The sequence below is a fragment of the Paludibacterium sp. genome (assembly GCF_019232825.1).
GTDB lineage: Bacteria > Pseudomonadota > Gammaproteobacteria > Burkholderiales > Chromobacteriaceae > Paludibacterium.
The window spans coordinates 1-56,489 of the sequence record NZ_JAFAND010000131.1 but is presented as its reverse complement, the minus strand read 5'-3'; the positions used below and the strand labels follow the sequence as shown (position 1 = coordinate 56,489).

At 63.9% G+C, this 56,489-nt stretch carries 51 protein-coding genes, 1 pseudogene and 1 riboswitch (1 of these 53 running past the window's edge); of the genes and pseudogenes, 18 read left to right on the top strand and 34 right to left on the bottom strand.

Annotated features, from left to right (window positions below; translation table 11 throughout):
* On the top strand, positions 1-318 hold the 3' portion of the coding sequence (locus tag JOZ06_RS17015; RefSeq protein ID WP_293234582.1) for a hypothetical protein. Its footprint begins 156 nt before the window's first position; 318 of the gene's 474 nt are visible here — the last part of the coding sequence; the start codon falls outside the window, past its left edge; the stop codon is at positions 316-318.
* Positions 315-611, top strand: a complete 297-nt coding sequence (locus JOZ06_RS17010; RefSeq protein WP_293234579.1) for a type II toxin-antitoxin system RelE/ParE family toxin — start codon at positions 315-317, stop codon at positions 609-611. The genes JOZ06_RS17015 and JOZ06_RS17010 overlap by 4 nt, the downstream gene beginning before the upstream one ends.
* Positions 612-773: 162 nt before the next feature.
* Here the strand turns inward: JOZ06_RS17010 and JOZ06_RS17005 are convergent.
* Both JOZ06_RS17005 and dinG read right to left on the bottom strand, forming a co-directional pair.
* Positions 774-1,058, bottom strand: a pseudogene (locus JOZ06_RS17005) (DUF3579 domain-containing protein); the annotation flags it as partial.
* Between the two features lie 73 nt (positions 1,059-1,131).
* Positions 1,132-3,255 carry an ATP-dependent DNA helicase DinG gene (gene dinG, locus JOZ06_RS17000; protein ID WP_293234577.1) on the bottom strand — a complete coding sequence of 708 codons (2,124 nt, stop codon included), beginning with the start codon at positions 3,253-3,255 and terminating at the stop codon, positions 1,132-1,134.
* 267 nt (positions 3,256-3,522) lie between these two features.
* On the opposite strand from dinG, the gene JOZ06_RS16995 reads away from it, so the two are divergent.
* The 3 genes from JOZ06_RS16995 to JOZ06_RS16985 all read left to right on the top strand — a co-directional run bounded on the left by JOZ06_RS16995 (position 3,523) and on the right by JOZ06_RS16985 (position 5,342).
* On the top strand, positions 3,523-3,720 hold the full coding sequence (locus JOZ06_RS16995; protein WP_293234575.1) for a hypothetical protein: 198 nt from the start codon (positions 3,523-3,525) through the stop codon (positions 3,718-3,720).
* A 104-nt stretch (positions 3,721-3,824) separates the two neighbouring features.
* Positions 3,825-5,048 carry an argininosuccinate synthase gene (locus tag JOZ06_RS16990; RefSeq protein WP_293234573.1) on the top strand — a complete coding sequence of 408 codons (1,224 nt, stop codon included), beginning with the start codon at positions 3,825-3,827 and terminating at the stop codon, positions 5,046-5,048.
* Positions 5,049-5,141: 93 nt separating this feature from the next.
* Positions 5,142-5,342, top strand: a complete 201-nt coding sequence (locus JOZ06_RS16985) for a DUF2788 domain-containing protein (protein ID WP_293234571.1) — start codon at positions 5,142-5,144, stop codon at positions 5,340-5,342.
* On the opposite strand, the gene JOZ06_RS16980 is transcribed toward JOZ06_RS16985, so the two are convergent.
* Positions 5,339-6,178 (bottom strand): MBL fold metallo-hydrolase, encoded by an 840-nt coding sequence (locus tag JOZ06_RS16980; RefSeq protein WP_293234569.1) that lies wholly within the window; start codon positions 6,176-6,178, stop codon positions 5,339-5,341. The genes JOZ06_RS16985 and JOZ06_RS16980 overlap by 4 nt on opposite strands.
* A 115-nt stretch (positions 6,179-6,293) precedes the next feature.
* On the opposite strand from JOZ06_RS16980, the gene JOZ06_RS16975 reads away from it, so the two are divergent.
* Positions 6,294-8,177, top strand: coding sequence for a DUF3857 domain-containing protein (locus tag JOZ06_RS16975; protein ID WP_293234567.1), 1,884 nt, complete (start codon positions 6,294-6,296; stop codon positions 8,175-8,177).
* On the opposite strand, the gene JOZ06_RS16970 is transcribed toward JOZ06_RS16975, so the two are convergent.
* Positions 8,174-8,809, bottom strand: coding sequence for a pyridoxamine 5'-phosphate oxidase family protein (locus tag JOZ06_RS16970; RefSeq protein WP_293234565.1), 636 nt, complete (start codon positions 8,807-8,809; stop codon positions 8,174-8,176). The genes JOZ06_RS16975 and JOZ06_RS16970 overlap by 4 nt on opposite strands.
* Before the next feature lie 135 nt (positions 8,810-8,944).
* Between JOZ06_RS16970 and JOZ06_RS16965 the strand changes: the two genes are divergently transcribed.
* The gene (locus JOZ06_RS16965) at positions 8,945-9,598 is read left to right on the top strand and encodes a response regulator transcription factor (RefSeq protein WP_293234563.1); all 654 of its coding nucleotides are present in this window, start codon (positions 8,945-8,947) and stop codon (positions 9,596-9,598) included.
* Positions 9,598-12,222 carry an ATP-binding protein gene (locus JOZ06_RS16960; protein ID WP_293234561.1) on the top strand — a complete coding sequence of 875 codons (2,625 nt, stop codon included), beginning with the start codon at positions 9,598-9,600 and terminating at the stop codon, positions 12,220-12,222. The genes JOZ06_RS16965 and JOZ06_RS16960 overlap by 1 nt, the downstream gene beginning before the upstream one ends.
* Here the strand turns inward: JOZ06_RS16960 and JOZ06_RS16955 are convergent.
* From JOZ06_RS16955 to JOZ06_RS16935, 5 genes are all read right to left on the bottom strand, one after another.
* On the bottom strand, positions 12,219-13,904 hold the full coding sequence (locus tag JOZ06_RS16955) for a PTS fructose transporter subunit IIC (protein ID WP_293234559.1): 1,686 nt from the start codon (positions 13,902-13,904) through the stop codon (positions 12,219-12,221). The genes JOZ06_RS16960 and JOZ06_RS16955 overlap by 4 nt on opposite strands.
* A gap of 36 nt (positions 13,905-13,940) precedes the next feature.
* The gene (gene pfkB / locus JOZ06_RS16950; protein WP_293234557.1) at positions 13,941-14,885 is read right to left on the bottom strand and encodes a 1-phosphofructokinase; all 945 of its coding nucleotides are present in this window, start codon (positions 14,883-14,885) and stop codon (positions 13,941-13,943) included.
* Positions 14,885-17,287, bottom strand: a complete 2,403-nt coding sequence (locus JOZ06_RS16945) for a putative PEP-binding protein (RefSeq protein ID WP_293234555.1) — start codon at positions 17,285-17,287, stop codon at positions 14,885-14,887. Before JOZ06_RS16945 ends, pfkB begins: the two co-directional genes overlap by 1 nt.
* Positions 17,288-17,519: 232 nt before the next feature.
* Complete coding sequence (locus JOZ06_RS16940) at positions 17,520-18,416, bottom strand: Kdo hydroxylase family protein (RefSeq protein WP_293234553.1); 897 nt, start codon at positions 18,414-18,416, stop codon at positions 17,520-17,522.
* Positions 18,417-18,563: 147 nt separating this feature from the next.
* The gene (locus JOZ06_RS16935; RefSeq protein WP_293234551.1) at positions 18,564-19,478 is read right to left on the bottom strand and encodes a LysR substrate-binding domain-containing protein; all 915 of its coding nucleotides are present in this window, start codon (positions 19,476-19,478) and stop codon (positions 18,564-18,566) included.
* A gap of 104 nt (positions 19,479-19,582) precedes the next feature.
* On the opposite strand from JOZ06_RS16935, the gene JOZ06_RS16930 reads away from it, so the two are divergent.
* Positions 19,583-20,344 (top strand): sulfite exporter TauE/SafE family protein, encoded by a 762-nt coding sequence (locus JOZ06_RS16930; RefSeq protein ID WP_293234549.1) that lies wholly within the window; start codon positions 19,583-19,585, stop codon positions 20,342-20,344.
* A 113-nt stretch (positions 20,345-20,457) separates the two neighbouring features.
* Positions 20,458-22,197, top strand: a complete 1,740-nt coding sequence (locus JOZ06_RS16925; protein WP_293234547.1) for an NAD-dependent malic enzyme — start codon at positions 20,458-20,460, stop codon at positions 22,195-22,197.
* Between the two features lie 15 nt (positions 22,198-22,212).
* On the opposite strand, the gene JOZ06_RS16920 is transcribed toward JOZ06_RS16925, so the two are convergent.
* Entirely contained in the window at positions 22,213-23,532 is a 1,320-nt protein-coding gene (locus JOZ06_RS16920) for an SGNH/GDSL hydrolase family protein (RefSeq protein ID WP_293234545.1), read from the bottom strand.
* Positions 23,533-23,846: 314 nt separating this feature from the next.
* On the opposite strand from JOZ06_RS16920, the gene JOZ06_RS16915 reads away from it, so the two are divergent.
* Positions 23,847-25,136, top strand: coding sequence for a GGDEF domain-containing protein (locus JOZ06_RS16915; RefSeq protein ID WP_293234543.1), 1,290 nt, complete (start codon positions 23,847-23,849; stop codon positions 25,134-25,136).
* A gap of 4 nt (positions 25,137-25,140) precedes the next feature.
* Here JOZ06_RS16915 and JOZ06_RS16910 read toward each other — a convergent pair whose 3' ends face one another.
* The 22 genes from JOZ06_RS16910 to cbiB form a co-directional block, all read right to left on the bottom strand.
* The gene (locus JOZ06_RS16910) at positions 25,141-25,917 is read right to left on the bottom strand and encodes a CDP-diacylglycerol diphosphatase (protein WP_293234541.1); all 777 of its coding nucleotides are present in this window, start codon (positions 25,915-25,917) and stop codon (positions 25,141-25,143) included.
* Between the two features lie 35 nt (positions 25,918-25,952).
* Complete coding sequence (gene cobU, locus JOZ06_RS16905; RefSeq protein ID WP_293234539.1) at positions 25,953-26,510, bottom strand: bifunctional adenosylcobinamide kinase/adenosylcobinamide-phosphate guanylyltransferase; 558 nt, start codon at positions 26,508-26,510, stop codon at positions 25,953-25,955.
* The gene (locus tag JOZ06_RS16900; protein WP_293234537.1) at positions 26,507-27,055 is read right to left on the bottom strand and encodes a histidine phosphatase family protein; all 549 of its coding nucleotides are present in this window, start codon (positions 27,053-27,055) and stop codon (positions 26,507-26,509) included. The genes cobU and JOZ06_RS16900 overlap by 4 nt, the downstream gene beginning before the upstream one ends.
* Before the next feature lie 4 nt (positions 27,056-27,059).
* A complete protein-coding gene (cobT, locus tag JOZ06_RS16895; RefSeq protein ID WP_293234535.1) occupies positions 27,060-28,094 on the bottom strand; it encodes a nicotinate-nucleotide--dimethylbenzimidazole phosphoribosyltransferase in 1,035 nt (344 codons plus the stop codon).
* Between the two features lie 27 nt (positions 28,095-28,121).
* Positions 28,122-28,895, bottom strand: coding sequence for an adenosylcobinamide-GDP ribazoletransferase (locus JOZ06_RS16890; protein WP_293234533.1), 774 nt, complete (start codon positions 28,893-28,895; stop codon positions 28,122-28,124).
* Positions 28,892-29,926: a nicotinate-nucleotide--dimethylbenzimidazole phosphoribosyltransferase gene (gene cobT / locus JOZ06_RS16885; protein WP_293234531.1), complete on the bottom strand. Its 1,035-nt coding sequence runs from the start codon at positions 29,924-29,926 to the stop codon at positions 28,892-28,894. The genes JOZ06_RS16890 and cobT (JOZ06_RS16885) overlap by 4 nt, the downstream gene beginning before the upstream one ends.
* Before the next feature lie 11 nt (positions 29,927-29,937).
* A complete protein-coding gene (locus tag JOZ06_RS16880; RefSeq protein WP_293234529.1) occupies positions 29,938-31,227 on the bottom strand; it encodes a cobyrinate a,c-diamide synthase in 1,290 nt (429 codons plus the stop codon).
* A 1-nt stretch (position 31,228) separates the two neighbouring features.
* Positions 31,229-31,831 (bottom strand): cob(I)yrinic acid a,c-diamide adenosyltransferase, encoded by a 603-nt coding sequence (gene cobO, locus JOZ06_RS16875; RefSeq protein ID WP_293234527.1) that lies wholly within the window; start codon positions 31,829-31,831, stop codon positions 31,229-31,231.
* Positions 31,828-32,910 (bottom strand): GTP-binding protein, encoded by a 1,083-nt coding sequence (locus JOZ06_RS16870; protein WP_293234525.1) that lies wholly within the window; start codon positions 32,908-32,910, stop codon positions 31,828-31,830. Before JOZ06_RS16870 ends, cobO begins: the two co-directional genes overlap by 4 nt.
* Entirely contained in the window at positions 32,907-34,439 is a 1,533-nt protein-coding gene (gene cobJ, locus JOZ06_RS16865) for a precorrin-3B C(17)-methyltransferase (protein WP_293234523.1), read from the bottom strand. Before cobJ ends, JOZ06_RS16870 begins: the two co-directional genes overlap by 4 nt.
* Positions 34,436-35,200: a cobalamin biosynthesis protein gene (locus JOZ06_RS16860; RefSeq protein ID WP_293234521.1), complete on the bottom strand. Its 765-nt coding sequence runs from the start codon at positions 35,198-35,200 to the stop codon at positions 34,436-34,438. The genes cobJ and JOZ06_RS16860 overlap by 4 nt, the downstream gene beginning before the upstream one ends.
* Positions 35,201-35,998, bottom strand: a complete 798-nt coding sequence (gene cobM, locus JOZ06_RS16855) for a precorrin-4 C(11)-methyltransferase (protein WP_293234519.1) — start codon at positions 35,996-35,998, stop codon at positions 35,201-35,203.
* Positions 35,995-36,732: a precorrin-2 C(20)-methyltransferase gene (cobI, locus tag JOZ06_RS16850; RefSeq protein ID WP_293234517.1), complete on the bottom strand. Its 738-nt coding sequence runs from the start codon at positions 36,730-36,732 to the stop codon at positions 35,995-35,997. The genes cobM and cobI overlap by 4 nt, the downstream gene beginning before the upstream one ends.
* Positions 36,729-37,859 (bottom strand): cobalt-precorrin-5B (C(1))-methyltransferase CbiD, encoded by a 1,131-nt coding sequence (gene cbiD, locus JOZ06_RS16845; protein ID WP_293234515.1) that lies wholly within the window; start codon positions 37,857-37,859, stop codon positions 36,729-36,731. Before cbiD ends, cobI begins: the two co-directional genes overlap by 4 nt.
* The gene (locus JOZ06_RS16840; RefSeq protein WP_293234513.1) at positions 37,856-39,406 is read right to left on the bottom strand and encodes a precorrin-8X methylmutase; all 1,551 of its coding nucleotides are present in this window, start codon (positions 39,404-39,406) and stop codon (positions 37,856-37,858) included. Before JOZ06_RS16840 ends, cbiD begins: the two co-directional genes overlap by 4 nt.
* On the bottom strand, positions 39,403-40,113 hold the full coding sequence (locus tag JOZ06_RS16835) for a cobalt-precorrin-7 (C(5))-methyltransferase (protein WP_293234511.1): 711 nt from the start codon (positions 40,111-40,113) through the stop codon (positions 39,403-39,405). Before JOZ06_RS16835 ends, JOZ06_RS16840 begins: the two co-directional genes overlap by 4 nt.
* Positions 40,110-40,871, bottom strand: a complete 762-nt coding sequence (gene cobA / locus JOZ06_RS16830) for a uroporphyrinogen-III C-methyltransferase (protein WP_293234509.1) — start codon at positions 40,869-40,871, stop codon at positions 40,110-40,112. Before cobA ends, JOZ06_RS16835 begins: the two co-directional genes overlap by 4 nt.
* Positions 40,868-42,772: a putative cobaltochelatase gene (locus JOZ06_RS16825; RefSeq protein ID WP_293234507.1), complete on the bottom strand. Its 1,905-nt coding sequence runs from the start codon at positions 42,770-42,772 to the stop codon at positions 40,868-40,870. Before JOZ06_RS16825 ends, cobA begins: the two co-directional genes overlap by 4 nt.
* Complete coding sequence (locus JOZ06_RS16820) at positions 42,769-46,674, bottom strand: cobaltochelatase subunit CobN (RefSeq protein WP_293234505.1); 3,906 nt, start codon at positions 46,672-46,674, stop codon at positions 42,769-42,771. The genes JOZ06_RS16825 and JOZ06_RS16820 overlap by 4 nt, the downstream gene beginning before the upstream one ends.
* Positions 46,671-47,726 (bottom strand): HoxN/HupN/NixA family nickel/cobalt transporter, encoded by a 1,056-nt coding sequence (locus tag JOZ06_RS16815; RefSeq protein ID WP_293234503.1) that lies wholly within the window; start codon positions 47,724-47,726, stop codon positions 46,671-46,673. Before JOZ06_RS16815 ends, JOZ06_RS16820 begins: the two co-directional genes overlap by 4 nt.
* 168 nt (positions 47,727-47,894) lie before the next feature.
* Positions 47,895-48,073, bottom strand: a riboswitch (cobalamin riboswitch).
* Positions 48,074-48,120: 47 nt separating this feature from the next.
* A complete protein-coding gene (cobD, locus tag JOZ06_RS16810; protein WP_293234501.1) occupies positions 48,121-49,119 on the bottom strand; it encodes a threonine-phosphate decarboxylase CobD in 999 nt (332 codons plus the stop codon).
* Positions 49,112-50,050, bottom strand: coding sequence for an adenosylcobinamide-phosphate synthase CbiB (gene cbiB / locus JOZ06_RS16805; RefSeq protein ID WP_293234499.1), 939 nt, complete (start codon positions 50,048-50,050; stop codon positions 49,112-49,114). Before cbiB ends, cobD begins: the two co-directional genes overlap by 8 nt.
* A 113-nt stretch (positions 50,051-50,163) precedes the next feature.
* Here cbiB and JOZ06_RS16800 point away from each other — a divergent pair, with 113 nt between their 5' ends.
* The 4 genes from JOZ06_RS16800 to JOZ06_RS16785 all read left to right on the top strand — a co-directional run bounded on the left by JOZ06_RS16800 (position 50,164) and on the right by JOZ06_RS16785 (position 52,752).
* Positions 50,164-51,630 (top strand): cobyric acid synthase, encoded by a 1,467-nt coding sequence (locus tag JOZ06_RS16800; protein ID WP_293234497.1) that lies wholly within the window; start codon positions 50,164-50,166, stop codon positions 51,628-51,630.
* A 74-nt stretch (positions 51,631-51,704) separates the two neighbouring features.
* Complete coding sequence (locus tag JOZ06_RS16795) at positions 51,705-52,136, top strand: tetratricopeptide repeat protein (protein WP_293234495.1); 432 nt, start codon at positions 51,705-51,707, stop codon at positions 52,134-52,136.
* Between the two features lie 14 nt (positions 52,137-52,150).
* Entirely contained in the window at positions 52,151-52,522 is a 372-nt protein-coding gene (locus JOZ06_RS16790) for a group II truncated hemoglobin (RefSeq protein ID WP_293234493.1), read from the top strand.
* 8 nt (positions 52,523-52,530) lie between these two features.
* Complete coding sequence (locus tag JOZ06_RS16785; RefSeq protein WP_293234491.1) at positions 52,531-52,752, top strand: zinc ribbon domain-containing protein; 222 nt, start codon at positions 52,531-52,533, stop codon at positions 52,750-52,752.
* Here JOZ06_RS16785 and JOZ06_RS16780 read toward each other — a convergent pair.
* A complete protein-coding gene (locus JOZ06_RS16780) occupies positions 52,749-53,528 on the bottom strand; it encodes an AraC family transcriptional regulator (protein ID WP_293234489.1) in 780 nt (259 codons plus the stop codon). The genes JOZ06_RS16785 and JOZ06_RS16780 overlap by 4 nt on opposite strands.
* Positions 53,529-53,544: 16 nt before the next feature.
* The gene (locus tag JOZ06_RS16775) at positions 53,545-54,072 is read right to left on the bottom strand and encodes a YbhB/YbcL family Raf kinase inhibitor-like protein (RefSeq protein ID WP_293234487.1); all 528 of its coding nucleotides are present in this window, start codon (positions 54,070-54,072) and stop codon (positions 53,545-53,547) included.
* Between the two features lie 220 nt (positions 54,073-54,292).
* On the opposite strand from JOZ06_RS16775, the gene JOZ06_RS16770 reads away from it, so the two are divergent.
* The 3 genes from JOZ06_RS16770 (at position 54,293) to JOZ06_RS16760 (ending at position 56,409) form a co-directional block, all read left to right on the top strand.
* Complete coding sequence (locus JOZ06_RS16770) at positions 54,293-54,904, top strand: outer membrane beta-barrel protein (RefSeq protein ID WP_293234485.1); 612 nt, start codon at positions 54,293-54,295, stop codon at positions 54,902-54,904.
* Between the two features lie 168 nt (positions 54,905-55,072).
* Complete coding sequence (locus tag JOZ06_RS16765; RefSeq protein ID WP_293234483.1) at positions 55,073-55,675, top strand: outer membrane beta-barrel protein; 603 nt, start codon at positions 55,073-55,075, stop codon at positions 55,673-55,675.
* A 122-nt stretch (positions 55,676-55,797) separates the two neighbouring features.
* Positions 55,798-56,409, top strand: coding sequence for an outer membrane beta-barrel protein (locus tag JOZ06_RS16760; protein WP_293234481.1), 612 nt, complete (start codon positions 55,798-55,800; stop codon positions 56,407-56,409).
* Positions 56,410-56,489: the final 80 nt, after the last annotated feature.

Genomic DNA, 56,489 nt, shown 5'->3' with positions numbered 1-56,489 from the left:
CGCCAGGTGCGACTATTCAAGAAGATGGAAACACTGATCGGCTACCTCAGTGGTGTGGGTATTACGCGCTTCGACGTAGACGCTGCCAACTATGACCCGGCCACGATTAAAACCGTGAGCCGCCCCGACAGTCGTGCCGCGCTCAAGAAGGCGCATCAGGCGGCGGCTTACGATGAATGGTTCCGCGCTCAGGTGGAGATTGGCCTTAAAGAGGCCGACGATCCAAATACGCAATGGGTGTCGAACGAGGACGCTAAAGCAGGCTGGGCCGCTAAGCGGGCCGCACTGGCCAAGCGTGCCAAGAGGGGCGCGAGTTGATTCTGGTTTGGCTTCCTCGTGCACTCAAAGATCGTGATGAGCAACTCGATTATATTGCCCAGGATAATCCTCAAGCGGCTATCGAGCAGGGCGATCGGTTAGAACAACACATCGACCTTTTGGTGGAACACCCTGAAATAGGCCCTGCAGGCCGGAGGAAGTCCACGCGCGAGATGGTGATTAGCCGCACGCCTTTTGTCGTGGTATACCGACTCAGGCCAAAGCTGGTGCGTATTGAAATTGTACGTGTGCTGCATTCCGCCCAGCAGTGGCCAAAATCGAAAGATACTTGATGGATCTGGGTTGCGGGCGTGAGCAGGATTGGCGAGGCACAGGGTTTATCAATTCTTGGTGCGTTGCTACGCGAACGCACCCTACGACGCATCATGGCGTGCCTTTGTTCGCCGACGAAAAAGATCAGTAGCGAGTCAGGCCAAGAAACGGTTCGGATAGATCTCGTCGATCAGCGTGCGGCAGTCGACGACGCGCAGGTCGTTGTCGCGGGCGAAGTCGGTCAGGTACTGGAACACTTGCGGGTGGACCTTTTCCAGCTTCTTGTCCACCGCCACGCAGCGCACGCCTTCCAACAGCATCGGCCGCACATAGGCGTGGTAGGACAATTTCTTGTCGCCGAACGATGCCAGTACGCCGCACAACCGCTCGGCCCAGTCGCTAGGGCGGAAGGTGCGGCCTTCGTGCGTCAGGCCTTGGATGACGATTTCGTAGGGGTTGCAGATCATGTTCCGCCTTGTGCCGCCTGTTATTGATATTGCATGGGGGGTGTTAAACCGCCCCGGTTGATTTTATCACAAACTATATACGTCTGAAGGGTGGCAATGAGGCGAGCATTTTCTTGCCATAGCTCTGTCGAACCAGGCGATTATCCAAAATAGTTACTCGGCCGTAGTCGCGTTCACTGCGGATCAAGCGGCCGACCGCCTGCACCAGCTTGATCGACGCTTCCGGCACGGTGAGCTCGGTGAATGGATTGCCGCCGCGTTTTTCGATCCAGCGCGACAGCGTGCGGCCGACCGGGTCGTCCGGCATGGCGAATGGCAACTTGGCGATGATGACGTGCACACAACGCTCGCCGGGCAGGTCGAGCCCTTCGGAAAACGAATCCAAGCCAAAAATTACGCTCGACTGGCCGGCGTCGAGCCGTTGCTGATGCTCGGCCAAGAGCGCGCTCTTCGGCCATTCGCCTTGCACCAGCAGGCGGTCGCGTAGCGCCGTCGGCACCAGCGCCGCGACTTCCTGCATCTGTTTGCGGGACGAGAACAGCACCAGCGTGCCGACCGGCTCGGCGACATCGATCAGTTTCGGCAGCCACTCGGCGATCTCGCGCGTATGCGCGGCGGCGTCCTTCGGGCTTGCCAGCAATGGCGGCAGGTAGAGTTCGCCCTGTTCGCTGAAGTTGAACGGCGAGTCGAGCGCGATGCAGCTCACCTGCGGCAGCCATTTGAGGCCGGTTTGCGCCAGCAGCAGGTCGAAGGCGCCGAGCGAACGCAGCGTGGCCGAGGTCAGCAGCGCCCCGGCGGCGCGGCGCCACAGGGTGCTGGCCAGGCTCGCCGCCGCGCTCACGGGCGAGGCGCAGAACAGGTAGTCGCCCTTGCCCAGGCTGGTGCGCGCCACCCATTTGGCGATCGGCGGCTCGTCGCCGCCGGGTTGTTTTTCGAACAAATCCCACAGCGCCATCAGTTGTTCGGCACGTGCCACCAAAAATCCCATGTCGCTCGATGCCTTGTCGATCGCCGCCGCATCGCTGCCCTTGTCCTTGCGGATTTCCGCCAGCGCGTCGGAGAGCTGCGACAGGTGCTTGAACACCATGCGCGCCGAGATGGCCATGTTGGCGGCCGGGTCACGTAAATGCTCGGGCAGTACGCCGTCCTCGATCAGCCACACCGGTTCCAGGTTGTCGCTATCGAGCGCCAGCGCCTTTTCGCCTTCCAATAGCCACAGCCATTCGGACAGGGTCTCGGTGCAGGCGGCGGCGGCTTCGGCCGCCTGGGCGGCCAGCTCGCCCTTGTCGGTCAGCGCGGCGGCGCGCGAGGCGGTGACGTCGACCTTGTCGAGCCAGGCGAGCGCCACGCCGAGCGAATGTTCGGCGGCGAACTGGTTGATCGCCTTCTTGGCCAGGTGATGCGCCTCGTCGATGCAATAAAAGCTTTGTTCCGGCGGCGGCAGAATTACGCCGCCGCCCATGCCGATGTCGGCCAGCATCAAATCGTGGTTGGTCACCACCACGTCGACGGTTTCCAGCGTTTCGCGCGCCAGGAAGAACGGGCACTCGGCGCGGTTGGGGCAGGCGGCTTTCAGGCAGCCGTGGCGGTCGGTGGTGACGCGCGACCATAAGCCGTCCTCGATGACCTCGGGCCATTGATCGCGGTCGCCGTTCCAGCGCCGCGCCTCGAAAGCGTCGGCCAGCGCGCGCAATTGATCGAGCTCGGCTTGCTCCGGCTTGCGGTCCCAAAGGAAAGCGGGGTCGGGCGCCAGGAGTTCGGTTTGGGCGAAGTCGCTGGTCAGTTGATAGACGCGGTAGGGGCAGAGGTAACGGCTGCGGCCCTTGGCGATGGCGTAGGTCAGCGGTAGGTCGCTGTTGTCGACGGTGAAGGGCAGGTCACGGTTGATCAACTGCTCCTGCAAAGCCACGGTGGCGCTGGAAATGATTAGTTTTTTGTTGCGCGAACGCGCCATGACGCCGCCGGCCAAGAGGTAGGCCAAACTTTTGCCGACCCCGGTGGGTCCCTCGATCACGGCGATGCTTTCGCCTTCGCGTTGCGGATCGGTCTCGCCGTTTTTCTCCAGCGTGCGCGAAAAGGCGTTGGCGATCTCCGCCAGCATTTGCCGTTGCGCGGGCCGCGGACGGAAGCCAGGCAGATTTTGGGTCAGGGTGCGGTAGTGGTGGCGAATCGCCTCTTTTTCAACATCGGTCAGCATGCGGCGGATTGTACCTGAAGGCGCGGCAAGGCGCTTGCATCGGTATATTAGATAATGGCGCTAATGTTGCTATGCAAAAAATTTATGCCGACATCTTGTCAGGCGCGGAAATTTCCGATACATATAAAGGCGTGTCGCAAATTTGTACGTTTTTGGCGCTGCCAGGAACGTTGCCTTGCGGCATGAATGACTTGAGACCAGCGTGTACTTGTGAGCCGTTGCGCGCATTACCCGATGTGCGCGATGGCACCTTTTTGGAATGTAACCATGACGGAAACCATCAAATATCCAACGCATCGCAGCCAGCCCCACGCAGAGACCAAAGGCCTCTTCGTGCGACGACTGGTGCGCGCGCGACGATATGGGCTTCTGTCGAAGGTGGCATTGCTGGGCCAGGTCCTCTCAAACGTCCAGTCCAACCTTTCCGCCGGCAGTTCCGCCCAAGCTTTGCGACGAAGCCGATAACACAACTCAGTCCTTTGCGCGCCTGACGGCGCACCAAACGATGGTTTGAATCACGGTCTTCCGTGATGGTTGCGTACGACTTTAGCAAATGTGGGGAATGAATCATGTCGGACATCAATAAAGTAGTTTTGGCTTACTCGGGCGGTCTGGACACCTCGGTGATCCTCAAGTGGCTGCAGGACACCTATCAATGCGAGGTGGTGACTTTCACCGCCGATATCGGCCAGGGCGAAGAGGTCGAGCCCGCGCGCAAGAAGGCCGTTTCGCTCGGCATCAAGCCGGAAAACATCTACATCGACGACCTGCGCGAAGAGTTCGTGCGCGATTTCGTGTTCCCGATGTTCCGCGCCAACGCCATTTATGAAGGCGAATACCTGCTTGGCACCTCGATTGCGAGGCCGCTGATCGCCAAGCGCCAAATCGAGATCGCCACCCGAGTCGGCGCCGATGCCGTGTCGCACGGCTGTACCGGCAAGGGCAACGATCAGGTGCGGTTCGAGCTCGGCTATTACGCGCTGAAGCCGGACGTCAAGGTCATCGCCCCATGGCGCGAGTGGGATCTGCTCTCGCGCGAAAAACTGCTCAACTACGCCGAGGCCAACGGCATCGACATTTCCAAGAAGCGCAACGGCGGCAGCCCCTACTCGATGGATGCCAACCTGCTGCACATCTCGTATGAAGGCGCGGTGCTGGAAGATCCGGCCAAGGAGCCGGAAGAGAGCATGTGGCTGTGGACCAACAGCCCGGAAAACGCGCCTAACGAAGCGGAATATCTGGAGTTGGAGTATGCCGGCGGCGACATCGTCGCCATCAACGGCCACGCGATGAGCCCGGCCGCGGTACTGACCGAGCTCAACCGGCTGGGCAACAAGCACGGCATCGGCCGGCTCGACTTGGTGGAAAACCGTTACGTCGGCATGAAGTCGCGCGGCTGCTATGAAACGCCGGGGGGCACGATCATGCTCAAGGCGCACCGCGCCATCGAATCGATCACGCTCGACCGCGAAGTGGCGCACCTCAAGGACGAACTGATGCCCAAGTACGCCAATCTGATCTACACCGGCTACTGGTGGTCGCCTGAGCGCAAGATGATGCAGCAGATGATCGATGCCTCGCAGGCCTCGGTAAACGGCTGGGTGCGGTTGAAGCTGTATAAGGGCGCGGTCTACGTGGTGGGCCGCGATTCGGCCGATTCGCTGTTCGATGCGCGTATCGCCACCTTCGACGAAGACGGCGGCGCCTACAACCACGCCGATGCCGCCGGCTTCATCCGCCTCAATGCGCTGCGCATGCGGATTGCCGCGCATCACCGGCAGCTGAAGAAATAAGCCAGCCGGGCCGTTTCGCGAGGAGCGGCCTTTTAATTTGGCAACCGTTTGATTAATATTGTCCTTTTTTTGCTTGCGGGATTGACGATGGCGATGTCGGAACAACAATTCACCAATATCAGCATGGGCGTGTGCTTGACGGTCCTGATGGTGTTCATGGGTTTCATTATTTGGGATCTGGGCAAGAAATCCGGCGCCGGCCGCTTCGGCACGGCGATGCTGTTTCTGGTGTTGGGCGTCGGCGTCGTCGGCTTCGTGATCAAGGACGTGATGATCGAAGTGATGTCGCGTTAATTGAATGTCAGTCGGCTGCCGGTGGCGATGTCCTCGCGCGCCGGCAGCCAATATCTTCCCCATCCGCTGCAGTGGCAAGCCGCCACCCGCGGCGCACCCAATTGCCTGAAATACGTTCTGGTCCGCCATAGATCGAACGGCCCGGCGCTGCGCAAATGAAAGCCGCCGAGCACCGCTTGCACCGCCGCATCGCCCGTGGCGGCGCGCGCGGCTTCGGTCAGGTTGCAGATGCCCGAGTGCGCGCAGCCGCTGATCACCACCAGCCCGTCTTTTCCTTGCCAGACCAGGCCGGAGTCGTCGTCGATATCGTCCGGTGCCATGCCGTGATAGGCTTGCTTCCAACCGAGCCGCCGGCCGCCACGGTAGGCCGGCAGGCGCGCGATGTGACCGAGGAAATGCATGCGTCCGCCGGCCAAACCGTGGGGCGTGGCCGACAAGTGCAGATCGAAGCGGGCTTGGGCTTCGTCAAGCGAGAGCGGGGCGCCCAGCTCCCGCAGCGACCAGCGCCAGCGTCCCAAGCCAAGCAAGACACGGCGACGGACGAAGGCGCCGGGGTGCGCGATCAGCCGCGGGCGCAAGCCGCGCGCCGCATACCAGTCGGCCAGGGCCGGCAGGCCGCCGCTGTGATCGTAATGACCGTGCGACAGCACGATGGTGTCCACTGCCGCCAAGTCGACCCCCAGGCGTGCGGCATGACCGATCAGGCGCGCGTCCGGTCCCGTGTCGAACAGCACGCGTCGCTCGCCGTCGTCGAGAAACAGCGATAGCCCGCGCGCGCGGGCCAGGTCTGGCTGCGTCGTGCGGTTCTCCACCAGAACGGTTACGGTAAGCGGCATGTGGGCTCGGGTTAGTTTGCGCGCGTATATCGTGCATAATGCGAATTGCTATTGGCGTCCCATGCTATAGCGGTTTTTAGTCGAGTGAAACAGCTGTGTTGCGCAAGGATCTGGCATGGACCGTAAGTGCTTGTTTTTTCTGGTTGGCGTCCTGCTGGCGCTGCCCGTCGTCGCGGCGAACTTCACGCCGTCCTATACCGTGCTGCGTTCGGTGGCGGTTTACGATGTCAAGCCGGGCGGCGGCTATACCGAGGACGTCACCGAGGATCTGCGCGTCAATACCCAAGGCGGCGTCGACGATCTGAGCCAGTATCCGATTCAATTCAGCAGTTCGTTGCAGTCGGTCGAGGTGCTGTCGGCGTACACGGTGAGCGCCGCCGGCAAGAAAATTCCGGTGGGTAAGGATGGCATCCTGCTGCAGCAGAGCAGCGAAAGCGCCGACGCGCCGATGTTCGACGATTCCAAAGTGCTGAACGTGATTTTTCCGGCGCTGTCGGCCGGTGCGCAAATTCATGTGCATTTCCGCCGCGTCGCGCATGAGCCGTTGTTCCCCGGGGTGTTCTCGATGCAGGAGTTCTATTCGCGCAACGAGGCGCGCGAGTCCTCCGATTTGTATGTGCATCTGCCGCGCGGCATGAAGCTGGACGTCGAAACCATCGACGTCCAAGGCGGCGAGATTGCGCCGATTCGCGCCGGGTACCGCAGCTGGCACTGGCATGTGGGCCGTAATGTCGCCGAGGCGCCGGAGAGCGACGCCATCAGCGAAGTCGATTTCAGTCCGCGTATCGCGATCTCGACCTTGTCGGGCTATGACGAGCTGGCGCGCGACTATGCCGCCCGCGCCAACCCCAAGGCGGCGGTCACGCCCTATCTGCGTCAGCTCGCCAACGACATCACCCGCGGCATCAGCGATCCGCGCGCGCAGGCTGAGGCGTTATACCGCTGGGTCAGCAACAACATCCGCTATGTCGCCATCTACTTCGGCGTCGGCGGCGTGGTGCCGCATGATGCCGAGACGGTGGCGCGCGCGCTCTATGGCGACTGCAAAGACCACGTCACGCTCTATCAGGCGCTGCTGGAGGCCAAGAACATCAAGAGCAGCCCTGTCCTGATCAACGCCGATCAGGGCTGGTGGTTGTCGCGCGTGGCGGTGCCGACCGGCGCCTTCAATCACGCCATCACCTATCTGCCGCAGTGGAACCTGTTCGTCGATACCACCGCACAGTTCGCGCCATTCGGCATTCTGCCGGATACCGAGGCGGGCAAGACGGCGTTGGTGATGGATGACGGCAAGGGCTCGCCGCAGCTGATGACGCTGCCGATTTCCACGCCGGAGCAAGACCAGGTGAAGATCGATAGCCAGTTGTCGCTGTTGCCGGATGGCAGCATCAAGGGCGGTAGCGTGATTCGCTTGAAAGGGGTCTACGATTTCATGGCGCGCGCGGCGCTGTCGGGGGTGTCGCCCGGTACCGAGAGCGACGCGGCCGGCAAGATGCTGGCCAATCGCGGCCTGCAGGGCAGCGGCACGCTGATGCTGGGCGATATGTACGACCTGACCAAGTCGTTCGGCTATCAGTCGGCGCTGACGCTGCCCGAATATGTCGATTTGAGCGGCCCGACCGCCGTGGTATTGCCCACGGGCGGCGACACGGTGGTCGGTCTGGCTTCGTTCGTCAGCTGGGGCGGCGCGCAGCCGACGCGGCGCACGCCGACGATGCTCGATAACGGCTACTACCAGGAAACCGTCACCTTGCAACTGCCTGCCGGCATCGACGTGCTGGCGTTGCCGCGCGCCACCCGCACCGAGTCGCCGCTGGGGTATTACGAATCGGCGTATCGGCGCGTCGGCCACGCGGTGGAGGTGCGGCGCGAACTGGTGCTCAAGGATAATGCGCCGGTGTTGGCGCCGGAGCGCTATCCGTTGCTCAATCAGCTGGTGCATGCGGTGGCGCGAGACCTGCGCGCGCAGATCCTGCTGCAGCCGACGCGCCAACCCTAGTCAATCACGCCTTGCGCGCTCAGACGCTCGGCAATGGCGCCGGCGTCGAGCGCGTGTTCGAATGCCAGCCGCTGCCGGCGGCCATCCCGGCGCCAATCGATGCCGTAGCAATCGATGCCCAGCACCTCATGTCCCGGTTTGACCCGCGCCAACAGCGCCGCCTCGTCGTCTGGCGACAGCACAGCAAGCTCAGCCCAATCTTGCGCCTCGACCCAGCCCATTTGGCCGAATCCCGCCACCATGCGCAGGCGTCGCGGCTGCAAACGGTAAAAGGCGAAGTCGCCCAGTGCCAAATAGCGCTCCGCGCCGGGCTGGTAACGCAGATAGCGGGCAACCAGCGCCGGGTCGGCCGCGCAGGCGGCGACGTCGCCGAGCAGGGTCAGACGAGGGCTGGCTTCCGGCTCTGCCGTGTCGGCCGGCTGCAATAACAGGCTGGCGCGCGCGTCGGCGCGCAGGTTGCGAGTATGTTCCGCCAGCCCGCTGATCAGGAACACCGGGCAATGGGCCGAGTCAGGCACGAAGGGCAACGTGCTTGCAAACGGATAACCCGGTAGGGCTTGTGAATGGGTGGCCAACGCCGCCGACGGATTGTCGTGCAGCAGAAAGATGATCGGTTCAGTCGGCATTCTCATGGCTTTTGTCAGATTTCCTCATGATTTCATCAGGTTATTCTTAAATTTTGCCGGCATAATTGCACTATTATGTCAAAAAAAATCATCATAATCTGACCGCTTATCATCGGTGATCGGAGGAGAAAAGAGAAGCCTATGCTGATTAATACCGCGATATGCGACGACCACCCGTTGGTGTCGTTGGCATTGAAAACCGTTTTACGCGGCGATCCCGAATTCAACATCGTCGGCGAACCGGCCTCCGGCCCTGAACTGATCAAGCTTTTGCGCGAACAGCGTTGCGATCTGGTGATACTCGATTACTCGATGCCCGGCGAGCTCGACGGCATTGCCTTGATCCAATACCTGTCGCGCATGTTTCCCGATACGCGTCTGTTGGTGTTTTCCGGCATCGCCTCGGCGGCCTTGGCCAGCCGTTGCATCGAAGCCGGCGCCAACGGATTCATGCGCAAAACGCAAAGCGGCGACCTGCTGCGGGAGGCGGTGCGCAGCGTCGCTCAAGGCTCGCTGTATATCGACCCTTCCTTGCAGGGGGATTACAAGCGCGCCTCGGGCTTCGAACAAGCCTTTCTCAGCCTGTCGCCGCGCGAGATGGTCGTGGTGCGGCTGTTGTTGGCCGGCCAGAGCGTCAGCGAGATCTCCGCGCGGCTCAATCGCAGCATCAAGACGGTCAGCACGCAAAAACAAACGGCTTATCGCAAGTTGAACATCCAGAGCGATGCCGAGTTGTTCCGCTTGGCCGGCGATCTGGGCGTTGCCGACGGCTCCGCCGCCGATCCCTCCCCGTAATGCGCGAACAAGACGATTTCGATCCCGGTTCGCTTGCCCGCGCGGCCAGATTGCTGCGCCGCGGCGGTGCCATCATGCTGTTTTTGGCCATGCTGGCGGTGGCCCTGGTGGTGTACACCAGTTATCAAGCCCGCCTGCAGCTCGTGCATGCCCAGGCGTACGACCGGCTGATGCCGGTGCAAGAGACGCTCGATTACGAAAGCGCGCTCATCGACGTTTATCTGCGGCGTATTGCCGGCGGGAATTATGACGGACCGAGCCTGCGCGCCTCGGCGCGTTATCCGGCCGCTGACGGCTTTGAGGCCCTTGGCCTGGCGCCGCCCGGTCTGCCGAAACAGGCGCTTGCTGTCTTGTGGCGCCGCGGCGGCGCGTCGGTCGATCTGTCGGAAATCGGCCGCGTCATGTCCCAGGCCTACGGCAAGATCAAGGTGCTGCCATGGCAAGGGTCGCTGATGCTGATCGATCGCGGTGGCGACTATCTGTCTGTTTACCCGGCGGCACAGGGCCATGCCTTCTTGCCGAATATGCTGACCTGGGCGCGGCAGCTGCCGCCCATGCCCGCCGACAAGACGCAGTGGACCGTGTTTCGGCTCAACAATCAGCAAGTGTGCGATTGCGTGGCCGCCTATATCGGCCTGGTAATCGGCGGGCGCGAAGCGGTACTGGTTCAGACCATACCCCTTGCGCGCATCGACAATCTGTTCGCCGGGCAGGGCTGGTTTGCGCTGCAGGACGGCGATCGCACGCTATACGCTTCCGAAGGCGCCGAGTTGCCGCGCTGGGCCGGGCTCACCGCCGCGAACCAGGCGGGCATGACGGAAACCGCGCATCGCGGCGGCAAATTGCTGCTGAAACTGCAGTTGACCCAGTTGCCATGGCAGTTGCTGTACTCGCCGTCGCGTGCGGGCGAACCGGGCGTCGAATGGCGCGAGCTGGTGCCGCATGCCTTTGTCGGGTTGGCGGCGCTATTGGGGTTGCTTTGGTTTTACTTCGCCTTGCGCCGCCTGATGCTGCGTCCGACGGAGAATGCGCTGTCGGCGGTGCTGCGCTATCAGCAAGCGCTGCATGCCAGCAACCGCTCGCTGCAAGAGGCGAAGGAGCAGGCGGAGCAGGCAAGCCAGGCACGCTCGCTGTTTTTGGCGGTGATGAGCCATGAAATCCGCACGCCGCTCAACGGCGTCATGGCCATGCTGGAGCTATTGGAGCGCGAGCCGTTGACGGCATCGCAACGCGAGTCGCTGGCGATGATCAAGACATCGAGCAGCTTATTGCTGCATGTCATCAGCGATGTGCTGGTCTTTACGCGTCTGCAAACCGGCACGGTCGAATTCGCGCCCGAGGCGGTGACGATCCGCGCACTGGTCAGCGACTTGCTCGATGCCCAGCGTGCCGCCCTGGACGTGGCCGATAAACCCGTGACTTGTCATCTGCAGGGGCCGGCCGACGCCACGCTGACCTTGTCGCTCGACCCATATCGGATGGGCCAGATTATCGGCAATTTGCTGTCCAACGCGGTCAAGTTCACGGATCAAGGGACAATCGTCGTGCGGCTCGATTATGAGGACGGCTGGCTGCAGATCGACGTGGAAGATAGCGGCATTGGCATGAGCGAGGCGCAAATGGCGCGGCTGTTCATGCCGTTTTCGCAGGCGGACGCCTCAACGGTGCGTCAGTACGGCGGCAGCGGGCTGGGGCTCGCCATTATCAAGCAGTTGCTTGACCAGTGCGGCGGCACGGTAACCGTCGTCAGCCGGCTCGGCGCGGGCAGTTGTTTTCGCGTGCGCCTTCCCTGCGAGGCGTTGCCGCCGGCGGCCCTTGCGCAGAACGCGCCCGCGGCGCCCGCGCCGGTTGCGGCGCCGTTGCGTCAGGGCGCGGTGTGGGTGGTCGAGGATCACCCGATCAATCAGGCAACCCTGCGCGCGCAACTGCGGCGCTTGGGCGTCGATGCCCGTTTCGCCGCTTCCGGCACGGAGGCGCTGGCACAGCTGCGTCAAGCGGATCAGGTCGCTCTGGTTCTGACCGACATCGCCATGCCGGAGATGGATGGCTTTGAATTGACTCGGCGCCTCAAGGCGGATACGGCGCTGTCCGCGGTGCCGATCGTGGCGCTGTCCGCGCACGCCTTTCCGTCGGATGTTCAAGCCGGGCGGCAGGCGGGGATGGCCGATTATCTGACCAAGCCGGTCAGTCTCGTCACCTTGCGCGCCATGCTGCAACGCTTCGGCATTCCTCTGCGCGAGGAAGGCGGCGCATCCGTCGCGCCGGCTGACGAGGGCAGGGCGAGCGGGCCGGATATCGACGCGCTGCTGGACATGTTCGAGAACAGTCTGGCGGACGTTCGCACGTTGATCGAGCGTTATGTGGCGTGCGACGAGGAAGATCTGACCAAGCTGCGGTCGGCCTGGAAAGAACGGGATCACGCCACGCTCGCGCGCATCGCCCATCGCATGGGCAGCGCGGCGCTGTACGTCAATGCGGGTTACGCGGAGCTGTTGTATGCGCTGGAGGAGCGCGCCGCGGATCCCGATACCGCCGTGTTGCACGAACACATGACGGCGGTGGGCGAAGCCTCGTCAGCGCTGGCGGCGGCCTGCCGCTGCTGGCTTGCCCGCACGGTCGCTTAGACGCCGACCGGGCGTTTCAGTAGGCGCAGCGACACGGCGGTGATGGCGCTGCCTAGCGCGACGTTCATGCCGAACAACAGCGGTTCCGAGACCAATTGCTTGAACGGCAGGATGAAAATGCCGCCGTGCGGTACGCATTGTTCGATCGCCATGCTCATGGTCAGCGCGCCGGCCGTCGCCGAACCGACCATCAACGCGGGAATGACGCGCAACGGATCACGGGCGGCGTACGGAATGGCTCCCTCGGTCATGAAGGCCATCCCAAGAATGGCCGTGGCTTTGCTCGCTTGACGCTCCTCCTCGTTGAACCGGTCGCGGAACCACCAGGTCGCCAGCGCAACGCCCAACGGCGGCGTCATGCCCGCCGCCATGGCCGCGGCCATGGGGCCGCAAACGTTGGCGCTGATCAATGCGGTGCCGAAAGTGTAGGCTGCTTTGTTCACCGGGCCGCCCATGTCGAAGGCCATCATCAAGCCGATAAGCGAGCCCAGCAATACGGCGCTACCTCCCTGCAGCCCGGCAAGCCCCCGGGTCAGGGTTTCCATGATGAAGGCCACAGGCGTTCCAATGACGTATACCATCAACAACCCTGTCAGCAGGGTTCCCATCAGCGGCAGCAGCACGATCGGAATCAGCCCCGCCAGGTGCCGCGGCAGCCGAAGATGCCGCGCGATCCAGTCGGTGCCGTATCCGGCGATGAACCCCGCGGCAATGCCGCCGAGAAAGCCGGCACCCATGTTGGCGGCGATCATGCCGCCCACCATGCCCGGAGCAATCCCGGGGCGGTCGGCGATCGAATAGGCGATGTAGCCGGCGAGCGCCGGTACCATGAGGGCGAATGCCGCCTTGCCCCCGATCTGGAAGAGCGACCAGCCGAGCGTGCCGCGGTGGCTTTCCTCGTAGGCATAGATGCCTTCGAGGCCAAAAGCCATGGCGATGATCAAGCCGCCGGCGACCACGAAGGGCAGCATGAAGGACACCCCGGTCATCAGGTGCACGTAAGGGGTGGCGCGTCCGCTTGGCGCGCCATGGGCCGCAGGCGCGTTCTCGGTCTCTGCGGGGGTGGTTGCCGCGAGCGGCGCCGCTTCCGCAATGGCTTTCTCTATGACTTCCGCGCCGCGGTTGATCGCTTGGCCGGCCGAGGTGCGGTACACCCGCTTGCCGGCAAAACGCCCCAGCATGACCTGCGTGTCGGCGGCGATGATGACCAGATCCGCCGCGGCAATTTCCTCGGCGGTGAGGGGGTTCTGCTGTCCGACCGAGCCCTGGGTTTCCACTTTGATGTAGTGCCCCATTGCCTTTGCCGCGATCTCAAGCCCTTCCGCAGCCATAAAAGTGTGCGTGGCGCCGACCGGGCAGGAGGTCACGGCGACGATCGTCAAGCCCAGCGGCCGGCTGGGAATAAGGGCGATGGCCGAAATCAACGCGCGCGAAGGGTCGGTCAGCGCGTCTTCCGGCGTGAGCGTCAGCGCGGGCGGCGCGCCCTCGGGCAGTGGCGTTTGATCTCCGATCAGGAGTACGGCATCCGCGCGGCCGAAATGTGCCGGCAACAAGGCCTCCGCGGAGGGTAGCAGGGTCAGTTCGACCGCGTAATCGACGGCCGCGCGACGTAAGGCGTCAGCCACCAGTTCCGTCATAACGGGCTGCGACGGGCAGCGGATGACTACTAGAAGATGATGCATGAGCGATCTCCTTATCAACCATGATGAAAGCAAACATCAAACAGGCAACCGGGTGAGCCGCACGGCACGGGCCAATTCCCTTACCGCGGGCAAGCTCGGTAGGTGCGGTCCGACCCGGCCAAGCTTGCCGGTCGCGAAAGCCAGCGCGAGCCGCATGGCATCCTCCAGCCCTCGTTTTTGGTGCTGCGCGGCGAACCACCCCGCCAACAGCGCATCGCCCGCGCCAACCCTGCCGAGCACCGGAACCTTGGGGCTTTGGGCCATCCAGGCCTGCCCCTGGACAACAAACAGCGCGCCTTCCGCCGCCAGCGAGACAACCACTTGTTCGACGCCGTGCCGGTGCCAGCCGATCGCTGCCCGCAATACATCCTGGATGTCCGGCAACGGTAGCCCGATGGCTTGGGATAATTCGTGCCGGTTGGGTTTGACGCAAAACGGGGGTGTCGCGAGCACCGCATGCATCAGTGCGGGGCCGCCGCAATCGAGCGCCACGCGGGCGCCTTGCCGCATCAGTCGGGCGGCTAGGCTCGCGTAGGTCGTGTCGGGCAGGCCGGGCGGCAGCCGGCCGGATAACACCACCAGCACGCCGGGCGCGCAGAGTTGGTCGATTTGCCGTAAGCAGGCCTCGAATGCCTGGGGGTGAATGGCCAGTCCCGGTTGATTGATGGCCGTGGTTTGACCATTGGCGCGGTCGACAAGCTTGATCGTGCTGCGCGTGGCTCCCTCTTGCAGGACGAAACGGTTGGAGATGCCCTTCGCCGCGAACAGCGAGGTGAAGGGCGCCGCGTTTTCCATGCCGAGCACGCCGGTAGCAATGACGGGCAGCCCCCAATCCGCCAGGCAACTGGCGACGTTGATGCCCTTGCCGCCCGGGGCGATATGGCTGTTTTCCGCTTCGTTCACCTCGCCGGGGCGCAGTATGTCAATGTGCAGCGTCTGATCCAGCGCGGGGCATAGCGTGACGGTGATGATCGGATACATCAGCCATCCTCCCGCACGAGCGCGCGCACGGCGGCCAGGGTGTCGGCTTGCAGCGCTTGATCGGCCAGCGCGGTCATCGCTTCGGCGTCTTGGTCGCCCAATTCGGCGCTGGCCAATGCCAGCTCAGCGGCGGCAATCGATAGCGTACGAACGCCGAGACCGTACAAAAGCCGTGCGCCGCCTGGCTGACCCGCCAGCGCGCCGCAGACCGATAGGGGGCAGCCGCGCGCCTGCGCGGCGCGCGACGCTTGGGCGATCAGCCGTAGCACCGAGGGATGGCGGGCATCGGCATGGCTGGCGAAAAGCGGGTGCTGCCGGTCCATGGCCAGGACGTATTGCGTCAAATCGTTGCTGCCGATCGACATGAAGTCGGCGTGCGGCGCCAGCCGGTCCACCAACAATGCGGCGGCGGGGACCTCGATCATGGCGCCGATGGGCAGTGTCGGCGCTCGCAGCGTGTCGCGGACCGTTTCGCAGATGGCGCGCAAGGCCAACATTTCGTCCACCGCGGTGATCATCGGGAACATGAGCGAGAAGGGCCCATGACTGGCGGCCCGGTAGAGGGCGCGTAGATGCGGCTGCAGCCGTTCCGGATGCGCCAGCAGCCAGCGCGCGCCCCGCAAGCCAAGCGCGGGGTTGTGCTCCTCGCTGTGCGTCAATGCCGGCCATGCCTTGTCGCCGCCCAGGTCGAGCGCCCGAATCACCAACGGCCGGCCTTCGAGCGCTTCGATCATGGCGCGAAAGGCTTGATATTGCGTTTCTTCATCCAGCCATTGCTGCTGGCCGAGCAGCAGCGTTTCGCTGCGCATCAGGCCAACGCCCTGTGCGCCTAGCGCGGCGGCTCGCCGCCATTGCTCGGGGGTGTCGGCATTGGCCAATAGCGTGACGTCTTTGGGGGGCGGTCCGGCCAGGCGCGTCTCCATCTGGGGCCGCGCCGCGGGGTGCAGTATCAGGCTGCCGCGCGTGCCGTCCAGCAGCGCCGGGGTGCCGTCCGGTACGGCCAGCAATGCGTCGCCGCCGGCCACCATGCAGGGGAGTGCGAGCGCGCGGGCCAGAATGGCGGAGTGTGCCTGCGGCCCGCTGCCGGCAAGGCATAATCCGAGGATGCGCCCCGGCGATAGCTGCGCCATCTGCGACGGCAGGATGTCGTCGGCGATGATGATGCTGTCCGCCGGCAGCGCCGCGGCCCAGTCATGCGCGGACGGGGCTCCCAGCGCTTCCAGAACCCGGCGTCCCATGTCGCGCACGTCGGCGGCCTTGGCGCGTACCGCCGGCTGATTCGACGCCGCCAAGACGCTGGCCTGGTCTTCGATCGAGACTCGCCATGACCAGGCCGCGCTGTGCCCTTGCGCCATGTGCCGGCAGGCTGCGGTAATCAACGCCGGATCCTCTAACATCGTGCGTTGCACCTGAAGGATGGCGGCGGCGCTCTCGCCGAGCCGGTCGGCGCTGCGGGCGATCAACAGCGACAATGCTTGCCGGGCTTGACCCAGCGCTTGTTCCAGGCGGCGGCCTTCCTCCAGCAATGAGGTGAATGGCGCGTCAATGCCCCCGGCGCAAGTCGGCAGGCGCCAAGTCGGCGCGCTGACCGTGCCGGGACAAGCCGGTATGCCGGCAATGGTGGCGCCGTCGTCTTCATTGCCGAGCGCTGCGCAGGCAAGGAAGGGCGCGCTCTCGAGCGCGCTTTGCCGCTGGAGGGTGGCGCGCAATGCACGCAACGCTTGCTCGGCTTGCGGCCCGTCGGCGGAAATCGCCAGCAAATCGCCTTGTCGCGCGCCTAGTTGCAGCAAGGCAAGCAATTGCCGGCCGTCAGCACTGGCGCTGCCCAGGCGCGCACGAATGACTGCATCGAAGCGCCGTGTGGTCTCGACCCAGGCATTGGCGGGGCGGGCATGAAGCCCGTTCGGATAATCCACGCGCCAATGAAAGCGGTGCGGCAGATCGTCGAGAACGGGCTGTGCCGTGGCGGGAGGCGCATCATTGAGGAGCGTGCAAAAGGTGCCGACATCGGATGTGGTGAACAGCGGCGCCAAACGAGCCGGGTCGTTGAGCAGCCTCGTCAGCTGGCGCAGCAGCGGTAGATGAGCGTCGGAGCGCGCGGCGATGCCAAAAGCCAAATGGACTTTTCCCGCGCCCCAATCGACGCCGGCCGGCATCTGCAGCACCACGACGCCGGTTCGTTGGACCCAGTGCCGGTGCTGCGGCATGCCGTGAGGCACGGCGACGCCATGACCTAGCTCGGTGCTGGTGACGGTTTCGCGCAGCCACAGACTGTCGGCATATTCGGGCAGAGCCAACCCGCATGCCGTCATGCGCTCAGCGATCAGGCCGATTGCCGCCTGCCGGTTCTCTGGCGAGGCATTGAGCTGGATGTGCTGCGGAAGAAGAAGCGCGGTGGTCATGGCGACGGATTCCAAGATCGAAGTGGGCGAAATTGGAATCGATCGCAGGCGCGGGGGTCAATTTGACGCGGCTGTATTGAGCGATGCCAGTCTATTTATGAGACTGGCATCGTGAGAAACGGGGTTTGGCGCAATGCCGCGCGTTGCGCGCCGATTGCGCCCTACGCAACGGGACATGCCTGCGCGTAGGGTGCACTCGCCGAAGGCAGTGCGCCACCCTCTTAGGACGATCCTAAATCAGTGAGCGACCGGCAAGCCGTTGCAATATCGCCAGCGGCGCGCGCTCAGGTTCGGCCATGTCCTGAGGTTGGAGAAAGAAGGTTTGCTCCAGCATGAACTGACCTGACATGACCGCGTGAGAGGCTTGATCGGAGAAACAGATCCAGCCTGCGCCCGGCGCAAAGGGGAGGGTGATCTGCGCGCATGAGCGCTGATAGGCCATGTCGGCTTTCATCGCGTCGTGCAGGTGCATCATGATGTGATCGTAGCGGCTGCGGCGGCGTTTGGTGATGCCCAGCGCATTGAATAATGCGGCAGAACCCGGCCATTGCCGCGGTAGCCGCGGCAAAAAGCGCCTTGCCACCGTTTCGAAATCTTCGCCTACGCGCCAAACGCGGGGTTCGCCATGGGGATTGATGTTCATGAAGACGCGCAAAATACGCTCGCCTTGATTCGGGCGCGAGGGGAAGGCGTCCACGTGCAAACGGCTGTCGTCTTTGCGCCAAGAGGTGTGGCGCGTTTCGACGCGATGCAGGCGCAGGCTGGTCGGCGCCGCGATAAGATGCGCGCGGTAGTGGGGGAAGAGCGTATCGATCCAGAGCCGGGCGGCGTTGGCGTAACGGGTCACTAAACCCAGTAAGGTGGCGTGCGCCGGATCGGCCGGCTCGACGCCGATCAATGCCGTGCCGGCGGGGGGCAGGCTGATGTTTTTACGGCCCTTGACGGCGTGGGCGGGGTCGAGCGACGCGCGCTCGTCCGGCGTCAGCTGGAAAGGTAGAGTGGGTACGTGCAACACCGAGCCTGTTTCGAGCGAGCCGATGAGTCGGTCTAGGTCGTGCGTCGGGGCGTCGAGATCGACGGAAACGATTTGGCTGTCTTGAGTCATGTGCAACAGTTTAATACGCGCCATTTTTAATGACAACGTGCTTGCTGCGCTGCGCATCGCGTTGTTGCTTGCAGTGAATGACACTGCGGCGGGACGCGCTTCTAGCGCCGCATCAGGCTGATGCCGGCCGCCGCCCCGAACACAGTGGCAAATAACTTGTTCAGAGGGTCCCTAGCCATGCGGCGGCATGGTGAAGTTGTAGTGCTTGATCGCTTCCAGTACCGCGCGTCGGAAGTCGAGCGTGATTTCCGTGCGCAGGCTGGCGCGGGGGTATGCCAGCACATAGCCGTAGCTCGGCGCCGGATCGAAGGGGCGGATGGTCACGCCGTGCGCCTGCCATACCGTATAGGCGAATGGTTCGACGATCGAGATCCCCATCCCGTTGGCCACCATCGCGTAGCGTGTATGCGAATTGTTGGTTTCCACCGTGTAGTGCGGGTGAATGCCGGCGCCTTCGATGATCGAGCGCTCGACGCCAAAGGATAGCGAGCCTTTAGGCAGCCAGCCGATGACGTTCTGGCCTTCGAGGTCTTGCGGGGTAATCATCGTCTTGGCTGCCAGCGGATGATCGCTGGGCATGGCGCACATCATGCGCGTCTCGAAAATCGGCTCGATTTCGATGCCGGCGATTTCGGCGAACTCCAGCGACAGCGCGACGTCGGTCTTCATGTCCTGCAGACGCGACATGATGTCCCCCAGACTGCAGGGATCGACCTTGACCACCACGTCCGGGTGCGCCTGGCGGAACACTTTGAGCACCAGCGGCAATAGCGTGGTCGACAGTACGGGCAGGCAAGTGATGTTCAGGCTTTCGGAGGCTTCGCTGCGGATGGAGTCGGCCACCTGTTTCAGGCGCTCCAAGCCGAGAAAGTTCTCCTCCACCGCACGGTAAAAGCGCAAGCCGGCGACCGTCGGCTCGAGGCGTCCCTTTTCACGGCGGAACAAGGCGAAACCTAGATCCTCCTCCAAGTCCGAGATCAAGCGGCTGATCGCCGGCTGGGTGATCTGCATGCGTTTGGCCGCGGCGGTGCCGGTGCCGGTGATGATCAAATGGCGAAAGGCTTCTATTTGGCGGAAACGGATCATGATATGGTTTGGATTCGGAGATGGCGTTGGGTCTGGAGTCTCGCTCGGCGTTCTATGATATCTCAATTGTCGAAGATTATTTTCATTTGTTAGTTAATATCACTATGAATGTTGCGACTCTGCCCTGGTCGACGCTCGCTTTGATTGCTTTGGCCGGCCTCTATGCCGGCACACAAAATGTCTTGGCGGGCGGAGGATCGTTCATTACCTTTCCGGCCTTGTTGTTGGCGGGACTCAACCCGCTGGCGGCCAATATGACCTCCACCATCGCGCTGTTTCCCAGCCAAATCACCTCCGCCGTTGCCGGGCGCCGGTTGGTCGAAGGCGTCGGCCCGTTGCGCTTCCGAACGCTCTTCCTGCTGAGCTTGGCGGGCGGCGTGCTGGGCGCGTGGCTGCTGCTGTCTACTCCGGTCAGCGTGTTTACGCACTTGGTGCCTTGGCTCGTGCTCTTCGCCACCACCGTGTTCTTCTGGGGTAGTTTCCTGCGCAAATCGGGCCAACAGCAGGTCACGTCGATGCCGTCCGGCGCATTGATGGCGATTCAGGGCGTCATCGCGCTCTACGGCGGTTATTTCGGTGGTGGTATCGGTATTTTAATGCTGGCCGCGCTGACCGTTGCCGGGCAGCAAGTACGTACCGCCACCGCTACCAAGAACGCGCTGGCGATGACGATGAATGCGTCTGCGGTGGCGATTTTTGCGTTCTCGCCGCAGATCAACTGGCTGGCCGCATTGGCGCTGGCTGTTGGCGGGATAGGCGGCGGGGTGCTTGGCGCCTGGCTGATGCATCGCCTGCCGGAGAAGTGGCTACGCGGTTTCGTCGTCTTGGTCGGGGTTGTGCTGTCCGTTTGGTTGTTTGCGCGCTGAACGGAAGCGGGTGATAAATTTACGTACTTATTCCATGCAAAATACGCATGGGGTAGGCGGGCGCTTTGACCGAAAATAATAGGATTTCGCCCTACGCAAAGAAAGATCACCGCATGCCCGCCTCTTCGTCTTCGAGTGCCGCCCATCCCTCCGCCGGACCGTTGAATATCGAAACCGAATTGCGTCAGCTTGACGTGCTGTCCAATCCGTTGCTCAACAAGGGGACGGCTTTTACCGAAGCCGAACGCGACGAGCTGCATCTGCATGGCTTTCTGCCGCCTTCGGTGCAAACGTTGGAAGAGCAGGTGGCCCGCCGGCTGGAGGCTTTGCGCGCGCTAGGTAGCGACCTGGACCGCTACGTCATGCTGCGGGACCTGCAAGACAGCAATGAAACGTTGTTTTACGCGCTCTTGACTCAGAACATCGAGGAGATGCTGCCGCTGATCTACACACCGACCGTCGGCGCCGGTTGTCAACGATTCAGCCACCTGTACCGCCGGCCGCGCGGCCTGTTCTTGAGCTATCCGTACAAGCACCTGATTCGCCAGATCCTGGCCAATCCGATGTTCGACGCGGTAGAGGCCATCGTCGTCACCGATGGCGAGCGCATTCTAGGCCTTGGCGATCAGGGCGCGGGCGGCATGGGCATTCCGATCGGCAAGCTTGCGCTGTATGTCGGCTGCAGCGGGCTCAATCCGCGTACCACGCTACCGATCATGCTGGACGTCGGCACCGATAACCCGGATTGCCTGGCCGATCCGCTGTACGTCGGCTGGCGCCATCAGCGCGTGCGTGGCGCCGAGTACGATGCCTTCATCGAAGAATTCGTAGCCGCCGTGAAAGAACGCTGGCCGCATGTGCTGTTGCAGTGGGAAGACTTCGCCAAGCACAACGCCAGCCGTCTGTTGGCCAAATACCGCGACGATTTGTGCACGTTCAACGACGATGTCCAGGGTACCGCCGCCGTTGCCACCGGCACGCTGCTCGCCGCCATCAATGTCACCGGCGTACCGCTGACCGAGCAGCGCATTGCGGTGCTCGGCGCCGGCTCCGCCGGCTGCGGCATTGCCGCGCTGATTCACCGCGCGCTATGCGAGGCGGGGCTTTCGTCGGAGGAGGCCGACCGGCGTTTCTGGCTCGTCGACCGCCAGGGGCTGCTCGTCGAGGGTATGCCGTCCTCGGTGGGCCTGGAAAACTTCCAACAGCGGTTTGTGCAACCGGCTGCCGCGGTGGCCGGCTGGGCGCCTGAGCGCGCCGACTGCATCAGCTTGTTGGATGTGATGCGCCATGCCAAACCGACGGTGCTCATCGGCGTTTCCGGCCAGCGCGGCGCATTCAGCGAGCAGGTGGTGCGCGAAATGGCCAAGCACGTGGCGCAGCCGGTGATTTTCCCGTTGTCGAACCCCACCTCGAACAGCGAGGCGCGCCCCGTCGACCTGTTGGCTTGGACCGCCGGCCGTGCCGTGGTCGGCACCGGCAGCCCGTTCGAACCGGTCGAGCGCGATGGCCGGCCGTACAAGATCGACCAGACCAATAATTCCTATATTTTCCCGGGGGTCGGCCTTGCCGCGGTGGCGCTGAAGATCCGCACCATCCCCGACAGTCTGTTCATGGCCGCCGCCAAGGCGTTGGCCGCGATTTCGCCTGCGCGCGCCAATCCGCGCTGCAACCTGCTGCCGCCGGTCAGCGATTTGCGCCGCGTGTCGTATAGCGTGGCGCTGGCCGTGGGCATGCGCGCCCTGCACGAGGGGCTGCTGGACGAATCGATGACCCTCGACCAGATCGAGGCCCGCATCCGTGCCCACGTATGGGAGCCGCGTTACCCGATTTTGCGGCATGTCGCCTCGGCTTGACGCTTGCCGCGCGCGTCACCGCCCATGAGGCGAGGGCGCGCGCAACAGCGCGATCACATGCTCGGCCAGGATGGCGTGCGTGCGGGCGGTCGGATGCAGCGGGTCCCAAAACAGGTAGCGGTCGGCGTTGGCGCAGGCCGGCGATGAGGCGTGCCGGAGCAGATAGGGCCAAGGCAGTTTGCTCGCCGGTTTGATCGCCAGGCAGTTGTCGCTGATGTTGTCGATCTGGTAATTCGCCGGATGGGCGATGATGTCGTTAAACAGCGCATGGGTGTCGAATAGCTGCAGCGACACCGCGGCGCCGTACGTCTGCTGCAGTGTCGATACCATGGTCGCCAAGAGTGCGTTGTACATGTCGGTCTGCGCCGTCAATTTGGCGCTGAGGCCGCGCGCCTGAGCGATGGGCGCCCGTCCCAGGTCTGGCAGGTTGAGCACCAGCAGGCGGCGCGCGCCATGGGCAATCAGCTGCTGCAGCGAGGCCTGCATGTCGTCGACCACTTGCGCCGGCGTGCGATGATAGCTGATCAAGTCATTGCCGCCGACCCATAAGGTGAATAAGGTGCGTTCCGGCCGGTATGCCGGGTCGTCACGGGTATAGGTTAGCCAAGACGCGATCTGTTGGCGTAGCCCCGGCAGGATGATTTCACGATGACCGGCAGCGCCGCCGATCGCCCAATCGTACAGCGGCAAATCGAGCGCGGACGCCAGCCGTTCCACCCATACCGGTCCATTACTGAAGCGCCCCAGAAACCAGGTGGGGTTTTGCGGCGCCTTCCACTGTGAGATCGCATACATGTTCTGGATGTCGGACAGGCTGTCGCCAAAGGCGATCAGACGCTCGACGCCGTCCCCCGGCGCGGTGTCGGCCAGAGTCCAAACGGCATGATTGTACGACAGCGCGTTGTTGGCGGCGGCGACCATCGCCGGCTCGCGGCCGGCGGCCGTCGAGGCCAGTGTTTGGCGGCAGATGTCTCGCAAGGCTTGCTGCGTCGCGGCGCTATAGAACATCGATTGCCAAGGCAGTAAGCCGCCATTGCGCCAAACGCCATGCAAGCGATAGTAATCGTTGGCGGCCGGGTCGCGTGCCCAGACGTAGTCTGTGGCGGCGATATTGGGGTCGTTGCTGACCCGGTAGTAGCAGCGTAGATAGGTATAGGTTGGTTTGTCGTAGGGTTGCGCCGGCGGCGTTTCCCGCAGCGCCTCTTCCGCGGATAGCGGCCGCGCCGGAGAAAGTACCGTGTCGAAGTGCGCGTCAGGCGGCGCGACCGGTTCGGCCAGGGCCGTGGTGGCCAGCAAGGCTAAGCACAGGCCTAGAAAACGGGTCCCTTGTCTCATTGAATATCCCTTGGTGTGGTAGGCTGCCGTAGCCATAACGGGTTGAATTGCTTTTTCTTCTATGTTTAATGCATAGTGAGGCAGTCCGACCTTTGCGGCGACTGGCTGGCCGGTCAGGCATGGGGCCAAGACGGGTTCAAAATGGTTGCGATGGTGTTAAGCGTTTGATTTTGAATTGTCTTCGTCGCGGCAGAACGCTTGCCACCGCCCCGTGGTGACTCCTACAATGCCGCCACGCACACGGCCCGGTCCCGGGCCGTTTCTTCAATGATTTATCCGTTCCGCCGTCTCGGAACACTGCATGGAGTGCCGGTTTGTCAGATCAAGACGATCCAATGCTGGCGATGTCACGCGAACTGCGGCATTTGCGTGCCGTGCTGGACAATGTGGGCGCCTATGTCTTTACCAAAGACCGGGAGGGTCGCTACACCTATGCCAATGGCCAGGTGTGCGCGTTGCTGGGCGTGCCGCTCGCGCAGTTGCTCGGACGCGACGATGGCGCTTTCTTCGATCCGGCCTATTCCGACCCGCGTCATCAGCATGATCGCCGCGTGATCGAGCAGGGCGAGACCTTGCGCGTCGAGGAGGAGGTCGTGTTGCGCGGCAGTGCCGAACGGCGCGTCTACTGGACGATCAAAGCGCCGCTTCGCGATGACCAAGGACACATCATCGGCATGTGCGCCATTGCCGACGACATCACCGAGCGCAAGGCGCTGGAAAAAGATTTGCGTCGTCAGCGTCTACTGCTCGACACGGTGTTGAACCACGTTGACGCCTATGTCTACATCAAGAGCCCCGACCGGCGCTACCTGTACGTCAATCAGCAAACGGCCGCGCTGTACGGCGCCACGCCGGCCGATGTGGTCGGCCGGCGCGATGTCGACCTGATGCCGGAAAACGCCGTGGAAAATTTTGGCGAGCTCGATCGCAAGGTGTTCGAGCAAGGCGGAAAACAGAGCGGCGAGGAGTCGATGGTCGACCTGCAGGGGCGCGTGCGTCACTATTGGACGGTCAAGGTGCCGATCGCGCTGCCGGGAGAACCGCAGGCCTTGATCGGTTTTTCCACCGACATCACCGAATTGCACTTGTTGAAGGAAGAGCTGAAGAATCAGGCGCTGACCGATTCATTGACCGGCGTCAGCAACCACCGGCACTTCTTTCAGGCCGCCGGTCGCGAGATGACGTTGGCGCGGCGCCATCGTCATCCGTTGTCGGTGTTGCTGATCGACCTCGATCATTTCAAACAGATCAACGATCGCTACGGCCACCAAGCGGGCGACAAGGTGCTCAAGGCCGTGGCCGAGCATTTTCAATCATGGATGCGCGCCAGCGACGTGCTGGGTCGGATCGGCGGCGAGGAGTTCGCGGTATTGCTGCCGTCGACCGCGCAGGATGCCGCCTGCCTGATGGCTGAGCGCATGTGCCGCGCCTTGCGCGTGCTGCGGGTCGACGCCGGCGAGGGTGACGTGGTTGCGCCGACCATCAGTGTTGGCGTGGCGAGTCTTGCCGACGACGATCCCTCGATAGACGCGGTGCTGCGCCGAGCCGATCGCGCCATGTACCAAGCCAAGGCCGATGGCCGCGATTGCGTGAGAACCGCCTGACGTTTTACGGCTGTTTCAACACCGCGCAATCATGATCCTGAATGTCTCCCTCGGCGGAAGCGACATCGCCGCTTAGCAGGTCCGCCTTATCCGCCAGGAGATAAAAGCCGTCATTGCCGTCGGCAAAGCGCGTAGCCACCACCGCCAGCGTATAGTCGCCCATGGCAGCACGCGCGCCGGGTAGCGACGCGGCCAGATCCTTGATCGGGTCGATGCCGTCGAGATCGGCGCCGGTCACCCGGCGGGCCTGGTAGGCGTGACCGTTGAGCCCGCCAGGCAAAGGCTGCCAGCGAGGGCCGATCTGGGTTTGCAGCGCGGCCAAGCGGTTGCGCACCGCGGGGTTGATGCAGGAAATATGAATGTGCAGCTGGTTCTGGCTGCGGCCGCCGGGCGAGTTGACGGTCAGCGCGATGGCGCTGCGGTCGATCGGCTGGCCGAGCTTCCGTGCCATGTAGCCGCGTGCGCGCCAAGCCTCGGCGAAGAAATTGGGTGTATCCGCCGCCAACAGCTGTGCGCTTTCGATGCCGCTGATCTTGGCGGTGGGCATCAACAGGTATTGCAGCGGGCCGTTGCGGTCCTTGAGCACCACATGGCCGTGCGCTTCGTCCGGCGCCAGCGTGACCTCGGCGCAAGGCGCGGGCTGGCCATGCTGCCGCTGGTTGGGCACGCATTGTTCGTGCACGATCTGCCACAAGGCGTCCGGGTTGGCGCAAGCACCGAGCGGCAACAGCAGGATCAACGCGGATAAAAGACGTAGCCATGTTTGGCGGGTCGTCGTCATGGCAACCTCCTGGCAAGACTTCAAGGCGGATAAGCTTAAGTTGCGACCTCTTTGAGCGTCAACGGCAAGCCGGCGATCAACATGACCACCCGTTGACAGCGCTGTGCCAACGCTTGATTCAGACGGCCCGCTTCGTCAGCAAAGGCGCGCGACACCGCCCCCCACGGCACGATGCCCATGCCGACTTCGTTGCTGACGAGCAGAATGTCGCCCGGCAGCGTCGGCAGCGTCTCCAACAGCGCCGCGCGTTCGGCATGAAAACGCGCCGGCAGCGCAATCTCACCGACTTCGGGATAATCCTCGCCTTCGGCGAACAACAGGTTCGACAGCCACAGCGTCAGACAATCGACCAGGATCAGATTGTCCGGCCGGCTGTGCGCCGCGAGCGTCGCCGCCAGGGACAAGGACTCCTCCACCGTTTGCCAATGCGCAGGCCGGCGCGCGCGATGGTGGGCGATGCGCGCCGCCATCTCGGCGTCGCCGACACGCGAGGTGGCGATGTAAATCACCGCCTTGCCGCGGGCGATCGCCTCGCTTTCCGCCCAGGCGCTTTTGCCCGAACGCGCGCCGCCCATGATTAATGTGCAACTCATCGTATTCCTTCCTCCGGGGTGTCGAGCGTCAGCAACGCGCCATAGGGAATGTTGTGCGTCTCTGCCGCTGCGGCTTGCGGCGGCAGGCCGCGGCTGATGGTGTCGAGCAGGCGGATGGTGCCGGCGTGACAAACTACCGCGGCTTGTTCGACCCCGTCATGCCGCAAGGCGTGGCAAAACGCGGCGACGCGTTCGGCCATTTGCGTCAGGCTCTCGCCCCCGCCTGGGCGGTAGTGCGGGAGATCCTGCGCCCAGGCATCGACCTCGGCACGGGCGATGTCCTGCCAGTGCCGCATCTCCCAGGCGCCGAAGTCCATTTCCATCAAACGCGCGTCGTAGCGAACCGCACCCGGCGCCAGCGCCTCGGCCAAGCAGGCACAGCGTTTCAAGGGGCTGCTAAATAGCGGCACGCCCGACGGCAGGCGTGGCGCGAGCGCGCCCACGGCGGCGGCCAGCGTATCGTCGCCGACCCCGAGGTCGCTCCGGCCATAACAGATGCCGGGTTCGACCTCGGGGCGCGGATGCCGGATCAGCCAAAGGCGCATACGCTTACATGCACTGTTGGCTGACAGCGGCCGATTCGAAGGTGGCCATCTGACGCAGGAAGCTCACCGCCGCCTGCACGATCGGCAGCGCCAGCGCGGCGCCGGTGCCCTCGCCCAAACGTAGATCCAGATGCAACAGCGGTTCGGCGCCCAGCTTGGCCAGCATGCGTGCGTGGCCGTTTTCGTGCGAGGCGTGGGCGAATACGCAGTAGTCGAGGATCGCCGGTTGTACTTGTGCCGCTACCAGCAAGGCGCTCGTGGTGATGAAGCCGTCGATCAACAACAGCTTGCGGTCGGCAGCCGATTGCAGCATGGCGCCTGCCATCATGGCGATTTCGAAGCCGCCGAAGGTTGCCAGAACGGCAAGCGGATCGCACAGCGTGCCATGCTTGGCCATCGCCGCCTCGATCACTTGCTGCTTGCGCGAAATGCCTTCCGGCGTCAGGCCGGTGCCGGCGCCGACGCAATCGGCCACCGGTACGCCGGCGAGTTTGTGCATCAGCGCCGCCGCCGCGGTGGTATTGCCGATGCCCATCTCGCCAAAGCCGACCACGTTGCCCGGTACGTCGCGCGCCAGCGCCATGCCGCGCTCCAGCGCCTGGGCGCATTGCGCTTGGGTCATCGCCGGCCCTTGGGCGAAATTGGCCGTGCCCGGCGCCACTTTGCGATCGATCAGGCCGTCGCGCACGCCGAAGTCGTGATTGACCCCGGCGTCGACGACATGCAAGGCGCAGCCGGTCTGGCGGGCGAAGACGTTGATGGCGGCGCCGTTGGCCAGGAAATTCTCCACCATTTGCCAGGTGACGTCTTGCGGATAGGCGGAAACGCCTTCGGCGACCACGCCGTGATCACCGGCGAACACCAAGATGGCCGGGTCACGAATCTCGATGTCGGCGGTGCGCTGAATCAGGCCCAATTGTTTGGCCAAGGATTCCAAGCGGCCGAGACTGCCGACCGGCTTGGTCTTGTTGTCGATGGCGTGTTGCAGGCGCTGGGCCAACGCGGCGTCGTGAGTGGGGGCAATGTGGGGGATCTGCATCGTCATGGCTCCTAAGGTGGGAGTGGATTAATGGTTCAACATGGCCAATAGGCCGAGATAGACGGCAACTTCACTGACTTGCTGCACAGCGCCCAGGCAGTCGCCGGTATAGCCGCCGATACGGCGCACGAACAGCCGGGCGAGCCACAGCGTGGCGACAAGCGCGAACGCGCAGGCCGCCGCCAACGCGCGGCCGGTCAGGCCGAGCCAGGCGGCCAGCGCCAGCGTGGGCAGTAGCCCGGCGCAGACGGCCAGGGCCACGTCGGCGCCGCTCATGTGCTCCGCCACGGCGCGCGCCTTGCTCTCGCCCGGCCGGGCATAGTCAAGGCGCCAGATCAGCAACGTCGCCATGAAGCGCGATAGCGGATGCGCCAAGAGAAGCGCCGGCACGAGCGCCGTGGCGGGCAGGGTGGTCAGGCAGGCGAATTTCAAGCCCAGCATCAGCAGCATGCCGGTCAGGCCGAAACTGCCGACACACGAATCCTTCATGATCGCCAGCACGCGCTCTCGTTCCCAGCCGCCGCCGAAGCCGTCGCATACGTCGGCAAAGCCGTCTTCGTGCATGGCGCGCGTCAGGTAGGCGCCGGCGGCCATCGACAGCACAATGGCGACCGGCAGCGGCAACCAATGCGCGCAGACCGCGAACACGGCGGCGGTAAGCGCGCCGACCACGAGGCCGATCAGCGGAAAGAACCCCGCCGCGTGCTTGAGCCAGTCGGCCTCGAAGCCGACCCAGCGCGGGATCGGGATGCAGGTAAAAAACTGCAGGGCGATGAAAAAGCGCCGAATCAGCGCACTCATGCCAGCGCCTCGCTGACCGCGGCGGCTTCGAAGGTGGCCATCTCGCTGAGGAAATTCACCGCTGCCTGCAGATACGGCAATGCCAACGCGCAGCCGGTCGCCTCGCCCAGACGCAGGTTCAGATGCAGCAACGGCGAGACGCCGAGGTATTGCAGCATCTGCGTGTGACCATGTTCGTCCGAACAGTGCGAGAACACGCAGTAATCGATCAGTGCCGGTTGCAGTTTGAGCGCCACCAAGAGCGCACTGGTGGCGATGAAACCATCGACGAGCACCACCTTGCGACGGGCGGCGGCGGCGAGCATGCCGGCTGCCATCATGGCGATCTCGATGCCGCCGTAGGTGGCCATCACCGCCAGCGGATCTTGCGGATAGCCGTGCCGCGCCAGCGCGCGCTCGATGACCCGCTGCTTGTGGGCGATACCTTCGCGGTTGAGTCCGGTGCCGGCGCCGACGCATTCGGCGAGCGGAATGCCGGTCATCAGGTGCATCAGCGCCGCCGACGGCGTGGTATTGCCGATGCCTTTTTCACCGAAGGCCACCACATTGCCCGCTAGACCGTCGACTACCGCCTTGGCGCGTGTCATCGCCAGCGCGCATTCGTCGTGCGTCATCGCCGGTTCGTGCACGAAATTGCGACTACCATGACGCACTTTGCAGTCAACCAAGTCCGCGCGTGCGCCAAAATCGTGAGCGACGCCGCCGTCGACGATGACCACCTCGAAACCGTTCTGCCGCGCCAGCACACTGCTGGCCGCGCCGCCCGCCAGGAAATTCTCCACCATCTGGCGCGTCACGCAGGGCGGGTAGAGGGAAATGCGTTCTTCCGCCACACCATGATCCGCCGCGTAGATCACCATGGCCGGCCGCTCGACCGTGGGCGTGGCGGTTTGCTGAATCAGGCCGATTTGCAGCGCTAATCCCTCCAGCCGGCCGAGACTGCCCAACGGCTTGGTTTTATGGTCGATGGCGTGCTTAAGTTGCGCTGCCAGCGCCGGGTTGTGGATGGGGGTAATCTGCTCAATCAGCATCACAACGTCCTTCAGTCGAGAAACAGCCGGCTTGTGGCCAGCGGGTTGGAGGGGAACCACGCATGCAGGTAGCTCGCGCGTACGTTTCCCTGGCGATAAAACGCTTCGCCTGCCGTCCCTCCGACGGCGCGTGTGGCGCGCGCGGCGACGGTCAGGGAGGTGGCAAGGGTCGAGTAGTGAAAGGTATGGCCGCGTAACCGCTGGCCATCGAGTTCGATCTGTTGCAAACCGAGCGCCGCCAGCCGCCGACCGAGCGTCGCCTCGCCGGGCAGCAGGCCTAGCATCGCCGCGCGCTGGCCATGCTGGTCGGTCAGATGCTCGAACAGGTACAGCATGCCGCCGCATTCGGCGTAAAGCGGTTTGCCGGCGGCGACATGCGCGGCGAGCGCCGCGGCGCAGACGCGGTTGGCGGCCAGCGCCTGCAGATGCAGCTCCGGGTAACCGCCGGGCAAGTAGAGCGCGTCGCATGCCTGCGGCGCCTCGTCGGCCAAGGGCGAGAAAAACGTGAGCGTCGCACCGAGATCACGCAGACACTGCAAATTGGCCGGATAGAGGAAGGAAAAGGCGGCATCGCGGGCGACGGCGATGTGGCGGCCCGCGAGCAGCGGCGGCATGGCCGGCAGCGCAGCCGGGGGGAACGGTATCGCCGGCGGCAGCTTGGCCAGGCCGGTGGTGGCCATTTGCCGCGCCGCGCGATCGAGCCGCGCCTCGAGGTCGTCGATCTCCTGCGCCTGCACCAATCCCAAATGCCGTTCCGGCAAGCCGATATCGTCTTGACGAGCAATATATCCGCTATAAGGGATAAATGGTGGTAATCCCTCACACAGCATATCAGCATGGCGTTGACCCGCCACCTGGTTGGCCAGCATGCCGTGGAAGCGCAGCTGTGGCCGCAAACTCGCCAGCCCCAGCGCCACGGCGCCGAAAGTTTGCGCCATGCCGGCGGCGTCGATCACCGCCACCAGCGGCAGGTCGAAGCGCTCGGCCAGATCGGCGCTCGACGGCGTGCCGTCGAAGAGGCCCATGCTGCCCTCGACCAGGATCAGATCCGCCTCTCCGGCGGCCTGATAAAGCCGGGCGCGGCAATCGTCCTCGCCGGTCATCCACAGATCGAGCGACTCTACCGGCGCGCCCGAGGCGCGTTCCAAAATATAGGGGTCGAGAAAGTCCGGTCCGACTTTGAAGACGCGCACGCGCCGCCCTTGGCCGCGATGAAAGCGCGCCAAGCCGGCTGTCAGCGTGGTCTTGCCCTGATGCGAGGCCGGCGCGGTCATCATCAAGGCCGGGCAGAAGCGCGTCATATCAGAACTCCACGCCGGGCTGGGCTTTGATGCCCTGTTCGCGGTAAGGGTGCTTGACGAGCCGCATCTCGGTCACCAGGTCGGCGGCGTCGATCAACGCCTGCGGGGCATGACGCCCGGTCACCACCACGTGCAGCGTGGCCGGGCGCGCCGACAGCTTGGCCAATACCTCGTCATGCGGCAGGTAGTCGTATTTCAGAATGACGTTGAGTTCGTCCAAAATCAGCATGTCGTACTCGCCGCTGTCGATCATGGCGCAGACCTGTGCCCAGCCTTGGCGCGCGGTGGCGATGTCGGCCTCGCGGTTTTGCGTGTTCCAGGTGTAGCCTTCGCCCATGGTGTGGAAATCGCAATTGTCGAAGCAGGTGAACACATCGCGTTCGGCGGTATGCAGCGCGCCTTTGATGAACTGCACCACGCCCAGGCGCATGCCATGGCCGACCGTGCGCAATCCCATGCCGAACGCGGCGCTGGATTTGCCCTTGCCGGTGCCGGTGTGCACGATCAACAGGCCCTTTTCCTTCGTGGCGGCGGCCTTTTTCTTTTCGAAGCCGGCTTTGCGTTTCTGCGTCATGCGCAGGTGGTCTTGCGGGTCGGTTTTCATCGCCAAGTGGTTCCTGTCAGTTCGGTGAGCCGTTCGACGATGGCCGGCCGGCTCGGGTGGTAACCGATGAAGACCAGCTGTGCCTTGCGCGCCGGCATATGCGGCGCGCGCGTCAGTTCGACGCGGGTGCGCACAGCCTGAATCAGCAGCCGCTCTGGGCTGTCTTGCGAGGCGGCGAAGCCCTTGACGCGCAGCAGCGGCTGCTCCCGCGCGATCACGGCAATCGCCGCGCGCAGGCGCTCGCCGTCCTGCGCGTGGGCGCTTTTGAGCATGAAAGACTGCCAGCCGGGATCCTGCTCATGGAAATGCTTATGGGTCGACAGCCCGTGGCTGTGCGCCGTGCCGCCGCCATGGCTGTGGCCGTCGAATACCGCCTGGTCGGTGAGCGGACGGAAGCCCGGTCCGGGCAGGCTGGCGATGGGGCCGTAATGACGTTGGCGGTCCGCGGCCGCCTCGTGCAAGCGCAGGCCGAGCGTCAGCCGGGTGTCGAGCTTGGCTTCGAAGGCCAGCTCGATAAAACGGACCGAAGGCGCGGCCGCGCGCACGCGCGTCTCCGCCGCCAATAGCGCTGCGTCATCCAGCGCGTCGATCTTGTTGAGCACGACGATGTCGGCGAACGACAGCTGCTCGCCGAACAAGGCGCCTGTCGCCCCGGTCGAGAAATCGTCAGAGAGCATCAGTGGCGTATCGACCACCGCCAATGTCGCGTCGAGCACGAAATAGGGCGCGAGCGCCGGGCTTTGCAGTTGGGCCATGACCGCGCTGGGCAACGCCAGACCGGAGGTTTCGATCAGCACATGGTCGATCAGCGCGCGGCGCTGCCAGATGGCCTGCATCGCCGGCAGAAAGTCCTGGTCGTCGTCGTAGGCGACGAGACCATTGGCCAAGTCGTGAATTTCCACCTGGCTCGATCCCGTGTCACGCAACAGCGCGCCGTCGATCGATACTTCGCCGAACTCGTTCACCAGGATCGCCAGCCGGCGCTGGCGGTTCTGGTGAATCAGGTTCGACAGCAGGGTGGTCTTGCCGGCGCCGAGAAAGCCGGTGACCACGGTGACCGGGATGCGCGGCTGACTCATGCGTCAAGCCCCGCGAGCACGGCGTCGAGGCTGTCGGCGCGCGCCGGGTAGTCGATGCGCGGGCGGTCGACGACGATGAACGGAATGCCCATCCGCGCCGCCGCCTCGGCCTTGGCACGGTAGCCGCCTGCCTCGCCGGACTCCTTGCTGACCACGCAATCGATGCCCCAGTCTCGCCACAGCGTTTCGTTGGCTTCCTGCGAGAACGGTCCCTGCATCGCGCACAGATGGCCGCGCGGCACGCCCAGATCGAGCGCGCGCTGCAATTGCAGCGGATCGGGGGCCATGCGCAGGAACCATTGCTTGTGTTCGGCGCCCGGCGCTTGCATGAAGCGCGCCAGATCCTTCGAACCGGTGGCGAGGAAAATCCGTCCGCCAAGCCGCATCGCCAGTTGAGCCGCTTCATCCATGTCGGCCACGCGCCGCGCCGGGAAATCCGCAATCTGGCTCGAACGCTCGAAGCGCAGATAGCGCAGGCCGAGCTGCGTCGACAGCTCGATCAGCTGTTGCGAGATCTCGCTGGCGTACGGGTGAGTGGCGTCGACGATGGCGCGCGCGTGGGCTTGGGTCATCAGTTCGCGCCGGCGCTCAAGCCCCAGCCGGCCGGACACGGTGGTCACATTGGGGCAGGATAGTTGCGCCTGTTCGGCGCCGTATTCGCTGGCGCTCGACACCACCACAGCTTGCCCGGTTTCGGCAAGCTGCTGCGCAAGGCGGTTGCCATCGCTCGTGCCGGCAAACACCCAAACGGCGTTGTCCGGCAACTGCGCCGCTTTGACGGTGTCCGGCGTGTCTTGCCAATTGCCATAGCCGCGCGGGGTGAAAATCCAGTCACGCTTTTTGCGGGTGAAGCGGTTGCCGATCACGAGCGTGGTGAACATGTCGAACTGGCGCGTGCGCAGTTCGCCCAACGTCATGATGTCGTGCGTCTGATCCTCGCGGTAGGCGTTGCGTACGATGCCGCACAGCGTTTCCGGCCGTTTGTGTTCCAGCATGATGTCCAGAATGCGGTAGACGCCTTCCTGGCGCTGGCGGCTTTGCACGTTGTAGAACACCGCCGCCAGATCGGCTTGCGCGATGTGGCGCGCACGCTGTTCGATCCAGGTCCAGGGGCACAGCAGATCGGACAGCGACAGCGTGGCGAAGTCGTGCGACAGCGGCGAGCCGAGGATCGAGGCGCAGGCATTGGCCGAGGTGATGCCGGGGATCAACTGCACGTCGAAGTCGTCGGTCTCCAGCATGTCTTCGAACGCCAGCGCGGCCATTGCGTAGATGCCGATGTCGCCGCTGGAAAGCAGCGCCACCGTATGGCCGGCGCGCGCCTTCTCCAGCGCCAGCTGCGCGCGGGCGCGCTCTTGGGTCATCGGCGGCGTGTGGATCTCTTTGCCGTCGACCCAGGGCCGTACCCAGGTCAGATACAGCTCGTACGAAACGATGACGTCGGAGGCCGCCAGCGCCTCGCGCACCATCGGGGGGATCAATTGCGTGGTGCCCGGACCGACCGAGACCAGATAAAGTTTGCCGCTCATGCCTGTGTGTGTTCCTGTTCAATGCTGTCTTCGACGACGGCGACCGTAACGCCGTCGCGGGCGGTTTTGGGGATGATCAGCCGGCCGCGCGGGCTGGCGATCAGCGCGCAGGGCTCGCACACGCCATCGACGCCGACGTTGTGCCGCACCCAGGCGGAGGGTTTGTCGGTCCAGCCGCGCGCGGCGACGTCCGTTTGGGCAATGACGCGCAACGGCAGGTTGTGACGCGCGCAGAAGGCCAACAAGCCCGGCTCGTCGGCCTTGAGGTCAATCGTGGCGACTTCGCGCACGGCGCTTAGCGGGCGATGGCCGAGCGCGGCGCGCACCGCCAGCTCGATGGCCTCGGTGTCTTTGCCGCGGCGGCAGCCGATGCCGAGCGTCAGGGGTTTGAGCGCCTCGCTGGCGGTGGTGATGACCGGCTGCGCGCCGCTGGCGCGCGCGACGGCGTAGGCCAGGGCATTGGCGCCGCCTTCGTGGCCGCTCAATAGCGCGATGGCGAAGCGTGCGGCCTCGTCCAGCACCACCACCGCCGGGTCGGACAGCTTGCTTTGCGGCAGGCCATCCAGATAGCGCACGGCGATACCGCTGGCCATGACCAGCAGCCATTGCCGCCGCGCGCGCCAGACGGCGTGGAATTGCAGGCGCGCGTTGGCCTCTGGCGTTTGCCATGGGCGGTAGAGTTCGCCGCCGAGCGCGGCGGCCAGCCGCTGTCCCAGCGGCTCGGCTTCGGGGCGCACCAGCCAGATGCCGAGTTCGCTCACTTAGGCGTCCCCGGCATTGGCCGCCTTCTTGGCCTTGCGCTCATCGCTGTCGCGGAAAATGTGCGTATAGCCGGCCGAATACAGGCAAGATTCGACGCCGTCCTCGCGCGACAACGCGTCGCCGATCAACAAGAGCGTCGTCAACAGCCAATCCTTCTGTTTGATCTCGCCCAGCAATTGTCCCAGCGTGCTGCGGTGGGTGCTCTGGTCGGACCAGCTCGCGCGCCGCACGAGCGCCACCGGCGTGCTGTCCGGATAATGCTTTTGCAAATCGGCCACGGTGTCCTTCAGCCGTTGACCGGAAAGAAAAATGCACATGGTGGCGCGATGCGCGGCGAAACGCTCGATCGACTCCAGCTCCGGCACGGCCGAGGCGCGGCCGGAGACGCGGGTGAGGATGATCGACTGCGAGACTTCGGGCTTGGTCAGCTCGCTGCCAAGCGCGGCGGCGGCGGCGGTGAACGACGACACCCCAGGCACGACTTCGTAATCGATGCCCAGCTTTTCCAGTCGGCGCATCTGCTCGGCGGTGGCGCCGTAGATCGCCGGATCGCCGGAATGCAGCCGCACGACGTCTTGACCGGCGTCGCGCGCACGGCGGTAACAGGCTTCCTGCTCGTCGAGCGACAACTCGGCGGTATCCAAGAGTTCGGTGTCCGGCCGGCAATGCTGCAACATATCGCGCGGCACCAGCGAACCGGCGTACAGCACCATCGATACCTGGCCCAGCAGGCGCGCGCCGCGCACCGTGATCAGATCGGCGGCGCCGGGGCCGGCGCCAATGAAATACACTTTCATAGGTGTCTCTTTTCTCGCGCCGTACGGCGGATCAGCAAGGTGGACAGGTAACCGACGGCATCTTCGGGGTCGAGCGAGTCGACGCGCTCGCACAGCACTTGATCGGCGAGCCCGATGCGGCGTGCGTAGGCGCAGTGCTCGGCGATGTCCATTTTGGTCAGCAGCGCCAACACGTCGTGCAGACGCTGGCCGATCTTCATTAGGATGACGATGTCGTGGCTTAAGATATCGGCTTCGAGTGCCGCCATGTCATCCGGGCAGGGCAGGATCAGCATGCGTTCCTTGCCTTCACCCAACGGCCAGGACAGCGCCGAGGCGGTGGCGGCGAAGCTGGTGATGCCGGGCCAGGTCTTGTGCTCGACCGCCGGCAGTAGATCGCGCACCGCGGCAAGGAGATAGCCGTAAGTGGAGTAGGTCATGGCGTCGCCGATGGTCAGATACGCCACGGTGCGCCCCTGGCGCAGCTCGTCCACCACCGTCGCCGCCAGTTCGCCGTAGTGGCGCGCCAGCACGCCACGATCCGGGTCCATATTGAACTCCACCTCGCGAAAACGCGCCGGATCGATGTCGAGTCCGGCGAGTGTCTGGCGGGCGATGGAAATGTCGCTCGAGCGCGCGCGCGGCAGGTAGATGATGTCGGCGCTTCGCAGGTCGGCCAATGCCGCCACGGCGATCAGGCCCGGCGTGCCGGGGCCGACGCCAACGCCGATGAAACGTCCCAGCGTCAGGCTCATGCGGCTTCTCCCAACGGCGTGCCGTCCATGCTGAATAGGCGCACGGCCAGCGTGTCCACACTGGACACGCGCGCGTGCATCATGGCGGCCAGATGCGTCTCCAGCGCGCGCCAGAAAGCTTGCGCGCGCGCATCCGGGCGCAGGATTTGAATCACGTTTTCCACGGTATTGGCTTTCTCGATCTGAATGACAATGTCGGGTTCGAACCCCTGCGCGGCGGCGAACTGCGCCACGCCGCGCATCGCCATGCGGCTATGGGACGAGTGGGTGTTCCACGAGCCGTCCAACAGCTTGGCGAGCTTGCCCGGATGGCCCAGCACCCATAGCGTGCCGAGCCGGGCGTCGTGCTCGCGCAGGATGGCCTCGGTTTGGTCGAGCGAATCGCCGACGAAGTTGGCGATCTGCACCACTTGGTGTTTTTTCAACTGCAGCGTGTCGGCGGCGAAGCCGCGGCCTATCTTGCCGGGCGTGAAGGCGATCGCCGGCGGCGCATCGCCCAGCGCCACGCGGATGTAGACCTCGATCGAGGCGATCCATGCCGCGAGCGACATCGGCTCGACAATGCCGCTGGTGCCGAGAATGGAAATGCCGCCGACGATGCCGAGCATTGGGTTGAACGTACGCTTGGCGATTTTGGCGCCGTCGACACAGCCGATGGCCAGGTCGAAGCCCGGGTCGTGCCGGCCGGCCAGCACTTCATCCACCGCCCAACGCATCATCTGCCGCGGCACGGGATTGATCGCCGGCTCGCCCGGGGGAATGCGCAAGCCGGGCGCGGTGACCATGCCGACGCCCTCGGCCGCCAAAAAGCGCAGCGCGCCGGTGCTGTTTTGCCGTACTTCGGCGAAGAGCGTCGCGCCGCGCGTATTGTCCGGGTCGTCCCCGGCGTATTTGATCACTTCGGCGCGCACCGCGCCGTCAGGCAGCGGCACGACGCGTTCCACCGGCACCGGCAGATAAAAATCCGGGTCCGGCAGACTGACTTCGACCTCGCTCGCGATCACGCCGTCGAGCATGCGCATGAGCGCGGCCTTGACCGCGGCGGTGGCGCAACTGCCGGTGGTGCGGCCGCGCAAGAGCCCGTTCGGGGCCGGCACGGCGAGGTCGAAGACGCGGCGCTGGCTCATTGCGCCTGCTTCTCGCGGTAGACGTGATCGATGGCGGCGATCATCAGCGCGTTAACCACCGTGGCGGCCCACGGCGAGCCGCCGCGCGTGCCGCTATTGGTGATGCGCGGCACCTGCATCAGTTTGCGCAACGCGTCCTTGCATTCGCGCGTACCGACGAAACCGACCGGCAGGCCGACGACCAGTTGCGGGCGCCAGCCGTGCTCGCGCACCAAGCGAACCACTTCCATGATGGCGGTCGGGGCGTCGCCGATGGCGATCACCACGTCGTTGCCGAATTTCTCCCAGGCGCGGCGGATGCCCGCGGCCGAGCGGGTGAGCCCATGCGCCTCGGCCACCAGCCGGGTTTCCTCGTCGTGCACGCCGCACCAGGTTTCCACGCCAAGTTGCTTGAGCACCGCGCGCTTGAGACCGGTCTCAACCATGGTTACGTCGGTCACGATGCGCTGACAGCGCAACAGCGCGCGCATGCCGGTTTCGGCCGCGCCGGGCGAGAAGAACATGTCGTCGACACAGGTGAAGTCGCCCGTGGTGTGTACCAGCCGCTTGAGCGCCAGATGCTGATCGGTCGGGTAGATCGACCAGTCCCGCCCGGCGGTGATGATGCGCATGCTTTCGGCTTCGATCGGATGCGGCGTATAGGGCGGCCAGTTAATCTCCCCGGCGGATTGGGCATCCGCGCGCGCCTTGAGGTGGTGAGCCTGCTGCGGCATGCCGACCTTGTGCTCCATGCCGACGATGCGCACGCGATATTGGCACAGTGCGCAATTCATATTGGCGTCACCGTTCACGCCTTGCTCGGCGCGTTCGAGCAATACGTCGGCCACGCGCGCGTCCACGCCCAGGTAGCCGGCTTTGAGTACTTCGATTTCCGGCGCGCGCGCGGCCAGGTCGTCGGCGGCTTGGTAGATGCGCTTGACCAGCACGCCGTCGAACAGAAAGTAGGGCAATACCACCAAACGCTTGCAGCCAAGGCGCGCCGCGCTCGCCAAGCCATCGGCCACCAGCGGCTGGGCCGTGCCGGAATAGCAGACGAAGCTCGCGCCATAGCCCATGCCCTCGGCGAGCATGCGTGCCAGTTTGTGCACGTCGCCGTTGGCATCCGGGTCGCTGGTGCCGCGGCCGACCACCACCAGGCAGGTGTCGGCGCGTGACACGGTGGCGGACGATTGCGTCTCGGAGGCGATCAAGCGCTCGCGGCACACGGCCAATAGTGTCGGATGCAGATTCATCGTCGCGGCGAACTGGAAACTGACTGCCGGATAGTCGCGTGCCAGGGCCTGCAATTCGCTTGGCAGGTCATTCTTGGCGTGCATGGCCGCGAGCAGTACGGCCGGCGTCATGACGATGCGCGTCGCGCCGCCGGCGATCAGCCGCTCGGCGGCTTCCGTCAGCGTTGGCCGCGCAAACTCGAGAAAGCCGTATTCCAATGCCGCGGGATGCTTGTCGCGCATGATCGCCGCCAGCTGGGCAAACTCGTCGACGCCGTCCGGATCGCGGCTGCCGTGTCCGGCCAACAGCACGGCGACGTCTTTCATGTCGCTCATGCCACGGCTCCCGGCGGCGGTTCGATCTGGCTTGCCATCGGGGTCTTGCAGCGGATCAGCATGATGCTCATGTCCGAACAGCGATGCTCGGCGCATTCGGCCAGTGTGCCGTGCCATTCGGCTTCGTTGCGGGTAAGGTTTTCCCATACTTCGGTTTTGAGCGTCGGGTCGATGCCGTTTTCCATCAGGTATGCGGCAATGTGCCAGGGCATGAACGAGCGCGCCTCATCCCAGGGGCAAGGAATGACGATGGCGTTGCGCTCGTCTTGCAGTACATGCACCAGATGGCGCTTGAATGGCGTCAGATCGCCGCGGCGGTGCAGCGTGATGAAACTCGTTTCGTCGAAGCACACCTTGGCGCGCGAGGCCAACACTTGCGCCGAGGTGATGCCGGGCATGGTTTCCACCGGATGGCCGCAAGCGCGTTCGACACGCTCCAGATATTGGAAACCGCTGAAGTGGATGTCGCCCATGAACACCACCACGCAACGCTTGCCGGCGTGATGCAGCGCGGCGACGCGATCGAGCTGCGCCACCTGATCGCGATACCCCATCTGGATGACCTCGGCACGCTCCGGAATCAACGGCCGCACCACGTCGACCACGGCATTGAAGCCGGCCACCACGTCGGCGTTGGCCAACAGTTCAGCCGAACGCCGGGGCAGGTAGCCAATATCGCCGGGACCGGCGCCGATGCAGATAATCATGTCAATTCCTTGTGTTGCGTCGATGGGATGAATGAGGCGGCGTCCGCCAGGCTAACGGTGCGGCCGATGACCAAGAGCGCGGGGCTGCCGATGCCTTGGTTTTTCACCGCGTCGGCAAGCGTGGCCAAAGTGGCCAGTGCCTGACGCTGCTCGGGCCGGGTGCCGTATTGAATCGCGGCGGCCGGCGTGTCGGCGGCCAGCCCGCCGGCGATGAGCGCGTCGGCGATGTGGCTGACATGGTTCAAGCCCATGTACACCACGAGCGTCATGCCGCTTTGCGCGAGCCGCGCCCAGTCCGGCTCGTCGCCGTCCTTGTGGCTATGGCCGGAGACAAAGGTCACGCCGTGCACGAAGTGGCGATGGGTGAGCGGAATACCGAGCGTGGCCGGCACGGCGCTGCCCGAGGTGATGCCGTTGATGACCGCCACGTCGATGCCGGCGGCGCGCAGCGTCAACATTTCTTCGCCGCCGCGACCGAAAATGAAAGGGTCGCCGCCTTTGACGCGCGCCACAACGCGGCCGGCGCGCGCGGCATCGACAAGCAGCGCCTCGATCTCGTGCTGCGCCGCCGAATGCGCGCCGCAGCGCTTGCCAACATGAATCACCTCGACCCCGGGCGCGGCAAAGCGCAACACATCGGGGCTAGCCAGGTCGTCGATCAGCACCAGATCGGCAAGCCCTAGGCAGCGTACTGCCTTGAGCGTCAAGAGTTCCACGTCGCCAGGGCCGGCGCCGATCAAAAATACCTTGCCAGTCATCGGCCAAGCCTTTCGCGAATCGTCAAAGTCAACTGTTCGCTGGAGAGCGCTTCCAGCGGCAGGTATTCGGCGCCAAGCGCCTGGGCGAGCGCGCGTGCGCGTCCCATGCGCACGAAGCCGGTTTCGGTGTCGAGCACCAGCGCGGCATGGCCGTGTTGCGCCAATTGCTCGGCGGCGGCCAGCGACTCGCGCCACGGGTCCTGCCCCTCGGTCAGCGCCACGTTGGCACGGCCGTCCGACAGAATGACCAAGAGCGGGGCCAGATCAGCCGCCTGGCGCGCCAGCGTCTCCCCGGCCAATGCCAGCGCGTGCGGAAGCGGCGTGCGCCCGCCGGTGGGCAACTGCTCCAGCGCGGTATGCGCTTGCTCGACCTGGCGCGTGGGCGAGAGCACCAGTTGCGCCTCGCGGCCGCGGAAGGCGATCACGCCGACCTGGTCGCGGCGCTGATAGGCATCCGACAGCAGTCCCAACACACAGCCCTTGACCGCCGCCATGCGTTGTTCGGCCGCCATCGAACCCGATGCGTCGACCACCAGCAAAATCAGGTTGCCTTGTTGGCCGACGCGCTCCTTGCGATGCAGGTCGGCGCGGGTCACGGCAAAATCATTGGGATTGCGCATCAGCGCGTGACGCAGCGTGGCGTCGAGCGCCAATTGTGTCGGCGCCTCATCCGGCACCGCGCGCACATACTGCCCGGTCGCGCTGTGTTGCGCTTGGCTGCGTCGTCCCGTGGCGCCGGCCCGCGACGGGCTGTCCACTTGCAAGCGGCCAATGGTTTGCGCCGTGCCGGCGGCGATCAGCGTATCGCCGCCAGCGCCGTCACCTTCATTGCCGTCGGGGGGGGACTGCTCCGGCGTTTCATCCGCTGCCGTATCGTTGCTGTCCGGCGGCGTTTGATGGCGCTGCAGCAGGTCGTCGAGCTTGTCCTCGTCCATGCCGGTCTGCTCGAACGGCTTATGGCGGCGGCGGTGCGGCAGCACCAGGCGCGCGGCGTCGCGCACGTCCTCGGCCTCGACCCACTCGCGCCCGGCCAGGGCGGCCAACGCGCGGGCCGCCTTATATAGCACGATGTCGGCGCGCAGACTCGCCACCTCGAATTCGCAACACAGCTCGCTGATGAAGGCGAGCAAGCTGTCCGGCATCACCGTGGCGGCAAGGTGCTTGCGAGCCCGCGCCAGTTGCGCCCGCAGCGCGTCGCTGGCGGTTTGCCATTCGTGGGCAAAGCCGGTGGGGTCGGCCTCGAACGCCAAGCGGCGGCGCACCACCAGACTGCGCTCCTGCGGGTCTTGGGGCGCGGTCACATCGACCATCAGTCCAAAACGGTCCAGGAGCTGCGGGCGCAGGTTGCCTTCTTCCGGGTTCATGGTGCCGATCAGCGAGATGCGTGCCGGGTGCGTCAGCGACAATCCCTCGCGTTCGACGGTATTGCTGCCCATGGCGGCGACGTCGAGCAGCACGTCGACCAGATGATCGGCCAGCAGATTGACCTCGTCGATGTACAGAATGCCGCGATGTGCGTGGGCCAGCAGGCCGGGTTTGAACGCCTGACGACCCTTTTGCAGCGCGGCCTCGAAGTCCAGGCTGCCGAGGACACGGTCTTCGGTGGCGCCAAGCGGCAAGTTGACGAATGGCGCGGGCGCGTCGAGCGCTTCGGCGTGTTGTCCGGCACACACCGGGCACTCGGGCAGCGGCGCGACGGGGTCGCAATTGAAGCCGCAGCCCGGCGTGCGCGCGATATGCGGCAAGAGCTCGGCCAAACCGCGCGCTGCCGTGCTCTTGGCGCTGCCCTTGTCGCCGCGGATCAGTACGCCGCCGAGGGTCGGATCGACCGCGCACAACAATAGCGCCTGTTTCAACTGCGTTTGGCCGACGATGGCGGCAAACGGGTACACCCACTTCATGTCGATTCTCCACGCGATTCCAGCCAGGCTTCGCTCTGCAAATGGAGCGCTCTGAGCCGCGCCAGCGTCGCCTCGTCCGGCTCGGCCCATAGCTGACGCTCGGCCGCTTCAAGCAGCCGCTCGGTGATGGCGTTCATTGCCCAGGGATTATTGTCTGCCAGAAACTGCTGAATCCCGGCGTCGAGCGCATAGCGTTCGGCCAGCTCTTGGTAAACCCAATCGTCGACCACATGGGCGGTGGCGTCGTAGCCGAACAGGTAGTCGACCGTCGCGGTCAGCTCAAGCCCGCCCTTGTAGCCATGCTGTTGAATGCTGGCGAGCCACTTGGGGTTGACCACCCGGCTGCGGAACACGCGCAACACCTCCTGCTTCAAGCCGCGCACAGACGGGTTGTCCGGGTTGTGGCTGTCACCGAACTCTTGCCGCGGTTGTCTGCCGCTCAGACTGCGGATGGTGGCGATCATGCCGCCGTGGTATTGCAGATAATCGTCGCTATCGAAAATGTCGTGCTCGCGATTGTCTTGGTTGTGCAGCGCCACCTCGGTGCCCGCCAATCGATGGCGCAGCGCATCGCGCGCATCGCAACCGTTGTGCTGGCGGCTATAACCATAGCCGCCCCAATTGACGTAGGCCGTGGCGAAGTCGTGCTCGTCCTGCCAGTTCTGCTGCTGAATCAGCGGCAGGATGCCGGCGCCGTAAGTGCCGGGTTTGGAGCCGAACACGCGCAACAGCGACTGCGATTCGGTTTGATCGCCTAGTGCTTGGCGTTTCAGATCCTCCAGGTAATGCTTGCGCAGGAAATTCTGCTCGGTGGGCTCGTCCAACCGCGCCACCGCCTCGACGGCCTGATCGACCAAGTGGATCAAGTGCGGGAACGCATCGCGGAAAAAGCCGCTGATACGCACCGTGACGTCGATACGCGGCCGGCCAAGCTCGGCGAGCGGGATAACCTCGATGCCCTGCACGCGGCGGCTTTCCGCTTGCCAGACTGGGCGCGCGCCCAGCAGGGCCAGAATTTCGGCAATGTCGTCGCCATGCGTGCGCATGGCGCTGGTGCCCCAGACGCTGATGCTGACCGACTCCGGGTAGACGCCGGTTTCCGCCCGGTGGCGGGCGATCACCTCGCGCGCCAACTCGCTGCCGATGCGCCACGACGCTTGCGAAGGCAGGCTTCTCGGATCAACCGAATAGAAATTGCGTCCGGTCGGCAATACGTGTGCCATGCCGCGCGTCGGCGCGCCGCTTGGCCCTGCCGGCACATAGCCGCCGGCGAGACCATTGAGCAGGTGGCCGATTTCATCCCGCGTGCGCGCCAGATCCGGCACCAGTTGCCGGCCGATCCAGCCGAGCACCGTCGCGAGTTCGTCGCCGACCGCCAGTCCGGGCAGGGCGTCGGCGCAGGCGGTCGGGATCGCGTCGGCGGCAAAGCCGCGCGTGGCGAAGGCGGCCACCAGCCGGCGAGCGAGTTCGCCGATGGCCTCGATCGCGTCGGCCTGGGTCACGAGGCGCCGGCCGGCGAGTTCGGCGAGCTTGGCGGGTTCGACGTCGAGCCTGCGGCCTTTATCGCGTTCCAACGCGGCCATGTCCAATCCGAACAGCCGAGCCAGGCTGCCCGGCAGGCTGGGGATGTTCAAATTGGCCAGCCGGGTCAACGCGCACAGCATGTCGATCAGCGCATCGCCCTCCGGCGCGCGTCCAAGCACGTGCAGTCCGTCGCGGATTTGTGCGGCGCCCAGCTCGCACAGATAGCCGTCGATGTCCTCGATCAAATGGGCGACATCCACGCCTTCCATCTGCGCCAAGGTGCGCGGCACGCCGTGTTCGTCCGGCGTGTCATCCCAGGGGTGGTCGTGATGATGATCGTCATCGTCATGATCATGCTCGTGGTCGTGATCATGGTCGTGATCATGGTCGTGGTCATGGTCGTGATCATGGTCGTGCGCCAGCATGGCGCCCAGATCGGCGTCTAGCTTGGTCTCCTTGATCAAGTCCCAGATCTGCTGCTGCAACAGCGGCAACTTGCTCGGATCGAGCATTTCCACTTGGTAATACTCGTCGACCAGCTGCGTCAGCTGCGCCAGCGGGCCGTAAGTATCGGCCGTGGTCATCGGCGGCGTCAGGTGGTCGATGATGGTGGCATGCGCGCGGCGCTTGGCCTGCGCGCCCTCGCCGGGGTCGTTGAGAATGAAAGGATAAAACAGCGGCAGGTCGTTGAGCACCGCGTCGGGATAGCAATCCTGCGATAGGCCCACACCCTTGCCGGGCAGCCACTCCAACGTGCCATGTTTGCCGACGTGCACGATGGCGTCGGCGTGCCATTCGTCGCGCAGCCAGCGGTAAAGGGCGTAGTAGTGATGCGTCGGCGGCAGATCCGGCGTGTGGTAAATGGCGTCGGGGTCCATGCCGTAGCCGCGCGGCGGCTGCAGCGCGACGAAAGCGTTGCCGAATGCAAGTCCGGCAAAAACCAAGTCGCCCTGATGCACGTAGGCCGATCCGGGGGCTTCGCCCCAACGCTCCCGCATACGCGTTTGCAAACCCTCGGGCAATTCGGCGAACCACTCGGCGTAACGCGCCGCCGGCACTCGCGCGGCCGCTTGCGCCAGTTGCGTGGCGGTCAAATAGGCCTGGTCATAAGCGCCACGATCGATCAGCGCGTGCATCAGCGTCGTGCTGTCGGCCGGCAGCCCCTCGATGCGATAGCCCTGCGCCCGCATCGCCTGCATGATAGCCCAGAGCGAGGCGGGCGAGTCCAGGCCGACGGCGTTGCCGATCTGCGCCGCTTTGCTGCTGGAATTAGTGAACAGAAAGGCGATGCGCTTGTCAGCCGGCGGCGTCTCGCGCAAACGCACCTGGCGCGCGACGATGCCGGCCACGCGGCGCACGCGATCGGCGAGCGGGGCGTAGGCGGTTTCGCTGCCGGCGGCGTCATCCGGTGCTTCCTTGAACGACACCGGCACGGTAATAAGCCGTCCGTCGAACTCCGGCAACGCCACGTTCATCGCCGTGTCGAGCGGGTTCAGTCCGCGATCGGCGGCGCGCCACTGCGCTTCGGTCATATTGCTGGCGATGGCCTGCAACACCGGCACGTTCAGGCGCTCGAAGGCCGCCACGGCCCAGCCGGCTTGCGTCGGGCCATCGTGATTGACTTCGGCGATGGCGAACGACGTGGTGTTGACGAGCGCGGCAATCGGCTCTGCGGCGAAGGGCGCCAGCGCGGCCGGCAGGCCTTGTTCGCCGGGCGCGCGCAGACTGGCGGTAAACACCGGCAGTGCGTTCAAGCCTTGCTCATCCAGCGCGTCGATCAGACTATCGATAAAGCGGGTGTTGCCCGATAGCCAATGCGCCCGATAGAACACGAGGCCCACGGTCGGTCGTTCGGCATGGCGCACGCTGGCGCGCCACTCGTCCAGGCTTGCCAGTGCGCCGAGTTCGGGGTGGTAGAGGCCGTGCTCAGGCAGCGCCCGCGGCGCGGCATAGCCGTGGCCGGTCATCAGCAGCCGGTCGGACAGGCAGCGCAGCATCTGCGCCAGATTGTGCGTGCCGCCTGCCTGCAGATAGGCGCTGACCTCTTGTTGCAATCCGGGTGGGACATTGCTGATCGCGGCGAGCTCCGGATCGGGTTCTCCGGTGCCGCTGACGGCGATCAGCGCGGCTTGCGTGCGCCGCACGCGCTCAAGCAGCAGTGCGTACCCCGCGATGGCTTCGAAACGGCCCAGCACGCGCACGATCACGATGCGCGCGCCGGATAGCCGCTGGTCGAGCTGCGCGCGCATCGCCGCCTCGTCGCCGATGGCCTGAAGGTTGATGCCCGTCACCGGCGCGAAATCGCCCGGCAAATCCGTACGCGAGAGCGCGGCTAAATCGGTGCCGGCGTGGCTGAGCAGGACGATGCCAGCGGTCATGCGGTTTCTCCACCCATCTGGTCGATGCGTTTCCATTTATAAATCGCCGCCGACAACACCCAGGTGGCGAGAAAAACGCCCACGACGACGTAGCCGAAATTGGCCAGGTTATCGTTCATCTGCCCGATCCAAGCCCAGAACTCGCCAGATAGATGCAGCTTCTCGGCCATGAGTCCCAGCATTTCCAACCCGCCGATCAGCACCGCCACCAGTACCGACACCAGGGTGATGGTCAGGTTGTACCATAGCTTGCGAATCGGGCTGACGAAGGCCCAGCCGTAAACGCCGACCATCATCAGGCTGTCGAGCGTGTCGATCAGCGCCATGCCGGCGGCAAACAGAATGGGAAACACCATCACGTGCCATAGCGCGATGCCTTGGGCGGCTTGCGAGCCCGCCATGGCAAACAGCGCGATTTCGGTGGTGGTGTCGAAACCCAAGCCGAACAGGAAACCTACCGGGAACAGGTGCCAACTCTTGCTCACCATGCGGAACAAGGGACGCAACAACCGGGCGATCAGCCCGCGGCTGGCGAGCAGAATATTGAGTTGCTCTTCACAGATGGCTTCGCCGCGTTGCGCGCGGCGGAAATTGTGCCAAATGCCGTTGAGCGCCGAGAGGTTGAGCGCGGCGAGGCCCAAAAGGAACAACCCCGATGCGGCGGTGCTGATCACGCTGCCGACGGCTTTGAGTTGCCCCATTTCACCTTGCAGCGAGGCAGTGGCGAATACGATGGCGGCCACCATCAGAACAACCACCGACGAGTGCCCCAGCGAAAAGAACAGACCGACGCCGAACGGACGCTGGTTTTCCTGCATCAGCTTACGCACGCTGTTGTCGATGGCGGCGATATGGTCGGCGTCGACCGCGTGGCGCAGGCCGAAAATATAAGCGAGGAATGCCATGCCGAGCAGGGCGGGGTGGCGTGAAAAAGCGGTGAAGGCCCAGGCCCATGCGGCAAGATTGACGCCGATGAGAAATAGCAGCGTGGCAGCCAGTTGGCGCTTGCCGGCGGGATGGTTCCCGGTCAGAGCGGAAAGGTCGAATCGCATGAGGCCCTCGTTGACAGTACGTCGTCGAGAGCGAGGGCAGCGGCCGTTAAAAAGGCAAGTACGGCGCTCTGCTTGTCCCCCGGCTCGTCCCGGCCGGTTTGTGCTCACGTCGACAAGATGGACACGTCGAATTCGTTTTTCAGCCAAACCCTTTGAGTAAAAAACGAATTCGACGTGTCCCCAGACGGCCGGTCTCCTGGCTCGCGCGTCATCGTTGCGGATCGCCTTCCCAAGCCTGCGCTCAGTGGCATGTGATCCGAACTCTTCGCTTACAGTTGCGGGGACAGCTGCGGCTTGTACCGCATTCCCGTTTCACCCAAGTGGGCACCGTCAAGTAGTCGCGATATTACGTGATTATCGATTCATGGGTAAAGTCGATTTCAGAAAACTTGATCTAGATCTTGATCGCCGTCGGCCCATGCGCTGCCAATGCCGCCTCGAGCTTATCCCACGCCGCTTCGTTCTCGGGTAGACCGAAGCGCACACTGGCCGGTTCGGCAAAAAGGCGGGTCCACACGCCCTGGCGCGCGAGCCGATCGTGCAGGTCGGCGGCATCGGGATGGCGCAACCACTGAAACAGCGGCGAGCCGCCATCGGGTGCAAGGCCGTGGCGGGTAAGCAAACCGGCGAGCCGAGCGCTTTCTTGCGGCAGACGCACGCGCATCGCGGCATGCCAGTCGCGGTCTTGCAGCGCCTGACGCACTGCTTGGCGCGTCGGGCCGCACAGCGCCCAGGGGCCAAGTTCGTCGCGCAACGCGTCGAGCAGTGCCGGCCAGGCGAACACGAAGCCGGCGCGGGCACCCGCCAGGCCGAAGAATTTGCCGATCGAGCGCAGGATGATCAGCCCAGGCTGACCGGCGCGCGGCAGCAAGCTACGTTCAGGGGTGACGTCGAGGAAGGTTTCGTCCAGTAACAGCCAACCGCCGCGGCGGGCCAGCCGTTCATGCCAATCGGCCAGTTGCGCCGGTTCGGGCAGCCAGCCGGTGGGGTTGTTGGGCGTGGTCAATTGCAGCACATCCAATTGATCGAGCGCGGCGTCGATGGCGCCGGGCGTCAGGCGCGTGATGGCATGGCCCTGGCGTTGCCAGGCATGCGGATGCTCGGCGTAGGTGAAGTCGAGCAGGCCGACGCGGCAAAGAGGTCGCAAGCGCGGCAGCGCCTGGATGGCGGCTTGCGAACCGGCCACCGGCAGGAGGCCGTCGGCGCCGTAGAATGCCGCCGCCGCGGCCTCCAAACCATCGTGGGGCTCAGGCAGGCGCTGCCAAGCACGCATGGCAATGTCCGGTACGGGCCAGCCATGGGGATTGAGCCCGGTCGACAAGTCGATCCAATCGCTCAAGGCGATGCCGTAGCGTTGCGCTGCGGCCAAGAGGCCGCCACCGTGTTCAAGCATGAATCGTTCCCATTGCCAAGCTGGCGGCCAGCGCCAAGAGCCCCCAGGCCCACATGCCGCGCCGTACCAGCGCCACCGCGCGGCGGATGTCGGCGGTTTCCGGGTCGCGGCCGGCGCCAAGCGCCGGGCGCTGTTTGGTTTTGCCGTGATAGACCGCGGCGCCGCCAAGCGACACCGACAGCGCGCCGGCGCCGGCGGCCATCACCGGGCCGGCATTGGGGCTGTACCAGGTCGGCGCCTGCGCGCGCCAGCAGCGCAAGCCTTGGCGAGTGTTGCCCAGCAGGATATAGGTCAGTGCGGTCAGCCGCGCCGGCACCAGATTCATCAAATCGTCAAAACGCGCTGCCGCCCAGCCGAAGTACTGATAGCGTTGGTTGCGATAGCCCCACATGGCGTCGAGCGTATTCGACAGCCGGTAGAGCACCACCCCTGGCGCGCCGGCCAGCAAAAACCAGAATAGCGCCGAAAAGACCGCGTCGCCGCCATTTTCCAGCACGGACTCGACCGTGGCGCGCGCCACCTGGCCGGCGGTCAGCTCGCCGGTTTGCCGGCTGACGATCATGCCGACGCGATGACGCGCCAGAGGCAAATCGTTTCGCTCCAAGGCCTCGGCCACCGCTTCGGCATGCTGGGCCAGACTCTGCGCGCCGACTGCCAAATAGAGTAGGATCACCGCCGCCGCGACGCCAACGCCAGGCAAGCGGCCAAGCCATGCGGCGAAGAGCGTGAACGGCGCGAGCAACAACGCGATGCCGAGCATGCCGCGCAGGCGCAAGCGCCAAGCGGGCTCGCTGTCCGCATGCCGCGGGTAGAGCAGCGCCTCGGTGCGCGCGGTCAGCCAGCCGAAGCCGACCAACGGGTGAAAACGGCGCGGCTCGGCCAGCAGGCGATCGAGCAACAGGGCGGGTAAAACAAGACTGGCGTTTATCACGGTAGAGGCCTATATTTCGGCGCTTATTGTCGCCGCCTTGCGGGCGACGGCCATGGAAAAAACCGCCATTCTAGGACGTGCTCAAGAAAAAAGCGCGTTCGGAGATCAAAAACATGTCCGCAAAATCTCTGATGATCCAGGGCACCACTTCCGACGCCGGCAAGAGCACGCTGGCCGCCGGCCTGTGCCGGCTGCTCGCACGCCGCGGCGTGCGCGTGGCGCCGTTCAAGCCGCAGAACATGGCGCTCAATAGCGCGGTGACCATCGACGGCGGCGAGATCGGCCGCTCGCAGGCGGTGCAGGCGCTCGCATGCGGCATCGAGCCGCACACGGACATGAACCCGGTGCTGCTCAAGCCGAACACCAATATGGGCTCGCAGGTGATCATTCAGGGACGCTCCATCGGCAATATGGACGCAGTGCCATACCACGCCTACAAACCCAAGGCGCGCGAGGCGGTGTTGGAATCGTTTCGTCGCCTGGCGGCGCAATATGACTGTGTGGTGGTGGAAGGGGCTGGCAGCCCGGCGGAAATCAATCTACGCGAAGGCGATATCGCCAACATGGGGTTTGCCGAGGCGGTCGACTGCCCGGTGGTGCTGGTCGCCGATATCGACCGTGGCGGGGTGTTCGCCCATCTGGTCGGCACGCTGGCGCTGCTGTCGGCGAGCGAGCGCGACCGCGTGGCCGGTTTCGTCATCAACCGCTTCCGCGGCGACATTGCCTTATTGCAGCCGGGGCTCGACTGGTTGGAGCGCGAAACCGGCAAGCCGGTATTGGGCGTGCTGCCCTATCTGACCGGACTGCATATCGAGGCCGAGGACAGCATCAGCCAGAAAGGCTCGGCCGAGGCCGGTGCCGATCGCGACGTGCTGCGCGTCGTGGCGCCGGTCTATCCGCGCATCAGCAACCATACCGACTTCGATCCGCTGCGGCTGCATCCTCAGGTTGCGCTGACGCTGGTTGGGCCTGGCCAGCCGGTTCCTTCCGCCGATCTGATCATCCTGCCGGGCAGCAAGAGCGTACGAGACGACCTGGCCTGGCTCCACGCCAACGGCTGGGCGCCGGCGATTCGGCGCCATCTGCGCTATGGCGGCAAACTGATCGGCATTTGCGGCGGTTTGCAAATGCTGGGGCAACGGATTCACGATCCACTCGGTTTGGAGGGCGAGGCGGGAAGCTGTCCCGGTCTCGGCTTGCTCGATCTGGAAACGACGTTGGAGACGGAAAAACGCCTGACGCGCGTCGAAGGCGCGCTGATGGGGAGCGGGGCCAGCGTGACCGGCTACGAAATTCATATGGGCGTGACGCAAGGTGCGGCGCTGGCGCGCCCGGCGGTGCGCTTGGGCGATAAAACGGATGGCGCGCTATCGGAAGACGGCCAGATTCTGGCCACCTATCTGCACGGCTTGTTCGATCACCCCGAGGCGCTCGCGGCGCTGCTGGATTGGGCCGGGCTCGCACACGCCGAGGCGCTCGACTATCCGGCGTTACGCCAACAGCATATAGATCGTCTGGCCGACTCGCTCGAACAGCACCTGAACCTGGCCAAGCTGGCTGGAATTTTGCCGGGGGTGTGAATTGTGCGGATTTATCTGGACAATTCGCCGCATGTTATTATTAATTATCTGTAAATATTGCATTGGAAATGCCTATGTCGTCAGACATCCAATTGGACGCCAAGACTTATCAAGCCATCGCGCACCACTGCGAGGATGGCGATCGTCTGACCGAGGCCGATCAACTCGACGAGGCGCTCGCCGCTTACCGCCGCGCCTGGGATTTGCTGCCTGACCCGCAGCGCGCCTGGGAAGTCGCCACGTGGATCAAGGTGGCGATTGCCGATGTTCATTTTTTCGCTGCGCGTTTTGATGAAGCGATTGCCGAGCTGGACTATGCATTGACCTGCCCGGGCGGGCTGTCCAACCCGTACATCGCCTTGCGGATGGGCCAAGCGCTATGGGAACTCGGTCAGGCCGACGAAGCGCGCGAATGCCTGCGCGACGCATTGGCCGCGGCCGGCGCAGAGATCTTCGATGGCGAGGACGGCAAATATTTGGCCTTGGCGCGCGAGGGCGGGAAGTGAGCGCGGTGCAAGACATGACGCCGTACCAGCTCTTGGGTGGCGAGGGGGTGGTGCGTTGGCTGGTGGACCGCTTCTACGACATCATGGACACCGACCCCGCCGCCGCGCCGTTGCGCGCGATGCATCCGGCCGATCTGGCCGGTTCGCGCCAGAAGTTGTTCATGTTTCTCTCCGGCTGGCTGGGCGGCCCGCAGTTGTTCGTCCAGTCCTTCGGCCATCCCCGGCTGCGGATGCGCCATATGCCGTTTGCCGTGGACGAATCCGCGCGTGATCAGTGGATGCACTGCATGCGTCAGGCGGTCGGCGAACTAATCTGCGAGGAGGCCCTGAAAGCGCAACTGTTGGCTGCCTTTCAGGATACCGCCGACTTCATGCGTAATCAGTGAGTGCTGCAATGGAAAAACGGTGTCCCGCCGACCAAAGCGAACTGGTGTCCCAAGGCAAGGCCTGGGCATGTCCGACCTGTGGCGCGCACTATCGCGTGCAAGGCCACTGCATGGACTGCGGCGCCGAGATGGAGCGGTTGCAGGCCTGCGGCGCCAGTAATTGGTTTTGCCCGCAGTGCAATGAACTGAAATCGCGCACACGCGTGCGCACGAGCCTCGCGCGCGATTAACGATCTATCTCTTCGTGACAGGTGGCCAGATAGCGGCGCGGGCTTAGGCCGAACCGTTGCTGAAAGCGTTGATTGAAGCGCCGCGCCGAGTGGTAGCCGCAGGCCACGGCCACGTCTTCCGGCGACATGTTGCGTTGCAGCAGGCTCAAAGCCTGATTCAGTCGCGCCTCGGCCAACATGTCGCGAAAATGCACCCCCTCCGCGATCAAGTGGCGCGCCAGTGTGGCGCGGCTCATGGCGAAGTGCGCAGCCACGGTTTCCAACCGATGTTCGGCGCCGGGATCCGCACTGAAGTACACCGCCAACCGTTGCGCCAAGGTTCGCCGGCTAGGGGGGAACAACCGGGCGAACGCCCCCGAAGCCGCCAACTCGGCATAGAACGCCTCAATCAGAGCCGCTTGCGCCGCCTCGCACAACCCATTGCCATGCATACCCGCGATCAGATCGAAGCAGTACGCCTCTCCCGCCGTGAAACGATGCGCCGGCGACAGGGTGGTAGACGGCATCGCCGCGCCAGCGGGCGGGGAGAGAAAGGTGAGCGTTTGCGAGACAAAGCGCCCCGCCAATGGCAGATTGGAAAAGCTTAACGATTGGCCTGCCGGCAATAGCAGCCACGCTTCCGGGCCGACCGTCAACCATTTGCCCTGCCAACTCAGCCGTTTGCGCCCCTCGATAATGCGGACGATGGTCGGCAGCAGGATCGGCACGTCGTGCAGCGGTTGCACGCGCGAACAGGAGAACCGGTCCGTATGCACCAGCCGTCGTCCGTTCGTCATTGCATCTTCCTTTCTTTCAATGCCAATAGATCGCAGTGAGCCGCGCCGTTCCCAGTGCCATGCCGTTGAGTAAAAAGCCGATCATGGCCGGAGACACGTGCGGCCCGGCAATGTCCAGTTTGGACACCGGCAAAGCCCAGATCGTGAATTGGTAACGGTGCATGCCGCGACCGGCCGGCGGGCAGGCCCCGCCATAGCCTGACCGGCCAAAGTCGGTGCGCGTTTCCAGCCCTGCGGCGAGCCTGCCGGAGGCGCCGGCCGGCAATTGCCGGGTCGCCGCCGGCAGATCGACCACTAACCAATGCCACCAGCCGCTGCCGCTTGGCGCATCCGGATCGTAAACGGTCAGCGCGAAGCTCTTTGTGCCGGCTGGCGCATCCTTCCATGCCAGCGATGGCGAGATGTTGCCGCCATGACAGCCAAAGCCGTCCAACACCTGGCGTTCGGGCAAGCGCTGCCCTTCCTGTATGTCCTGACTCGTCAATTCAAAAGCGTGCGAGCACCCCGCGGCAATCAGCAGGGCCGCGGCAAAAAGCGTTTTCATGATGTTGGGCTCCATGGGGAATGAGCCCTTACCGTATCGCTCACCTAGACCGCCATGGTGCCGGAAAGGCTCAAAATTCGCCAATTAGCGTGTTCTTTGAGTTTTTGGGTGAGTTATGCCGTGCCGAATTGCCCATTGGGACAGGCTGGCGCTAGAATTCGATCGCCTTTCTGATATTTGATTAAATTTGTTTTAACTAATTATTTAAGATTGGAAAAAAATGAAGAACCTTGCACTGATCGCGATGGTGTCCAGTTTGTCCATGCCTGTCTTGGCGGAGGGATTCTATGTGCTTGGCTCGGTGGGGCAAGCCAGCGTGGATGGCATGGAAGCGCTCTACAGCGGTACGCAGCAGACGGCGCCGGGGTTTAGCTCCGACCAAAAAAACAAGAGCACGGCATACAAATTGCAGGCAGGTCATCAGTTCAGCCCTTATTTTGCCCTTGAGGGCGGCTATGTGAATTTCGGCAAGGCAAGCAGTCGTTTCTCCTTGCCAGGCATACGAAAAGATGCTGCCTATCAGGCGGAAGGTTTCAATCTGGTAGGGGTTGGCATCGTGCCGCTGAATAATCAATGGTCTTTATTTGGCAAACTGGGCGGGGTGATCGCCAGGGTGAAAGTGAACGACACCATGGTCAATGTCGGCCAGCAAAAGAACCAAAGCGCGTCCTCCACCGATCTCAGGGCAACCTGGGGCGTCGGCGCCAATTGGGATGTCACGCGTAATGTGGCGTTGCGTGCCGAATATGAGCAGTTTCACAAGCTAGGCGGAGGGGAGACCGGCAAAGCCACTGTTGACATGGCCTCGCTGGGTGTCGCTTACAAGTTCTGACCTTCCTCGTTTTTTCGATAGATGAAACGGCGGCTTCAGAGGGTCCTCAGGCTGCCGTTTTTTGTTTGTGCAATATTTTTCGGATGGCGATTTGTTATCTATTTGAAAATAAAATATTTTTCTCTATTTTTATAAGTGCTTCTCACTTCGTTTTATTACGGGAGAATAATGATGAAGAGATTTGCGCTATTGGCGGCAACGCTGCTCCTGGCCTCGCCGGGCTGGGCGGACGGTTTATATGCGCTGGGCGAACTCGGGCAGTCAAAGTTCAATTTGGACACCAGCGACGTGGATAATTTGGCAACACAGGTCGGTGGCACTTTTTCCAAAGGCGAGACCGATACCGCCTATAAACTTCAGGTGGGGTATCAATTCAGCCCCTATTGGGCGGTCGAGGGTGGTTACGTGGACCTGGGCAAGGCCAGCTACAATTTCGCCACGCGCTTAGCGAGTGCCCAAGGCGAGTACAAGGCCAGTGGCCTGAATGCGGCGGTGCTCGGCATGTGGCCGCTCAATGACCAATTCTCCTTGTTCGGCAAGGTGGGGGCGATCTACGCCCACGTGAAAGCGGAGGGCTCCAATAGCCTCGGCGAATCGGAGAGCTTTTCTTCCAATGGCCTTAAACCGGCATGGGGAATCGGCGTTAATTGGGATATCTCCGCGCAAATGGCGGCACGTGCCGAGTATGAGCAGTTCCACGAACTGGGAAACACGGAAACCGGTAAGACGACGGTCGACTTGGCTTCTGTTGGGCTCGCGTACCGTTTCTAAATGTTTGCCATAAAAACATAATTTAAATATTGAATTTAAATGTGACAAAGTGTTACCATTTTGTGCCATTTCTTTGCGAAATGGCATTTTATTTTTTTCGTCACGTTTAGAAGACAATAACTATGAAGAAATTTGCACTGATCGTAATCGTTTCTGCCTTGGCTGCACCGGCTATGGCTGAGGGTTTCTACGTCTTGGGCTCGGTGGGTCAATCGCATGTCGATTGGGATACCAGCTACCTGGACAATTCGTTGGCGCAATATGGCGTCCACGCTTCCAAGAATGACACCGACACCGCTTATAAGCTGCAACTGGGCTATCAGCTCAACCGATACTTCGCGATCGAGGGCGGCTACGTCGACCTGGGCAAGGCTAGCTATAGCATTGCCGGCACGGGGTCTCAAGGCAGTCTGGAGTACAAGGCGAGCGGCGTGAATGCGGTGGCCGTTGGCATTTTGCCGCTGAACGACCAGTTCTCGGTCTTCGGCAAAGTGGGCGGCATCGTGGCGCGGGTGGAAGGCAGTGGCGCCACGTCGGGCAGCGGTGTCCGCATTTGGTCCAACAACCCGTCCTCCACCGATTTGAAGGGCACCTGGGGTGTGGGCGTCAATTGGGACGTGACCCGCAATGTGGCGGTGCGTGCCGAGTTTGAGCAATTTCATCAACTGGGCAGCTCGAACACTGGCGAAGCGGATGTGAATCTGGCCTCGATGGGCGTGGCCTACAAGTTCTGAGCGTGACGAACGTGGCATTTCCAGGGCGGCCAGCGGCCGCCCTTTTTCTTGACCGCGACAGGGCGGTTTGCATGCTCCTG

Coding starts and splice junctions, on each gene's coding strand:
- dinG (WP_293234577.1), bottom strand. CDS start 3,255: ATGCTGACCGATGTTGAAAAAGAGGCGATTCGCCACCACTACCGCACC.
- JOZ06_RS16995 (WP_293234575.1), top strand. CDS start 3,523: ATGACGGAAACCATCAAATATCCAACGCATCGCAGCCAGCCCCACGCA.
- JOZ06_RS16990 (WP_293234573.1), top strand. CDS start 3,825: ATGTCGGACATCAATAAAGTAGTTTTGGCTTACTCGGGCGGTCTGGAC.
- JOZ06_RS16985 (WP_293234571.1), top strand. CDS start 5,142: ATGTCGGAACAACAATTCACCAATATCAGCATGGGCGTGTGCTTGACG.
- JOZ06_RS16980 (WP_293234569.1), bottom strand. CDS start 6,178: ATGCCGCTTACCGTAACCGTTCTGGTGGAGAACCGCACGACGCAGCCA.
- JOZ06_RS16975 (WP_293234567.1), top strand. CDS start 6,294: ATGGACCGTAAGTGCTTGTTTTTTCTGGTTGGCGTCCTGCTGGCGCTG.
- JOZ06_RS16970 (WP_293234565.1), bottom strand. CDS start 8,809: ATGAGAATGCCGACTGAACCGATCATCTTTCTGCTGCACGACAATCCG.
- JOZ06_RS16965 (WP_293234563.1), top strand. CDS start 8,945: ATGCTGATTAATACCGCGATATGCGACGACCACCCGTTGGTGTCGTTG.
- JOZ06_RS16960 (WP_293234561.1), top strand. CDS start 9,598: ATGCGCGAACAAGACGATTTCGATCCCGGTTCGCTTGCCCGCGCGGCC.
- JOZ06_RS16955 (WP_293234559.1), bottom strand. CDS start 13,904: ATGCATCATCTTCTAGTAGTCATCCGCTGCCCGTCGCAGCCCGTTATG.
- pfkB (WP_293234557.1), bottom strand. CDS start 14,885: ATGTATCCGATCATCACCGTCACGCTATGCCCCGCGCTGGATCAGACG.
- JOZ06_RS16945 (WP_293234555.1), bottom strand. CDS start 17,287: ATGACCACCGCGCTTCTTCTTCCGCAGCACATCCAGCTCAATGCCTCG.
- JOZ06_RS16940 (WP_293234553.1), bottom strand. CDS start 18,416: ATGGCGCGTATTAAACTGTTGCACATGACTCAAGACAGCCAAATCGTT.
- JOZ06_RS16935 (WP_293234551.1), bottom strand. CDS start 19,478: ATGATCCGTTTCCGCCAAATAGAAGCCTTTCGCCATTTGATCATCACC.
- JOZ06_RS16930 (WP_293234549.1), top strand. CDS start 19,583: ATGAATGTTGCGACTCTGCCCTGGTCGACGCTCGCTTTGATTGCTTTG.
- JOZ06_RS16925 (WP_293234547.1), top strand. CDS start 20,458: ATGCCCGCCTCTTCGTCTTCGAGTGCCGCCCATCCCTCCGCCGGACCG.
- JOZ06_RS16920 (WP_293234545.1), bottom strand. CDS start 23,532: ATGAGACAAGGGACCCGTTTTCTAGGCCTGTGCTTAGCCTTGCTGGCC.
- JOZ06_RS16910 (WP_293234541.1), bottom strand. CDS start 25,917: ATGACGACGACCCGCCAAACATGGCTACGTCTTTTATCCGCGTTGATC.
- cobU (WP_293234539.1), bottom strand. CDS start 26,510: ATGAGTTGCACATTAATCATGGGCGGCGCGCGTTCGGGCAAAAGCGCC.
- JOZ06_RS16900 (WP_293234537.1), bottom strand. CDS start 27,055: ATGCGCCTTTGGCTGATCCGGCATCCGCGCCCCGAGGTCGAACCCGGC.
- cobT (WP_293234535.1), bottom strand. CDS start 28,094: ATGCAGATCCCCCACATTGCCCCCACTCACGACGCCGCGTTGGCCCAG.
- JOZ06_RS16890 (WP_293234533.1), bottom strand. CDS start 28,895: ATGAGTGCGCTGATTCGGCGCTTTTTCATCGCCCTGCAGTTTTTTACC.
- cobT (WP_293234531.1), bottom strand. CDS start 29,926: ATGCTGATTGAGCAGATTACCCCCATCCACAACCCGGCGCTGGCAGCG.
- JOZ06_RS16880 (WP_293234529.1), bottom strand. CDS start 31,227: ATGACGCGCTTCTGCCCGGCCTTGATGATGACCGCGCCGGCCTCGCAT.
- cobO (WP_293234527.1), bottom strand. CDS start 31,831: ATGAAAACCGACCCGCAAGACCACCTGCGCATGACGCAGAAACGCAAA.
- JOZ06_RS16870 (WP_293234525.1), bottom strand. CDS start 32,910: ATGAGTCAGCCGCGCATCCCGGTCACCGTGGTCACCGGCTTTCTCGGC.
- cobJ (WP_293234523.1), bottom strand. CDS start 34,439: ATGAGCGGCAAACTTTATCTGGTCTCGGTCGGTCCGGGCACCACGCAA.
- cobM (WP_293234519.1), bottom strand. CDS start 35,998: ATGAAAGTGTATTTCATTGGCGCCGGCCCCGGCGCCGCCGATCTGATC.
- cobI (WP_293234517.1), bottom strand. CDS start 36,732: ATGAGCCTGACGCTGGGACGTTTCATCGGCGTTGGCGTCGGCCCCGGC.
- cbiD (WP_293234515.1), bottom strand. CDS start 37,859: ATGAGCCAGCGCCGCGTCTTCGACCTCGCCGTGCCGGCCCCGAACGGG.
- JOZ06_RS16840 (WP_293234513.1), bottom strand. CDS start 39,406: ATGAGCGACATGAAAGACGTCGCCGTGCTGTTGGCCGGACACGGCAGC.
- JOZ06_RS16835 (WP_293234511.1), bottom strand. CDS start 40,113: ATGATTATCTGCATCGGCGCCGGTCCCGGCGATATTGGCTACCTGCCC.
- cobA (WP_293234509.1), bottom strand. CDS start 40,871: ATGACTGGCAAGGTATTTTTGATCGGCGCCGGCCCTGGCGACGTGGAA.
- JOZ06_RS16825 (WP_293234507.1), bottom strand. CDS start 42,772: ATGAAGTGGGTGTACCCGTTTGCCGCCATCGTCGGCCAAACGCAGTTG.
- JOZ06_RS16820 (WP_293234505.1), bottom strand. CDS start 46,674: ATGACCGCTGGCATCGTCCTGCTCAGCCACGCCGGCACCGATTTAGCC.
- JOZ06_RS16815 (WP_293234503.1), bottom strand. CDS start 47,726: ATGCGATTCGACCTTTCCGCTCTGACCGGGAACCATCCCGCCGGCAAG.
- cobD (WP_293234501.1), bottom strand. CDS start 49,119: ATGCTTGAACACGGTGGCGGCCTCTTGGCCGCAGCGCAACGCTACGGC.
- JOZ06_RS16800 (WP_293234497.1), top strand. CDS start 50,164: ATGTCCGCAAAATCTCTGATGATCCAGGGCACCACTTCCGACGCCGGC.
- JOZ06_RS16795 (WP_293234495.1), top strand. CDS start 51,705: ATGTCGTCAGACATCCAATTGGACGCCAAGACTTATCAAGCCATCGCG.
- JOZ06_RS16790 (WP_293234493.1), top strand. CDS start 52,151: ATGACGCCGTACCAGCTCTTGGGTGGCGAGGGGGTGGTGCGTTGGCTG.
- JOZ06_RS16785 (WP_293234491.1), top strand. CDS start 52,531: ATGGAAAAACGGTGTCCCGCCGACCAAAGCGAACTGGTGTCCCAAGGC.
- JOZ06_RS16780 (WP_293234489.1), bottom strand. CDS start 53,528: ATGACGAACGGACGACGGCTGGTGCATACGGACCGGTTCTCCTGTTCG.
- JOZ06_RS16775 (WP_293234487.1), bottom strand. CDS start 54,072: ATGAAAACGCTTTTTGCCGCGGCCCTGCTGATTGCCGCGGGGTGCTCG.
- JOZ06_RS16770 (WP_293234485.1), top strand. CDS start 54,293: ATGAAGAACCTTGCACTGATCGCGATGGTGTCCAGTTTGTCCATGCCT.
- JOZ06_RS16765 (WP_293234483.1), top strand. CDS start 55,073: ATGATGAAGAGATTTGCGCTATTGGCGGCAACGCTGCTCCTGGCCTCG.
- JOZ06_RS16760 (WP_293234481.1), top strand. CDS start 55,798: ATGAAGAAATTTGCACTGATCGTAATCGTTTCTGCCTTGGCTGCACCG.